The following is a 52690-nucleotide window of genomic DNA, read 5'->3' as shown; positions in this document are numbered from 1 at the left end:
TGATTCGATCTTCATGCTGGTGCGGTTCACCGGATTGGACATTGGGTCGCAGGTTGGCGCGATTCGGTTGTTCACCAATGAGTGCACGACTGATCCGAACAATCCGCCATGCGTGCTCAAGACGGTGCGCGGCAATGTGGTGCCTCCGCCCACCTGCACGATCATGCCGACCAGCTTGACGCTGACGCCGTTTGCCTCGTGCTTGCCGGCTCAGGAGACAGTGACAATCACGAATACGGGCGGGTTGCCACTGATCATCACACGAGCTGACATCACAGGCAGCCCGGACATCGTGCTGCTCAATCCGGCAACGAATGCGCCGGTGGTCTTCCCGGTGACGGTGCAGCCTGGTGAGAGCGTGCGGTTCCTGGTGCGGTGTTCGCCGATAGATGTAGGCACCAGCGTCACCACGATCCGGTTCATCAGCAACGATCCGAATGTGCAGGCGTGCCAGTTGCGTGTGACGTGTGTGGCGCTGCGCGGCCCGATCTGCGAAGTGGTGATGCCGGATACGGTCAATGGCGCGCCTGATGGCCGCACATTCGGTCGCGTGGCCATCGTCCCGATGACCGATCCACGATTTGGCATGAATGTGGGCGGCATTCAGTTCGGCGAGAAACGATTGCCAATCGAAGTGCGCAATATCGGTGATGCGCCGCTAGTGTTGACGCCGCCGCCGGGCGCGCCGTTCACGACGAATCCGTTTGTGACCAACACGAACTTCATCGTGGAAGGCTTCACGGTGGGACAGACGATTCCGCCGGGCGGCAAGGCCACTGGCACGGTGATCTTCCGGCCAACGCTGCGTCAGTTGCAGAAAGGCGCGATCCGATTCTTCACCAACACATGCCAAGGCCAGTGCGTGATTTCCGAAGTCAACGGCATCGGTATTGCCAATGCGTTGTGCGAAATCCCGACGTCGTTGAGCGTCGGCACGGCTCCTGTGGGCAGCTCGGTGACGGCGACCTTCCTGATGGTGAACCGGGGTGACCTGCCGCTGGTGATTTCTGATCCGTTGCAGATTGTCACAGATAACCCGCGATTTGCTGTGGTGACGCCGCTGCCGATCACGGTGCCGCCTGAGTTTGAAGGTGGCGCGGCTGGTGTGCCGATTCGGGTGCGGTTCACGCCGACGGCGCCCGGTCAGCAGATCGGACGTATTCAGTTCAACTTCAACGCGACGGTGATCGGGCCGGTGGCTCCATGTGTGCTGAATGTCTCCGGCAATGGCACGGCCGCTGGCAGCGGTCAGGGTTCGGGAAGTGGCAGTGTGATTCCGCCGGGTGATCGCCGGCCGTAACCGCTCTCCTATAGTCAAAAGTCAAAGTGATGTCCCCGCCGGTTGCAGTTGGCGGGGACATTGCATTATGATAGGGGCCAGCCCGGTGTAAAAGGTCGGTAGGCAGACCTAGAAATCAATCAGTAGGAGGTATTGTATGAGAAGGTTTCACATGATTAGCAATAAAACGACCTGGTTGATCGGACTCGTGGTTGGTATCGTGACTGTGAGTTCGACCCTGGGCTGGAGCTCGACGCAAGGCGATGGCCGGGTGATTGAGACCGTTGCCGGCGCTGGACTGGCTGGCTATAGCGGCGATGGTGGGTCGGCCGTCAACGCGCAGATTCGAGAGGCGACTGGCCTGGCCGTTGATGCTGACGGGAACGTTTACTTTGCTGATACCAATAACCATATCATTCGTCGAATTGACCGACGCGGCATCATCACGACAGTCGCTGGGACGCCAACGCAAAGTGGATTCGCGGGCGAAGGCGGTCCGGCAACGGCCGCCAAACTGGCCACTCCAACGGATGTGGCTGTCGCTCCTGATGGCAGTTTGTATATTGCCGATAATGGCAATCATGTTGTGCGTCGGATTGACCGAGCAACAGGGGTGATCAACACAGTTGCAGGAACGCCCAACGTCGCTAATTTCACTGGCGATGGTGGATTGGCAACAGCAGCGACGCTCCGCTCTCCGTCGTCAGTGGCTGTGGATAGATTAGGCAATCTCTACATCGCTGATTCGTTCAACTACCGGATTCGTCGAGTGGATGCCGTGACGCGAGTGATTACAACGATTGCCGGCAGTGGCGCGCGTTCGGTCAATACCAATGATACAGGTGATGGCGGCTCGGCGTTGTTAGCCAAATTTAGGGATGTGAAAGACATCGTGATCACTTCGGTCGGTGACATTCTTGTGGCTGATTTCAGCAATAATCGGGTACGACGCATCAGTCCCGACGGCATCATCACCACAATAGCTGGTAACGGTGTATTCAATGTGACTGGCCCTGAGCAATTAGGCGATGGTAGCGTGGCAACGGAGGCGGTGGTGCGGTGGCCGTCAGGCCTTACCTTGGATGGCCTGGGCAATTTGTACATCGCTGAGAATGGGAGTCATCGGATTCGCAGAGTCAATGCGGAGGGGCGAATTAGCACCGTCGCGGGGAGCGGCGACCCGCGTAGCCCCGGCTGTGCAGGCGATGGTGGTCCGGCGGCTGAGGCGCAGTTGAATGGACCAACCTCTGTGGTGACCGATGCAGCGGGCAATGTCTACCTGTCTGATTCGCGTTGCTTCCGCATTCGCGTGGTAAGAAATCAGTAATGCTGCCCCGACGGGGCAATATCGCCGGTGGTTTTCTCCAGGGAAAACACTCCAGAGCGGGGCCTGGCCATCATTAGAGCGATTTTCAGTTGCCTTTAGCTGGGGGCCCATATCTTGCGGGCTATACACGTTGGGCATGCGCTTCCAGTGCAGACTCATTCACAAGCCGCTCTAGAGTCTCACGGTTGGTGTGTGGCCGCCGTCAAAAACGGAGAGCTAAAAATTATGGGCGAGCGTGGCATCGGTTCCGCGCTCGCCCAGTTTTTGTTTCAGTGATTGCTGGTCTTCCTCCGTCAGGGCTGGATTGTCCCGACAGGCGTTCGCGTTTCGTTGCCTGCTTCATCAGGCACAGTGAAGAAGAATTGTAGTTTGTCATTTGGATTGAACGGACCGAGCAGCGCGGTGAACGTTCTCGTTGAAGCGAAGACAAGGCATTCCATCGTGAATGTATCAAACTCCTTGGGCGCCTTGAAGAAGTCCAGGAAATGTGATTCAAAGGGCCTCTCATTGACGCTAATGTGAACTTGAACCGCGTCAGCCAGGCCAGCCGTGCCATCCGATGCTACGACGCGAAACTCACGCATTTCCCCTTTGTTTTCTACTGTCGCTTCGAGTATTTGGGGCGGTGTGTAATCAACCAGATAACGAATGCTGACTTCTTGGACAACTTCACCAGTCTGGGCGTTGAGCAAGCGGGGTTGAATGATAGAAAGCCCTTCGGTCGCATTGGCTGGTTTGCGAATCGTGATTGTTCCCAGCAGTTTTTGCTGCGGATAGAGAGTGAACGTTGTACCCGGCTTAGGGTCCAGATCGAGAACTTCCCAGCCTGGCAGCGCTTGACTCATATCAACGGCTGTCGTCACGAGCATCGGTTCGGTCATCCCCTTTGTGAGCTCGTTGAACATCGGCCACGGCAGCGTCTCAATCAATGAGCCATCCGAATCGTCCGTTTTGCCCGTGCGTGGCGCAACGCCGGCAACCCTATCCTGACGCCAGATGTAGTCAACTAAGTAATGGTACTGCGTGGCCGGATCAATGTATTCAAAGTCGGTGTATTCATAAAACCTGCTCAGATCAAGATTGGGCGGTTTGCGAAACTGCCAACAGAGCGTCTTACACTCGCCGACAGCAAGCGTCAGCGATTGGCCTTCGAGTGGTTCAATCAGATCAACATAGGTCGGACTTTTCAGATAAGGTACGACCTGAACAGGTTCGATACTGGGCTTCAATCGCTTCAATTGCATGCAAAAACGAACCGTGTTTGTTGCCACGTCATACCGGAACCAACGGCATTGCTCAAAATAACCGAGCTTGGTGACTTCGACACGATCACACGCTTGAGCTGGGTGGGAAGTGGCGTGGACGGATAAGAGCAAGAAAAATCCTAAAAGTGAGGCAAAATAGAGTTGTGACCACGATTTCATTTATTGATCTCCTGTGAGGATGTGGCACAGGCGTTCCCACCTGTGATGACATAAGCAACTCCTTTTGAATTCCATGACCCCTGGCTAACTATACAAGGTTTGAGAGCTGTGACTCAAGCCCGTCAAAGAAGCAGGCGTCTGATGCCAATTGCCAAAGGAAAGACCATGTTCATGGAGCTAAAAAGCCGACGGGGCCTGAACTAACTGAGCAGCAATGTTGCGATCTTCACTCGGCATTTGGTATCAGCCGCCTGGGGTACGTTATCACAGCCCGCTTGCGTGGCTGAGAGGAAATTTACGTAACGCGAGTGAGTCAATTGTTTCATCGGCGCGACGTGTTGTTTCTCGTCGGCTGAAATGGGCGTTTCATGACCGAGCTTGTTGAGGGTTGGATACAGGCGAGTCGGGAGGCGGTCAGCGGCGCGTCGGTGATTTATCGGGCATTGGGTTCTGGCAAAAAAGTACTGAAAGCAAGATGCTTCGCTGGCCACGCGCGCCTTGCTTTGTGCGGGCATGGAGCGCAGTCTGGCGCGGCGATGGCCGTTGCCATGCGGTCTGTTGGCATGGTGGTACGCCGTTTGCAACGCCGTTTGCGGGAGGAATGATATTGAGAAGGTTAGCATCAGACAGTGAAAACTGACTGGTGAAGGAAGAGAGAAAGATGAGCGTGTTTGTGGATATATCAGTAGGGCCTCGAACCAAACGATGTGATCAATCGTCCTCAGGGACTCGGAATTTGAACACGACTTCGGAGGCCGCGCGTTGAGCGATGCGAGTGGTCTGCTTGTAAGTCGAATAATTTTGCCAGGAGGTTTAATGAACATGTTGTGTCACTCAATCAGCCTTGTGAGGAACAGTGCGCGTCGGCGTCATATTTGGATGCTCGCAGCGGTTGTGGTGCTACTGGCTTCCACCATTGTTCCAGTCAGTTTCACTCAATCAAGCCGAACGATTACCACAGTAGCGGGCACAGGCGTGTGTGGCTTTAGTGGCGATGGTGGGTCAGCCACCTTTGGTCAGTTGAACCGTCAAGCTGGCTTGTGCGCGGACTTGGCCGGCAATGTGTACATTGCAGACTTAGGCAATCACGTGGTGCGAAGGGTTTCCACCTTTGGCGTCATCACGACAGTGGCTGGCACTGGGGCGCCTGGGTTTAACGGTGATGGTAAAGTCGCCACCAATTCTCAGCTTGCTGCGCCGGCCGCCGTGGCAGTGGATGCCACTGGGCGCAATTTGTACGTTGTAGATAACGGGAATCACCGCATTCGTCGGGTTGACCTGTCCACCGGAACCATGACCACGTTTGCTGGGGGTGGCAATCCGGCCGACGGTCTGGGTGATGGAAAGCTGGCCACTGAGGCTAAGCTGATTTCGCCGTCGGCTATTGCGATTGATGCGTTAGGCAACGTATTCATCGCCGATTATGGCCACTTCCGTGTGCGCCGGGTAGACATCACGACCGGCACAATCACAACGGTGGCCGGCAGTGGCGCTCGCGGTTTTTGCGGCGATGGCGGGCCAGCCTTATCGGCTTGCTTCAAGGGCATCGTGGCGTTGGCCTTTGGTCCCGCGGGTGAGCTGTATATTGCGGATGCCGATGATCGGCGTGTGCGCAAGTTGAGCAATGGCGTGATCACGACGTTTGCCGGCAATGGCGCGTTCACACTGCCTACCCCTGGGCCGGCGATACAAAGCAGCATTAAGCGCCCGCAGGGTCTGGCCGTTGATGTGGATGGCAGCGTCTATATCACTGACAATGTGAATCATCAAGTGTACCGCGTCAGTCCGAGCGGCATACTCAGTATTGCTGTTGGGACAGGAACGCCTGGATATGCTGGTGATAGTGGCGCTGCCGAGTATGCCATGCTCAATGGTCCGAGTGGACTTGCCATGGATCGCTTCCGCAATTTGTATATCTCCGATACGCTCAACTGTCGCGTGCGTCGCGTTGGGCCGTAGTCCCGTGGTGGGTGATGGTACGCGGTCGCATACCTGGTGACGGGCTCATCTGCACAGCTCAGAGCCCGGCGCCCTTTTGGAGCAGTGTTCACATCGTGGCTCCTCGGAAGCAGAGAGCTTCTTGAGCTTCAACTCTCACCGTTGAGATTTGAAGGCGGGCAACTGGTGAACCAACTGCTTGCGTCTCCCTCTCATTATGACAAGCCCTGAAACTCTGTGATGTAGTTTCAGGGCTTGTGTCATTGTGGGCTGAAGCCGCGCCTTATGGCTAGCATCGTCCTGGGCACTGCTTAACATCCAAATGCGTTTGATGATATGATGAAGACGTGTGGATGCGGAGAGTGATTATGCAGAACCGATGGCGAATTTTGAGCAAGTGTGAACTGGTGGCTCTTGTTATGCTATTGTTGATCATGCCGGGCGTCGGCCTGGCAGGCCGTTTCGGCGCGTCGTCCAGCCGTGAGGAAAAGGGCCTGCAAGCGTTGCGGGCCGTCTTTAGCCGACAGGCTCAACCGCCGGAAGCGGAATTACAACGTATCGAATCGCAATTTCCTAAGACGCGGGCCGCCGCGTTGTCACGGCTGTGGCGTGGTTACACCAAGCACAACGCTGGCGATTACCTGGGCGCAGCCGATTTGTTGTCGGATACGTCAGCGCGTTCGGTAATTGAGCAAAAGACCAAGGTTGGCGACCATGCCTGGTGGGTGTTGGCCTCTTCGCTCAATCAGTTAGGTCGGGCTGACGAAGCCGAATCGGCCTATGCCCGTCTGATCGAGATGTATCCTGATTCGATTTTTCTTCGTGAAGCCAGCCTGGCTGCCGCTGCGTTGGCCAGCACGCGCAGCGATGTACCGAAAGCCATTTCCTATTTGCAGCGGTTGATTGAACGCAATGACGCCGGCGCGCTCTGGCAAGCTGCTCAGCTCTACAACCAGATGGGTGATACCAAACGTGCCCTCGGATTATGTCAGACGATTTATTTTGATCTGCCGCCAAGTCAGGAAGCGTTGGAAGCAGAGCAGCAGTTACAGGCTGCTGGCTTGCTGGTGAAGGGATCAACGGCGATTCCGTTTTCTCGTCTGCGATTGCGATTCCAGAATTTATATCAAGCAAAAGCCTATACTGATGCAGTCCAATTCTATGATCGTTTTTTAATGGGGCGTTCAGAGCTCGCCAAAGATGTGCCGCTGATCGTATCTATCGGTCGGGCGCTGTATGAATCGTCGTCGGCGCGGCGAGCCATCGAGCTGCTCAAGGGTGTGAAAGCCGACTCAGATGAGGTTCAGGCCGAAGCCCTGTACGCGCTGGCGGAAAGTTATCGCCGAAGCGGACTGACGGCAGCGTTCGTGGAAACGAGCCAGTCGTTAGTCAAGCAGTTTCCTCGCAGTCAGTGGGCAGCAGCAACGCTCCATTCACGAGCGAACCATCACTTGCGCGCGGGGAACGATGAGCTGGCAATACAAGCCTTCAAGGAGCTCATACGACTCCAGCCACAAAGTCCGTATGCTGCCGAAGCGACCTATCGTGTCGGGATGAAGGCGTATAGCGCCGGACGATTTGATGAAGCCTATAGCTATTTGCTTGAGCATGTGCAGCGACACGTGAACTCCGCATACTACGGTCCGACCATCTATTGGGCTGGACGCGCGGCTGAGCGTGGCGGCCATCCGGCGCGTGCGCTAGCCATCTTTGAGCGATTGCTGGATCGCTATCGCTACACATACTACGGTCAGATGGCAGAGAAGCGGTTGCAGCATCTGCGTGCGGTTCATCGGAATCTGAAGCCACCCAAACCGGACGATGACGCCACATTGGCCAACGCGCTGGCGCAGATCAAGCCGGCCCAGCCGCCGGCAGATGTGACCAATCAAGCTGCGCTCGTGCGCGTGGAGAAGGCGCGGGAGTTGCGGCTGGTGCGGTTGGATGAAGCAGCCGCCAAGGAATTGCAAGTCGCGTTGACGGCTGCGCCGCAGTCACCTTCAGTGAGTTTGGAACTGGCGCAGGTCTATCGTGATCAGGGGCAGTATCGCGCAGCCATCAACGTTTTGCAACAAGCCCATCCAGAGTACACGCTCTATCAAGGCGGTGAAGTCTCACGTGAGGTTGAAGAGTTACTCTTTCCATTGGCTTACTGGGAGACGATTCAACGCGAGAGTCGAACTGCTGCACTGGATGCCTATGTGGTTGCTGGCTTGATTCGGCAAGAATCATCGTTTGATCCCAATGCGCGGTCTTCGGCCAATGCGCTTGGACTGATGCAGATCATTCCGTCCACTGGTCAGTTGGTGGCCCGACGGCAGGGACTGCGGAAGATTGCGCCGTCGCAGTTGTTCGAGCCGGAGTTGAGTATCCGACTTGGCACAACCTACCTGGCTGATTTGCTTCGACAGTTTGGGCGTTTGGAGTATGCGGTGGCAGCGTACAACGGTGGGCCAGCGCGTGTAGCGCGTTGGCTGCGCGAGTCAGGACATCGGGAGATTGATGAATGGGTCGAGAGCATTCCCATCCGCGAAACGCGATTATATGTTCAGGCCGTGATTCGCAACGCTGCCCACTACCGGCGACTTTACGGTCAGCGATGAGCAGAGGGAATCTTCTACTGAAACCATGCGCGGTGATGTGGCTCACCGTGGGGCTTTCAGCAAGCCTTTCGCAAGAGCTGGCGCTCGCCGGCCAACCGGCGACCAAATCACGCGCGCGTCATGCCACAGCCCGGGTCGTCGTGGTGACACAAGAGCCTGGCGTTTCTGTCTACTTGAACGGAGCGTTTCGCGGCAAAACGAATGAGCGCGGTCAGCTCGTGATTCAGCAACTGCCGGCCGGACGCTATCAGTTACGCGCGCGCAAAGTTGATTTCAAAGATTATCGCTCGGAGTTTCGCGTGGCAGCCGGCCAAGTCGAACGGTTGGCACTGCGGTTGATTCCAACGCGCGACCCCGCCGAACAGGCTTATCAACGCGCTGAACAGTGGCGTGAAGAAAGACGGCACGCCGATGCTGTGACTGAATATCAGCGGGCATTGGAACTGCGCCCATCATTTCCGGCAGCTCGATTGGGATTGGCACGGTCACTGCTTGCGCTCAACCGCTACGAGGAGGCTCAACAACAGGCCGAGGCGGCAATTGCTGAACGTCGCCGCCAAGACCCCGAAGGCTACACCGTGCTAGCAAATATCTTGCGCGGAATGGGCCTGTATGAAGAAGCAGTGCAAAACTACCGGCGCGCGCTGCGGCTGGCGCGAAATTTTTCTCCTGAAGCGCATGCTGGCTTGGCCATGACACTGGAATTTATGGATGCTCCTGACGAAGCCATTCCCCACATGCAACAGGCCATTGCCCAGAATGGCGATGCAGAGCCAATCCTCTACAGCTTGTTAGGCACTACGTTGCTGAACGTAAACCGCAAGCAAGAAGCCCTGGTCGCGTTGGAGCGATTTCTCGCATTAGCGCCTGACAGCAACGAAGCGCCGGCGATTCAATCTCTGGTCGAGCAATTGCGCCAAGAGCTACGGCCATAACCCTGCATCCATTTTCCTTCGCACGCCATTTCTGATAAACTAACCGGCCACTACTGGGGAGGACGTATGAGCCAACCGGGGCCGAAAAAAATCACTTCCTATAAGGCGGATAGCTTCACCGAATCGGTCATCCGCGAGATGACCCGATTGGCGCAGCAATACGGAGCGATCAATCTGGCGCAAGGCTTTGCCGATTTTCCTTCACCCGATGTGATTAAGCAAGCGGCGATTGATGCCATCAATGCTGACATCAACCAGTATGCGATTACTTGGGGCGCCAAAGGATTTCGCGAGGCGCTGGCCGAGAAGACACGATGGTCGCTGGGACTCGACGTGGACCCAGAGACGGAAATCACGGTCACCTGCGGATCAACCGAAGCGATGATCGCTGCGTTAATGGCCATTATCAACCCCGGCGATGAGGTGATCATCTTTGAGCCGTTTTATGAGAATTATGGACCTGACGCGATCTTGTCGGGGGCCACGCCGCGGTTCGTGCCGCTTCATTGGCCGGATTGGCATTTTGATCCTGATGAGTTGAGCGCCGCGTTTAACGACAAAACGAAAGCGATTATCATCAACACACCCAACAATCCCACCGGCAAGGTCTTCACGCGTGAGGAACTGCAACTGATCGCTGATCTGTGCCTGCGGTGGAATGTCATCGCTGTGACCGATGAGATTTATGAGCACATTTTGTATGACGACGCTCGCCATGTAGCGATCGCCACGCTCGATGGCATGCGTGAGCGGACGATTACGATCAACGGAATGTCAAAAACCTATAGCGTGACCGGCTGGCGAGTTGGTTATGCAATTGCGCCGGCGGAGATCACCAGTGCGATTCGCAAGGTGCACGACTTTTTAACGGTGGGCGCGCCCGCTCCGTTGCAAGAAGCAGGTGCGACGGCGCTTCGATTGCCGCCGAGTTACTACCAGCAACTAGCCACCGAGTACGCTGAACGACGGTCCACGTTGCTGCCGGTGTTGGAGCAGCTTGGACTGAAGCCTTGCTGGCCACAAGGAGCTTATTACACGATCACTCAGATTGATGCGTTCGGCTTTACTGATGATGTTCAGTTCGCTCATTACCTTGTCAAAGAGATTGGCGTCGCGGTTGTGCCCGGCAGCAGTTTCTATCAAGACCCGCAACGTGGACGTCATCAGGTGCGCTTCTCTTTTTGCAAGAAGATCGAGACGCTTCAGGCAGCAGCGGAGCGGTTGCGCCGACTGGCCTGAGAATGCGCCGACACAGAATCTCTCGAGCGTTCGCGTGCATGCTGGGTAATAAGCGCCCCGTGTGCCCTCAGATTTGAAATCGGCGTTTGCTCAGAAGGATCATTCATGGGCCGGCGCGTGCCACGAAGAGTGCCGAGGAAATTGCTGATGTCGCGCAGCGCGCAGCGAACACCTATGACTTGGCGCGCTGCAGACGCGCTACGATTGGTTGATCTGCTATCCAGACGTTGCACGTCTGGCTACCTTCTGATTGCGCCTGCGGCGTAAGCTGAGGTCGGGCGTTTTCAGAGAAATCGCCCATGTACGATTGGACGCCACGAAGCATGAAAACCTGGGGGCGCCTGCTTCGAGCAGGCCTATTTTCACTGGGCGCAACCGGCAGGCAAGATGCCTGCGCTCACAGAAATGTTCACGGGAGGACAAGATGAGAGCACTGAAATTTGACGGAGCGCTTCGATATGTCAGTGACGCGCCGATGCCACGTCATGAGCAAGAGTCGTTGATCCGCGTTTTGCTCGCCGGCATTTGCAATACCGACATTGAGATCACCCGCGGCTATGCCAGTTTTCGCGGCATTCTCGGTCATGAGTTTGTTGGTGTGGTCGAAGCATCGCCGCAGGCCGAGTTGATCGGTCAACGGGTTGTTGGAGAAATCAATGTGGGCTGTGGCGAATGCGCCGGATGTGCGATCGGTGATGCGCGGCATTGCCCGCGGCGCACGGCGTTGGGGATTGTTGGGCGTGATGGAGCGATGGCCGAGTTTCTCTCGTTACCGGCAAGAAATTTGTTTGTTGTTCCTCCGTCGTTGCGGGATGAGGAGGCCGTCTTCACTGAGCCGTTGGCTGCCGCTGCTCACATTTTGGAGCAGACGCCGATCAATCCGGCGGATCGGGTCAGCGTTATTGGCGATGGTAAGCTCGGCCTCTTGGTGGCGCAGGTGATGCGCTCAACCGGATGCCAATTACTCTTGATCGGCAAGCATGCCAATAAACTGGCACTTGCTCAGCAGTGGGGGATAGAGACACTGCTGGCAACAGAGGCAGCCGACCTGGAAGCAGCCAGTCAGGATTGTGTCATCGAAGCGACCGGCTCAGCCGGCGGATTTGAGCTTGCCCTGCGGCTGGTGCGCCCACAGGGGTGCATCATCGTGAAGTCCACGTTCGCTGGCGGGCTTCATCTTGATATGTCGCGCCTGGTGGTGAACGAAGTGACACTCATAGGATCACGGTGCGGTCGGTTTCCTCGCGCGTTAGAACTGTTGGCCTCGCGTCAGGTGGATGTCACCAGCCTGATTTCAGAGATTGTTCCGCTTGAGCATGGGCTCCGCGCGTTTGAATTGGCTCAGGCGCCCGGAGTGCTCAAGGTGTTGTTACGACCGGTGGAGAGTTAAGACATGGTGATCGCGGGTTGATTCGCCTGAGGGACGCAAGGCTGAAGGTGTTGTTACGACCGATGGAAAGCTGAGACCTTGGGTGTTTCGGATTAGTCGGTTATAATCACAGGCGCATGATACAAACAGAATACGATGACGTGGAGAAGCGGAGCATGGAACCAGTTCCACAGACGGATCACTCCAGTGTACGTTTGACTCGGTCGCCGATGCGCCGGCAGGTGGTGTTGAGTTTACTGGTGGCAGTTGGCCTGCTGATAGGCATTGGCATTGGTATATTCATCTCTCGTGAAGCGTCGGCTCGACAGCAGCACCGGTTGCTTCAGGTGAATCGTTCATGGGAGCCGCCTTCGGTGGCCGTTTCGACGGCGCTGGCGCTCTCTGAAGCGTTTGCCGAAGTGGCGCGTCGGGTTGAACCGGCTGTTGTGCACATTGAAACGGTGGCGGAACCTACGAGCACGTCAGCGTTAGAGCCGTTTGATTGGTTTCATGGTCCACGTCGGCGTCAACGGGGTGAAGGTTCCGGCGTGTTGGTAGATGCGGATGGGTACATCCTCACCAACAAACACGTCATCGAAGATGCCGCTCGGATGCGCGTTCGGTTGGCCGATGGACGCACGTTTGTGCCTCAGATTATTGGCACAGACACCGAGACCGACCTCGCTGTGCTCAGGATCAAAGGTTCTGCGCCCTTTTCGGTTGCGCCGGTTGGCGATTCGGAAGCGTTGAAGGTGGGCGATTGGGTGCTGGCCATTGGCAGTCCGTTTGGATTGGAGCAATCGGTCACCGCCGGTATCATCAGCGCCAAAGACCGCGTCACCGCCGGGCCGCACGCCAATTTTCAACAATTTTTGCAGACGGACGCAGCTATCAATCCGGGCAATTCAGGCGGCCCGTTGGTCAACCTCAAAGGGGAAGTGATCGGCATCAATGCACAGATTTCTACCAGCACCGGTGTATCTAATGGGGTTGGATTTGCCATCCCTACGTCTATTGCGATACCTGTTTACAACCAACTGGTGGCGACAGGAAAAGTCGAGCGCGGCTGGTTGGGGATTGTGCTGGATGAGGTGAAGCCCGAAGCAGCCCGTGTCTATGGATTGGATCATCCGCACGGCGCGCTGGTTCACGATGTAGTCTCTAAAGATAGTCCCGCTGCTCAGGCCGGCATACAGAGCGCCGATATTATTGTCCAGTTCGATGGTCAATCCGTAAGAGATCAACGTCATTTGACTCGTATGGTAGCCTCGTCTCCGATTGGCCGCGTCGTGCCGGTAACCGTCATGCGGGATGGGCGTCGCCTGACATTGCAGGTGAAGATTGGCCCGCGTCAGAGCATCAGTCCTTCGAGCGCCTTGCCAACTTCGGCGCAGAAAGAGTCAACCCGAACCCGCCAGCGCGTTAAACTGGGAGCCAAGTTGCAAATGTTATCGGCGCAAACAGCCCGCTCGTTCAATCTGCCGATTACACAGGGCGTGGTCGTATCGGAGATTGAAGAAGGAAGTCTGGCCAGCGAGCTGGGCCTTCAGACTCATGATGTGATCCTGCGCGTGAATCGCCAGACGATTGGCAGCATTGAACAGTTGGAGGCAATCATCAGCCAGTTGCAATCCGGGGATGATCTGGTTGTTGAAGTCATCGGCCCGCGCCGGTTGTTAGACGGACCCGGGCGACATGTGTTAACAACTGTGGTTCCGTGAGTCATTCAGCAGCAGGGAGAGATTGGTCATGAAAAAACGACAACAGATAATCGGCGCCTGCTTAGTGGTGGTAGGAGTGGTAGCCGTTGATGTGCTGACGTCGGTTGGTGGCTGGCTCTCTTCGGTATCTGATCAGTCCAGCCCGCACGAAGTGTTTGCTCAACGGCGAGGGAACAAAAAGAGGCAGGCTGTGGCGCGTCGTGGTCGTTCTGGGAAGCGGCAGTCAGTTCGTCGTGGCCGCTCTCAGCGAAGCGTGACGGCGCAAAGTCGCCGTAGCCGTCGCTCCGCGGCAGTGAGCCGAAAGCGCATGAACCGGTATCAAGCGCGTCGCGGCCGTGTGCGGCGGAGTCTGGCTCGGTATCAACCACTTCGGCCTGGCTCGCAGATGCCTACTGATCGAGTCTTGGAGATACAGCGCGCATTGATCGAACGCGGATTTCTCGCGGAAGCGACCGGCGTCTACGACCAGGCGACCATTGAGGCCATGAAAGCTTTTCAGCAGGCGGAGAACCTGCCTGTGACGGGAAGGCCGACGGCTCACGTGTTGAGCCGATTGGGACTCTCGCCAAGGCCGGCTCATGAACCGCAGCCGCAACCACCGGCAGAAACGCCCGATGAACCACCGCCGGCAGAATTGCTCGATGAACCACCATCCGTAACATCCGGTTCAACGCAGAGACCACAGGAGTAACAGGTCGCCGAACAAGCAACGTGAAGGCACTCCCGGTGGGCTTCTCGTTGGCCATGGCGATGCCTCAACCAACAAGCTGTTGGACTGACCAGCCTGGTGCGGTGATGGCCTCACCAAGCAACAGGCCGTTGGGTTCACGCCCTGACGGCGTGATACTCCATGAAGTTGGTGCCAACGTGTTTGCCCGCACCGTGAGCAAATACGCACCGACTCTCAACGCCCCAAGATCATCCTCTGGAACGCATGTTGCCGACGCGCACCGCGCACGTGGTGGCTAAGCCTCTTTGGGTCGAAAGATGAGTAGATACACGGCCGCGCCCACAATTGGGAACGCTAAGATCATCACGATGAGAACAACACGCGTGCCAATGTCTTTGTATTTTGATATGACATCGGCAATCGCAATGATGTTGAGCGCCACAGCGACGAGTTTAATCAATGTCCACATTGTTCATTCCTCCAGCGCAGTGAGTTTTGAGCGCACCATTTGATTGACCATTTTGCCGTCCACCATTGCCGTCGCTAATTTTCCCATGACCGCCTTCATCACTTGCCCCATGTCTTTCAGCGAAGCAGCTCCCACCTCCCGAATCGTTTCATCCACGACGCGCTCCAGCTCAGCCTGGCTCAGCATGGGTGGCAAATAGTGTTCAATGATGCGAATCTCGGCTTGTTCATGTTCGGCCAAGTCACTACGTCCGGCTTGCTGGTATTGTTCAACAGAATCTTGCCGCTGCTTAATCAGTGTTTTCATCACCTGGATAACTTCGGCATCACTCAACTCGTGTTGCACATCAACCTGACGATTCTTCAGTGCCGTTTTGATCATTCGTAGAGTGTTGAGTCGGACTTCATCTTTGGCTTTCATCGCCTGGACGAGGTCCTGATCAATTTGCTGACGTAGGCTCATAAGTTTACTCCTTCTCTGAATCACGCTGCCTGATTATGGTAACCGACCATCGTGATTGTGACAATGCAAGCGGTGTTGCAGGGAGCGTAGCCGACCATCGTGATTGTGGCAATGCAAGTGGTGTGGTGTAGCTGAAGCGTTATGACGTTTCGCAAGCACAAGCCCACTCTCTATTGTCATACTTTCGGTCGCCGTCTCTGAAACGACGTGCGCATGAGTGCTGTGCTTGACTGATCTCACCAGCGTGGCTTAGACTTCCAGCTTAGTGAATACTGAGTTCGAGGGCGAGCCTTATGCCGGATGCGATCTTTCCCGAAGCGTTGACCTTTGACGATGTCTTGTTACTGCCGGCTAAAAGCGACGTATTACCGGCAGAGACCGAGGTGACTACATGGTTTAGTCGCCACGTTCGATTGAATGTGCCAATCTCCAGTGCGGCCATGGACACGGTGACGGAAGCTCATCTGGCCATTGCATTAGCTCAACAAGGTGGCATCGGCGTGATCCATCGGAACTTGTCCATTCAAGCCCAGCGCGATGAAGTGGACAAGGTCAAACGCTCCGAGAGCGGCATGATCGTTGATCCAGTGACGATGACGCCGGAGCGCCCCATTGCTGATGCGTTGGCCGTCATGGCGCGATACAAAATCTCCGGTGTGCCAATTGTTGACGAAGATGGCCGGTTGGTGGGCATCTTGACCAATCGCGATTTGCGGTTTGAAACGCGGATGGATTTGCGGATCGCCGATGTCATGACGCGAGAGAATCTGGTGACCGCGCCGGTAGGAACCACGTTGGAAGAGGCCAAAGCTATTTTACGGCGACATCGAATTGAAAAACTGCTGGTCGTTGACAATGAATATCGGCTCAAAGGGCTGATCACGGTGAAAGACATTCAGAAGGCGTTGGATTACCCACAGGCCGCCAAGGACCCATTGGGCCGTTTGCGCGTCGGCGCGGCCATTGGCGCGACAGGCGATTTCCTGGAGCGCGCCGAAGAACTGGTACGCGCGCAAGTGGACGTATTGGTCATTGACACGGCGCATGGTCACACGACGCGGGTTCTGGAGGCTGTCAGGCAGATCAAGAAACGATTTTCACAGGTAGACGTGGTGGCCGGTAATGTGGCTACCTACGAAGGGGCTCAGGAGCTGATCGAAGCTGGCGTGGATGGTGTCAAGGTTGGCATGGGGCCGGGCAGCGTCTGCACGACGCGCGTGATCTCCGGCGCGGGCGTTCCGCAGATTACGGCGATACTCGAATGCGCCCGCGCGACCCGGGCGGCAGGCGTTCCCTTGATCGCTGACGGTGGCATTAAGTTTTCCGGCGATATTACCAAAGCGTTGGCCGCCGGCGCTGATTGTGTCATGATCGGGTCACTGTTTGCCGGCACGGATGAAAGTCCGGGAGAGACGATCTTATATCAAGGTCGCACATTCAAAGCGTATCGCGGCATGGGTTCGCTCGGCGCGATGCAACAGGGCAGCCGTGACCGTTATGGTCAAGAGCGTGAAACGACCATTGGCAAACTTGTGCCTGAAGGCATTGAAGCTCGCGTGCCGTACAAGGGCACACTGGCCATGATGGTTCAACAACTGATCGGCGGCTTGCGTGCTGGCATGGGGTATTGCGGTTGTCGCAATATCGCCGAGCTACAGCAGAAAGCCAAGTTCATTCGCATTACTGAAGCCAGCTTGCGCGAAAGTCATGTGCATGACGTTATCATCACCAAAGAAGCCCCTAACTATCGGCTCGATTGAGGTGGATTCGTGAGCGGCACGGTTCGCTTCCATCGTGTGATTGGCGCGCTGCTGCTGATCGTTGCGTGCATATCGGTCAGCGTCGCGCAGCGTGTTTCCTCCAGTCCGCCCGCCGCCGATGAAAGTCCGACGCCCTCATTTGAGACACTGCGTCGCCAGGCCTTTGATGCGTTGTACAACCTTGATTATGAGACATCGGGCAAACTGTTTCAACAGATCACAGAGGTAGCGCCCGATCATCCGGCCGGCTATCTTTACATGGCGACGCAGGTCTGGATTACTCAATTGAATCGCACTCGGCGGTTGCAAACAGGCCTCTATTCCAGCGCGTCATTTTACAGCAAGACACCTGAACCGGTTGACCCACAGGTGGATCATCAATTTCGAGACTACATTCGCCAATCTATCGAGAAGGCCGAAGCGCGCTTGCAACAGAACGCGCGTGACGTAGAGGCTCGCTATTTTCTTGGCGCGGCCTATGGCGCGTTGGCCGGCTATGAGGCTTCAGTAGCCCGTCAATTTTTCAGTGCGTTGAAAAACGGCTCGCGCTCGGTAGAAGAACACCGAAAAGTGGTGCAGCAAGACCCGACATTTGCTGATGCCTATTTGACTATCGGTCTGTACGACTATATTGTCGGCAGTCTTCCTGTGTGGGCAAAGATTATGGCGGCGCTTGGCGGTATGCGAGGGAGCAAAGAGCGCGGCATCGAACACCTGCAGCGAGCAGCCACCCAGGGGCGATTCGTCAATGATGATGCGCGCGTGTTGCTGATCGCTATCTATGCTCGTGAGGGGCGCTCTCAACAGGCTCTGGAGCTGATTAACCAACTCGCCCGCCAGTACCCTCGCAATTACTACCTGCAAATGGAAGCAGCCATCATGCAGATTCGAATGGGCCGCAAGCAAGATGGCTTCAATGCTTTTGAAGCATTGCTGCAAAACAAGCAATTTGACGACGTCAAAGACTTACTCCACTTCCAGTACGCGCAGACGCTGGCTGCCAGCGGTTATCATGTCGCTGCGCTGCATCACTATCGCCGCGTGACATCCATGCCTCAAGCCAATCGGCAATTGGTTTCATTAGCTCATCTGCGAATCGGGCAGTTGCATGATCTGAAGGGTGAACGTGACGCGGCCATCGCCGCTTACAAAACGGTGCTCAGCCACGACAATGTGTTCGACTCGCATGAGCAAGCACAACGCTACATGCGCAAGCCATACGTCAGTGGCGGTGAGTGAATCAGGTGGCTGGCCATTGACGAGTTGGTCGGTTTATGAGCAGCGCATCTTGTGGCGACAAGCACCTGGTTCTGTGCGTGGACGGCGTTCCGTATGACGCCGTTGAACGACTACAGCGCCAAGGCGTGTTTCAACGATTTTATCCGGCCAGCCGTCTGGTCTCGCCATTCCCTTCGATGACCAACGTCGCGCTGAAGGAATTGTTCGACGCGGCTCCTCCAGCCGGCTATGAGGCGTTCTATTTTGACCGTCAGTTGAATCGTTTGTGCGGCGGCGCCAGCAATTATGTTGGCGACCGCGCCAGTAGTGTTCACGTCCGAACCTATCATCACTTTATTGATTACCAAGAGCCGGTTCATTACGAGTTCCTAGTGTATGTCCTGCCGCAAGAAATTTATCGCGCTGACGTGCAACGATTCCTCGACGCATTTGCGGCCAGCGACAAGCCCGTGTTTGTCGCTTACCTGAAGTCAACGGACGGGTTGATTCATCTGGGTGGTCAGGAAAAGCTGGATTGGGCGATGCGCTGGCTGGACGATCAATTGCTGGAGTTATCCGAGATGTATCATGGCGGGCTGCGCATGACGCTGTTTTCCGATCATGGCAATTACATGATGCGCGGTCGGCGCTTGTGGCTGAAAGACCATCTGCGGCACTGGCGCTATCAAGTCGGCTCGCGGTGGCGCTCGGAAACAAGTGTGGTGGTGCCTGAATTCGGGCTGGTGGGGTTTGCTTCGATTTATACACCGGCTGATCCTGCCGCGTTAGCCCGCGAGTTGGCCGAAGTGGAGGGTGTTGATTTTGCCATCCATCGCTGTGAAGATACGGTAGTCGTCAACAGTCGCACTGGTCAGGCTGTGATTGTTCATGATCGAACGAACGACCGATACCGTTATCAGGCAGACGATGCTGACCCGCTTGAGCTAGCAGCGGCGCTCCGCCAGTTGAAAGATCAAGGCCGGATTGACGCTGACGGCTTTGTTCAAGACCGCGACTGGTTTGAAGCGACCGTGGATCACCATTTTCCTGACATTGTGCGGCGCGCTTATCAGGCGATGTCTGAGCAAGTCGTCAATCGCGCTGATATTCTGCTGAGCTTGCAGGATGGCTTCTATGCAGGTCACGTCCTGTTTGATGGGATGGTGGAATTGGTCGCCACACATGGCAGCGCGCGGGCTACATCGTCAACCGGTTTTATGATGTCTACAGACCGACCGTTCCCGCCTCATCTGCGCGCTTCGGATGTGCCGGCCTTTCTGCCGATAGCTTCCCACCAGTGAGCGCTACAGGCAGATGTAATGGCTGCGTGAAAACGCACTTTCTCCTGCCGAACACGAAAATTTTCTCAGTTGCCAGTTGTTCAGTGCTGGTGTAGAATTCCGGCTCTTTCAATTACGACAGTCGTGAAAAAATCAATAACAGGGGTTGAAAGCAACGAGCATGAACTGAGTCAACGGGGGTCAAGCGGTTTCATTGTATGGTGGGTTCGTGTGTTGAGGAGTGTAGATGGCGCAAATCTTTCATCGCAGCACCAACGTTATTGCTAAGGTCAGTATTCTCGGCGCTGTGTTCATTATCGGTGGAGTCGGCTGGATCGCCTCGGCCATTAATCGCTCGTCGTATGTCACACAAGTGAATGTGGTCCGGGAACAGCCTGTGCCGTTTAGTCATCGGCATCACGTCGGTCAGCTCGGGATTGATTGCCGCTATTGTCACACATCAGTGGAGCAGAGCAGTTTCGCCGGTATTCCGCCGACGGAAACGTGCATGACCTGCCATTCGCAGATTCACGCCAACAGCCCGATGTTACAACCCGTGCGAGAGAGCTGGCGCACCGGCAAGCCGCTGCCGTGGGTTCGGGTTCATGATTTGCCGGAGTTTGTCTATTTCAACCATAGCATACATCTGAAAAAGGGCATTGGATGCGTGACCTGTCATGGCCAAGTAGAACAGATGGCGCTCATGTGGCAGGTGAACACACTGAACATGGAGTGGTGCTTGCAATGCCATCGCGAGCCGGAAAAATTTGTGCGCCCACGGGATCAGGTGTTCAATTCAACGTGGCAACCACCCAACGGCGATCAGTTGGCCATCGGCCAGAAGCTCGTCAAAGAATACAACATTCAGAAACTCACCGATTGTTCCGTGTGTCACCGATGAAGGAGACGAGACGCGAGGCGCTGTTATCGCAGGAGCGCCTACCCTCTGGCTTGTGTCACCGATGAAGGGAGCGAGGCGCGAGCAGCCAAAGACATCAAGGATCGTGAGATGAAACAGGAGAAGCAAAGCACGAGTGTGAGCACAGAGCGATCGGGGATTGTGCGTGACGATTTTCAATCCGCAATCCCTCATCTGGATTTGGCCTCGCTTCGTCAACGCTTGCAGAGCCAGCCGGGGCCAACCTTTTGGCGTAGCCTCGATGAATTGGCCGACACGGAGGAGTTTCGCCAATTCCTGCACAGTGAATTTCCGCGCGAGGCAACAGCCGTAGACCTGTCTGATCCTGTCAGCCGACGCCGTTTCCTCAAGCTGATGGGGGCGTCGTTGGCGCTGGCCAGCGCGAGCGCCTGCACACGACAGCCGACCGAACGCATTTTCCCGTATACGCGAATGCCGGAGGAGATCATTCCGGGCAAACCGCTCTACTATGCCACAGCGATCCTGCAAGGCGGCGTTGCCACAGGCGTGCTGGTCGAGAGCCACATGGGACGACCGACGAAAGTCGAAGGGAATCCCCAACATCCTGGTAGCCTGGGCGCAACCGATGCGTTCACCCAAGCGTCCGTGCTGATGCTTTATGATCCTGATCGCTCGGCGGTCGTCTCCAATGCAGGAAACATCAATTCATGGACGGAATTTGTCACCGCCATCAGCCAGGAACTCACCAAGCAAAACGACACGCGCGGGGCCGGCCTACGCATTTTGACGGAGACGATCACCTCGCCGACATTGGCTGATTTGCTGCAATCGTTATTGGTCAAGTATCCAGCGGCGCGATGGCATCAGTATGAGCCGGTCGGACGAGACAACATCAAAGAAGGCGCCAAGCTGGCATTTGGTCAGGTGGTCGAAACCATCTATCGGTTGGATCAGGCGCGAGTGATCGTCTCGCTGGATGCTGATTTTCTCTCGGACTGCCCCGGTTCTGTGCGGTATGCGCGCGATTTTGCTGAGGCACGGCGCGTGAGTGACCAGCGGCCATTCATGAATCGGTTGTATATGCTCGAAGCCTCGATTTCATTAGCCGGCGGGATGGCTGATCATCGGTTGCCAGTTTCGACCAGCCAGATCGAAGCGATAGCCCGTGCGCTCGCTGCCCGACTGGGCATCATCAGTGATGGAGCGCCCGAGTTGCCGATGCGCCACCAGCAATGGGTCAACGCGATGGCGCAAGACTTGACCGCTCACCGTGGCGCGAGCGTGGTGCTCGCCGGCGAGTCGCAGCCGCCGCTGGTGCATGCTCTGGCTCATGCGATGAACGACGTGCTCGGCAATGTCGGCAAGACAGTCGTTTATACCGATTCGATTGAAGCCAATCCGGTGAATCATCTGGAATCGCTGCGCGAGCTGGTGGCGGACATGGACGCCGGTCGTGTGCAGTTGTTGGTGATGCTTGGCGGCAATCCAGTGTTGACCGCGCCTGCTGATTTCCAATTCGGCGAGCGGTTGAAGAAAGTAGGATTTCGCGTTCATCTCGGTTATTACGACGATGAGACCTCCGAGCTATGTCATTGGCATGTGCCTCAAACACACGAGTTGGAATCATGGGGCGACGCGCGCGCTTACGACGGCACGGTGAGTTTGATTCAGCCATTGATTGCGCCGCTCTATCAAGGTCGGTCGCCGATTGAACTGGTGGCAGCATTATTAGGTCAATTCGACCCTTCGGGGTATGAGCTTGTCCGCGCGTATTGGCGGCGACAAAATCCGACAGCCGATTTCGAGCAGTGGTGGCAAACCGCGTTGCATGATGGCGTCGTGGCTGGAACGGCGCGGCCACCTAAGAACGTGACGCTCGATTTGAACAAAATTAAATCACAGCTTGGAAACTCACCTACGCCGCCGCTTCAGCCTGATGCGTCATCACTGGAAGTTGTGTTTCGTCCTGACCCAACGATTTGGGATGGCCGTTATGCCAACAATGCCTGGCTTCAGGAATTGCCCAAGCCGGCAACCAAGCTGACGTGGGATAACGCCGTGCTCGTCAGTCCGAACACGGCTGAGCGGTTGAGTCTCAACAGCGAAGATGTGGTCGAACTGCGCTTCAAAGATCGCTCCGTGCGCGGAGCGGTCTGGCTGACGCCGGGCCTGCCGGAGCGGTCAGTAACCGTGCATCTGGGTTATGGGCGTACACGCGCCGGGCGCGTCGGCACAGGGCTGGGCTTCAATGCGTATCAACTGCGTCGCTCCGATGCCTACTGGGCCGGCGACGGCTTGGAAGTGATCAAGCTGGAACAACGCTATCAGCTCGCCTCGACGCAACATCATCATAGTATGCAAGGCCGCCATCCGGTTCGCGTGGGCACATTGGAGCAGTACCGCAACAACCCTGACTTCGTGAAAGACATGGGCCATGAACCGCCGCGCGACCTGACGCTCTATCCTGAATATCAGTATGAAGGAAATGCCTGGGGCCTGGCCGTTGACTTGAATGTTTGTACAGGATGCAATGCCTGTGTGATTGCGTGCCAGTCGGAGAACAATATCGCGGTTGTCGGCAAAGAGCAGGTGGTCGTCGGCCGTGAGATGCACTGGATTCGCATTGACCGTTATTATGAAGGCGATTGGAGCGATCCGAAAATCTACAATCAACCGGTCATGTGCATGCAATGTGAGAACGCTCCGTGTGAAGTGGTTTGTCCGGTGCATGCGACCAATCACAGTCGCGAAGGATTGAATCAGATGGTCTACAATCGCTGCATCGGCACGCGCTACTGCGCTAATAACTGCCCGTACAAAGTGAGACGATTTAATTTCCTGCTGTACTCTGACTGGGAGACGCCGACGCTGAAGTTGCAGCGCAATCCTGATGTCACGGTGCGCAGTCGGGGCGTCATGGAGAAATGCACGTATTGCGTGCAACGGATTACCGCTGCCCGCATTGAGGCGAAAAAACAAGACCGCCCCATTCGCGACGGCGAGATCATGACGGCCTGCCAGCAGGTCTGCCCAACGCAGGCCATCGTGTTTGGCGACATCAATGATCCGGGCAGCCGCATCTCCAAGCAGCGCGCTCAGTCGCGGCATTATGGCCTGCTGGCCGAACTCAACACGCGACCACGCACCACCTATCTAGCTCGATTGCGGAATCCGAATCCGCAACTGGAGGCGAGTGAGTCTCAAGGATAACCAAGCGTATGTCTACAGAAACGAGCGAGCGATCCATTCATAGCATTCACCCCTCCGAAGCGGCGGCTATACGTTCTCGTCCATCCTCTATTCTCGGTGCCGGCCATACGTTTGGGTCAGTGACCGATAAGATCAGCGCCCTCGTCCTGACTCGGAAAACACCGCGCGCGTGGTATATCGGTTTCGCCCTTTCGTTCTTGTTGGTGATGGCGTTGTTGTACGCGCTGGGGACATTGTTCGCCATCGGGGTCGGCATTTGGGGCATCAACAATCCGGTGGGTTGGGGATTTGATATTATCAATTTCGTCTGGTGGATCGGCATCGGCCACGCCGGCACATTGATTTCAGCCATCTTGCTCCTGTTGCGTCAAGAGTGGCGCACCTCGATCAACCGATTCGCTGAAGCGATGACCTTGTTTGCTGTGGCGTGCGCCGGCATCTTTCCGCTGGTTCATACCGGGCGACCGTGGTTGGCCTATTGGTTATTCCCCTATCCCAATACAATGGGCATGTGGCCGCAACCGCGCAGTCCGCTGCTCTGGGACGTGTTCGCCGTGACAACCTATGCGACGGTCTCATTTCTATTCTGGTTCGTTGGCCTGATCCCAGACTTTGCCACAATGCGCGATCGCGCCAAGAGCCGATTCGTCAAGATTGTCTATGGTTTCTTTGCTATGGGTTGGCGCGGCTCAGCGCGACATTGGCATCGTTACCAGACAGCTTATCTGCTGCTGGCCGGATTGGCCACGCCGCTGGTGTTATCAGTGCATACCATCGTCAGTTTCGATTTCGCTGTTTCGCTGATTCCCGGTTGGCACGCGACGATCTTCCCGCCGTATTTCGTGGCTGGAGCGATCTACGCTGGGTTTGCTATGGTGCTGACGCTGGCCATTCCGCTGCGCATGGTCTACGGACTGGAAGATTTCATCACGATGCGCCACCTGCGCAACATGGGCAAGGTGATGCTGGCCACCGGTTTGATCGTCGCCTATGGCTACATGATGGAAACCTTCATGGCCTGGTATAGCGGGAATCAGTATGAACAGTACATGATTACGAATCGTTTGCGCGGGCCGTATGCAGCCATCTACTGGGCGCTGATGATCTGTAACGTTGTCGTGCCGCAATTGCTCTGGCTGCGTCGCTTTCGACATAGCGTGCTGGCCTTGTGGGTTATTGCAATGTTTGTCAACGTTGGCATGTGGTTAGAACGCTTCGTCATCATCGTCACCAGTTTGCATCGTGATTTTCTTCCATCATCGTGGGGCATGTATTACCCGACGCAATTTGACTGGATGACGTTTATCGGGACGATCGGATTGTTCCTGATGCTGATGTTCCTATTTGTTCGTTTGCTGCCGGTGATCTCGATCTTTGAAATGCGAGAGTTGGTTGAGAAAAAGGCCGGCGGGCATGGCTTGGAACCGAGCCCGGCTGTGGCAGACTGAGTTGGCTGAGGAGTTGTTCATGTCGTTCGGGATGAGACCCAGAAACGATGAAAACGGAGCACAGGCGGGAACGCCTGTGCCACATTCTCAAGGGAATCGCCCTATGCTATGGCACGCCACGAAGAATGAAAACGGGGGCACGGGCGGGTACGCCTGCGTCACATGTTCAGGGCGATTCCAAGATTGGCGCAATGCCAATGGTGAATGAGCAATGAGCAAGAACGCTCCAATCTATGGCCTCATGGCCGAGTTTGAGGCGCCCGACCATCTGTTGGCAGCGGCGCGCCGCGCTTATCAAGAAGGCTACCGGCGGATGGACGCCTACTCGCCGTTTCCCGTTGAAGGGCTGGCCGAAGCAATTGGGTTTCATAAGAACAGGTTGCCGCTGATCGTTCTGATTGGCGGGTTGCTCGGCTGCATCGGCGGTTATTCGCTCTTTTACTTCACCGAGGTGATTGATTACCCGCTCAACGTTGGAGGACGACCACATCACAGTTGGCCGGCATTCATTCCGATCGCATTTGAGACGACTATTTTGTTAGCGGCATTCGCGGCGGTCCTTGGCATGTTGGCTTTGAATGGACTGCCGCAACCGTATCATCCGGTGTTCAATGTGCCGGAGTTTACGCGAGCCAGCCGTGATCGTTTCTTTTTGTGCATTGAATCGCGTGATCCGAAATTCGATCTAGAGGCGACCAGGAAGTTCCTGCAGAGCCTTGGCGCTGGGAGGGTCTCTGAAGTTGAAATCTGAATTGGTCTTCATTGGTTGCATCATCCTTCTCTGCTTTGTGGTGTCGGCGTGTCGTCAGGACATGCACGATCAGCCCAAATATAAACCGCTCGCCGGTAGCACGTTCTTCGAGGATGGGCGCTCGGCTCGTCCCCTGGTTGAAGGGACGGTGGCGCGTGGTCATTTGAAAACGGACGAGCTTCTGTATACCGGCAAGATCAGCGGTCAGTTCGTTGATCAATTTCCTATGCCGGTTAACCGGGCTTTGCTGGAGCGTGGGCGCGAGCGATACACGATTTATTGCTCGGTCTGTCACGGTCAGGATGGCGAAGGCCGAGGCATGATTGTTCAACGCGGCTTCAAGCAGCCGCCATCGCTTCACGAAGAGCGATTACGTCGGCAGCCGGCAGGCTATTTCTTCGGTGTGATAACGAACGGCATTGGGGCGATGTATTCATACGCCTCGCGCATCACGCCGGAAGATCGGTGGGCGATTGCCGCATACATTCGCGCCTTGCAATTGAGTCAGCATGCCACACTGAATGACGTGCCGCCCGATCAACGGCAACGGTTGGAGGCGACAAAATGAGAGAGGTCGAAGCACTCAAGCCAACGTTCGAGCGTGTGCAACGGCAGGCGCTCATCGTGGGAGGTGTGGCGCTCGCGCTCAGCGTCATAGGACTTTTCTTCGATACGCCGCAGTTCTTTCGCTCGTATCTGGTCGCCTATCTGTACTGGATCAGCCTGCCGCTGGGGAGCTTCGCCCTGTTGATGTTGCATCACCTGGTGGGCGGCGGCTGGGGATTCGCGATTCGACGGATGATGGAAGCAGCGACGCGGACGTTTTTGCCGATGGCGTTGTTGTTTTTGCCGATCGTATTGGGCCTTGCTCATCTGTATGAATGGACGCATGCGGATGTAGTGGCCAAAGACGAAGTCCTACGCCATAAGAGCAGCTATTTGAACGTGCCGTTCTTTCTGGCGCGCGCGGCCATCTACTTCATCGTGTGGATCGGGTGGTCCTATCTGCTCAATAAATGGTCATTCGAGCAGGATCGAACGCATGATCCGTCGTTAACTCGCCGCATTCAGGATATGAGCGGACCGGGCTTGTTGCTGTTTGGCGCCACGGTCACCTTTGCCTCGGTGGATTGGGTGATGTCATTGGAACCGCACTGGTATTCGACAATCTACGGCATCATCTTTATGATCGGCCAGGGACTGACAACGCTTGCTTTCATGATTCTGCTGTTGTCACGCCTGTGGCGTCGTCCGCCGCTGGTTGGCGTCGTTGAGGTTCAGCAGTTCCATGACCTGGGCAATTTGCTGTTGACGTTTGTTATGTTGTGGGCGTACGTGGCGTTTTCCCAATTCCTGATTATCTGGTCGGCGAATCTACCTGAAGAAATACCCTGGTACTTGCGACGGACGCAGGGCGGCTGGAAAGCCGTCGCAGGGGCATTGATCCTCTTCCATTTTGTTGTGCCATTCTTCCTCTTGTTGTTGCGGGTGACCAAGCGCGTTGCGCCGCGGATTGCGCTATTGTCGCTGGCCATGTTGTTCATGCGATGGGTTGATCTGTTCTGGATGGTGACGCCCGCGTTCTCTCATGGCGAGGCAGTCGGCCTCCATGTGCACTGGCTTGATGTGACGACGTTCGTTGGCCTCGGCGGATTATGGCTCGGTTTATTCTTCTGGCAACTGAAGGAGAGGCCGTTGCTGCCGCTGTATGATCCGCGGCTGGAAGAATCGTTGCACGGCGCAAAGGTGTTGCATCATGGATAAGAATCTGCATTCGAGTGAGCAGAATGGTCATGCCCATGAGACGACTGATGTGCAGATACGTCCATTGGTCATCTTTGGTATCGGCCTGGCCGTTCTCACTGTGATTGCGTTGTTGGCGATGTGGTTGACATTTGACCGTCTTCAGGCACGCGAAGCAAGCAAAGCCCTACCACCTTCGCCGCTTGCTGGTGAGCGGCCGCCGACGCCGGAGCCTCGTTTGCAAGTGACGCCGGAGGCCGACCTTGAGCGATGGCTCGCCGCTGAACGCGAAAAGCTCAATTCCTATGGCTGGGTCAATCGAGAGGCCGGCATCGTGCGCATCCCAATTGATCGAGCCATCGAGTTGATCGCCGAACGCGGATTGCCGACACGAGCAGAGAGCCATCAGGCAGCAGAAAATCAAGTGCAACAAGCGCAAGGCACGCCCCCAGCGCAGGCGCCGAGCCGCTCAGCAACACGCTAGATTTTGAGGGAAGTTCTATGAGACTGCACACCGGAACAGGGGCAGCAACAACCAAGAGCTGGCGGAGATACGTCGGTTCTGCTGTGCTGTCAGCCATCGGCGTCATGTACATTGCCTGTGGTTTGTTACCATTGACAGCGCAGGCGCAGGAATTGAACGCTGGGATGCAGCCGGCGGAGCTGCGCGACGTCGGCATTGATCAACGATTGAATGAACAGATTCCGCTTGATCTGACATTCCGTGATGAAACCGGCAAGAGTGTTCAACTGCGCCAATACTTCAATGACAAGCCGGTCGTGCTCATCTTGGCGTATTACGAATGCCCGATGCTCTGCACGATGGTGCTCAACGGCGCGCTGCGAGCCTTCCGAGCATTGTCATTTGACGTAGGCGATGAGTTTCAGGTCATCACCGTGAGCTTTGATCCAAGAGAAACGCCGGAGCTGGCTGCGAAGAAGAAAAAGAGCTATATGGAAGCATACGAACGAGCAGGGGCAGCAGATGGATGGCATTTCCTCACAGGCGATGAACCGGCCATCAAAGCGCTGACGCAGGCTGTAGGATTTCGCTACAAATACGACCCTGAGACCGAGCAGTTTGCGCACGCCAGCGGGATTATGATCCTGACACCGCAAGGTCGGCTGTCACGCTATTTTTACGGGATAGATTATGGACCGAGAGATGTGCGTCTGGGCTTGGTGGAAGCCTCTGAAGGCAAGATCGGTTCGCCTGTTGACGCCGTGCTGCTGTATTGCTTCCACTATGACCCGAAGACTGGCAAATATGGAGCCGTCATTATGAATATCGTGCGCGTGGCCGGGGTGAGCACACTGGTCATTCTCGGCACGTTTATGATCGTGATGTTCCGTCGGGAGCGGCGGATGAAGGTTCGTTAATCAACAGAAACCTGATGTGCGGGAAACCGAATGTGGGGGAAATCCGAAATCCGAATATCGAAATCCGAAACAATCTCAAAATCCGAAATCCAAATGTTCCAAACGTGACGGAACGACGGCTTTCGGCTTTCGGATTTGGTCATTGGAACATGTTTCGGCTTTCGGATTTGATCATTGGAATTTGTTTCGGATTTCCGATTTGGGATTTAGATTGTTATGTGGGAAGAGTTTCCATTGATACCTCCGCAGGCGTCCACGTTCGCTGAGCGCGTGGACATGCTCTACTATTTCATTACGGGCGTCAGCATTTTCTTTGGCGCGCTGATATTCCTTCTGGTGATCTTCTTTGCCATCAAGTACCGTCGTCGTTCGGAAACGGAGGTGCCCAAGCCGGTGCATGGATCGCTGGCGTTGGAGTTGACGTGGTCAATCATCCCGTTTTGCCTGGCGATGACGATGTTTGGGTGGGGCGCTTCGATTTACTTCGATATGTATCATCGCGTGCCGGAGAACGCGTTGGAAATCTCCGTGATTGGCAAACAGTGGATGTGGCATTTCCAGCATCCCACCGGTCAGCGCGAAATCAACACATTACATATTCCAACGGGGCGACCCGTCCGGCTGACGATGGCGACTGAAGACGTGATTCATAGTTTGTACATACCGGCCTTTCGCGTCAAAAAAGATGTGGTGCCGGGACGCTATACGACGCTTTGGTTTGAAGCCACGCAGCCGGGCACCTACCATCTGTTCTGCGCCGAGTATTGCGGAACGAAGCATTCGCAGATGGGCGGTTCGGTCATTGCGATGGAGCCGGCGCACTATCAACAGTGGTTGGCCAGCGTTGGCGCTCAAGCCGAGGCCGCGCCGACCGATCAGATAGCTGCCGCTTCGCCTGTTGAAGCGGGACAGAAGCTGTTCCGGCAACTGAATTGTCATACTTGTCACATGGCCGGTCCGCTTGGAATGGGACCAAGCCTGATCGGCATCTTCGGCCAGCGTGTCACGCTGGAGACCGGCGAAACAGTGAGGGTAGATGAGGCCTACATCCGGGAGTCCATTCTCGCGCCGAGGGCGAAGATCGTATTGGGCTACAAGCCGGCCATGCCGACTTTTCAAGGACAGGTTACCGAACAGCAGATCATGCAGCTTATCGCCTACATCAAGTCATTAAAATAAGGAGTTCTTCATGGAGACGAACGTTGTTGGTGTTGATCAATCATCAAGTGGAGAGCCATCTGCTCCGCCGCGCGTGCATTACTTGAATGCCGCCTACGGAATCGGCTCATGGTTATTGACCAAGGATCATAAGCGCATCGCTCTGTTATATCTGCTTTCCGTCACCTTTTTCTTCTTCATTGGCGGATTCTTTGCCGTCTTGATTCGCTTGGAGCTCATCACGCCGCCTGGTGATCTGATGCAGTCGGAGACATACAACAAGATGTTCACCATGCACGGGGTGTTGATGATCTTCTTTTTCCTCATCCCGGCGATCCCGGCGGTGCTTGGCAATTTCCTTGTGCCGATGATGATCGGGGCGCGCGACCTGGCCTTTCCCCGCATCAACCTGCTGAGTTGGTACATCTACTCCATCGGCGGGCTGTTGGGCATGGGCGCTGTGATCTTCGGCGGCGTGGATACAGGGTGGACGTTCTATACGCCCTACAGCAGCACCTACTCGAATAGCAACGTCATTCTGGCGGCGCTCGGCGCGTTTGTCGCTGGCTTCTCGTCAATCCTCACGGGGTTGAATTTCATCGTCACCATTCACAAGATGCGCGCGCCGGGGCTGACCTGGTCACGTCTGCCGCTGTTTATCTGGGCACATTACGCCACCAGCATCATCCAGATTTTGGGAACGCCGGTGGTAGCGATTGCGATTGTGCTGGTCGCGCTCGAACGCTTGTTCCACATTGGCATTTTCGATCCGAAACTGGGCGGCGATCCGTTGTTGTTTCAACATCTGTTCTGGTTCTATTCGCATCCGGCTGTCTATATCATGATCTTGCCGGCGATGGGTGTGATCAACGAATTGATCACCTGCTTCTCGCGCAAGCGCATCTTCGGGTATCACTTCATTGCCGGCTCCAGCATTGCCATTGCCGTGCTGGGCTTTCTTGTGTGGGGACACCACATGTTCACCTCCGGCCAATCCATCTATGGCGGCTTCGTGTTTTCGGTGCTCAGCATGCTGGTGGCCATTCCATCGGCCATCAAGGTGTTCAATTGGACGGCGACGTTCTACAAAGGCTCCATTTCCTATCAAGCCCCCATGTTGTATGCATTTGGCTTCATCGGGTTATTCACTATTGGGGGACTCACCGGCCTGTTTCTGGCCACGACAGCCATTGACGTGCATCTGCATGATACCTACTTCGTCGTTGCGCATTTCCACTACATCATGGTTGGCGGCACGATCATGGGGTACTTGGGTGGGCTGCATTACTGGTGGCCGAAGATGACGGGCAAAATCTATCCCGAAGGCTGGGCCCGATTTGCTGCTCTGGTGATCTTCGTCGGCTTCAATCTGACGTTTTTGCCGCAGTTCATTCTAGGTTATCTGGGCATGCCGCGCCGGTATCATTACTACCCTGAAGAGTTCCAAGTGCTGAATGTGATGTCCTCGGCGGGAGCTTCGATTCTGGGCGTCGGCTATTTAATTCCGATGGTCTATTTCGTCTGGTCGCTCCGATACGGCAAGGCGTCGGCGCAAAACCCCTGGGGCGCGCATGGTCTGGAGTGGGAAACGTCATCGCCGCCGCCGACTGAAAATTTTGAGAAACAGCCGATCGTGACACACGAACCATACGATTACACGCCAAAGCCTGAGGAGGTGGCCGTTGTCTAACGAACACGCTTCTGCCCTTGCCCATCAGTTTGATGACCTTGACCAGCAATTTGAAGCATCCACGCTGGGGATGTGGGTCTTTCTGGTTCAAGAGATTCTGTTTTTTGGTGGGCTGTTCCTGGCCTACTCGATCTATCGTCTGCAATATCCGCAAGCCTTCGAGGCAGCCAGCCGCCTGCTCGATTATAAACTTGGCGCGCTGAACACGGCTGTGCTGATTTGTAGCAGCCTCACGATGGCGTTGGCCGTTCGCAGCGCCCAGCTCGGTCAACGCCGCGCCTTGGTCAACTATTTGTTGATGACCATAGCGCTGGGCGCCGTGTTTCTTGGCGTCAAAGTGGTCGAGTATGGAGATAAGTTCGAACACCATCTCGTGCCGGGACCACACTTCGCGCTGTCAGCGCATGAGCCGCACTTGATCGGCATCAATCCGCAACATGTACAGCTCTTTTTCTCGCTCTATTTCGCGATGACCGGCATGCACGCCTTGCACATGGTGGTTGGCATCGGCATTCTCGCCGTGCTCGTCGTCATGGCGTGGCGTGGCCGATTCTCTGAGGAGTATTACACGCCGGTGGACATCGTCGGTCTCTACTGGCACTTCGTTGATATTGTCTGGATTTTCCTGTTTCCGCTCCTGTATCTGATCAGTCGTCACTGAGGTTGCGCTATGGCCAAACACGTTGTCTCGCAACGAATTTATCTGCTCATTTTCGTGACTCTGTTGCTACTGACGTTGGTCACCGTTGATGTGGCCTTTTACAATTTTGGCCTGCTCAATATCTACATTGCGCTGACCATTGCCATCATCAAAGCGACGCTCGTCGTTCTTTACTTCATGCACCTGCGATATAGTGAACATCTCAACATGGTATTCGTCGGAGCAGGGCTCTTCTGGCTCATCATTATGATCGCCTTAACAGCGAGCGATGTCTTGACGCGCGACTGGGAACCCAACCCACAGGGCTGGGCGTCGCTGATTTTGCTGCTACGGTAGATGAAGCAGCTCACGGTTGATTGACCAAGGAGAAGCGATCATGAAGATTCGAGGCGCCGGCGGAACTAGTGGCGGCATCGGGCAGTTCCTTCTCGGCGTGCTGATGGCTGGCGCCGGGCTCTACATGTTCATGAGCCGTGTGTCGGTAATGTCGAGTTTTCGGACTTTGTTCGGTGTGGGGCACTTCGGTTTGATCTTAATACCGCTGGGCATCGGTGTGGCCTTCTTGTTCTTCAACGGACGATCCATCATTGGCTGGCTATTGACGATTGGATGCCTCGGCGCTGTGTTGCTGAATGTCATCAGCAACCTGCGATTCTTCTTCATGCCGACAAACTTGTTCGTGACGATTGCCATGATCAGCCTGATCTTCATCGGCTTCGGTATGATCCTACGCAGCCTGCGCGATTATGGACCTGCGGCAGAACCAAAACCCTATGCGGTGTTGAGTGATCCTGGCGTCGAGCTGCCGGGCCAGAGTGCAATCACGTCTGACGAATCTGAGACGCGTTCCTAGAGCAATTTTCAATTGCCTTTAGCCTGGTGGCTGCACACCTTGCCGGTTCATATCCTCGGGTTGTGAACAGGATCAGAGCCGAGGCAAGAGCGGAGCAATGAGGCCTTGAATCTCATTGAGCACGGCTTGAAGGTCAGGTGGAGAAGCAGCCACCACTGTGTATTCATGTCCGTCATGTTTATGATGGGGAAAGGTGGAGAGCGCAGGAAAATGAGGTGCATTATCGTAGCGGAAGATGAGCGTGCCATCGGCACCCTGATAGTGGTAGGCATACATATAACGCTCAACGCCATGTTGGACATTGGCAAACTCGCGCAGATGCAGGACGGTGCTGTCGAAGAAGTAGATGGCTCCTCGGATGAAGCCAAGGTAGGTGCTGCGTTTGTCGTATGTCAGATGCGAGGAGTGCACAACCGGCGCGTGGGCAATGAGGGCCTCGATCTCGTGAAAGTAGTCTTCAATGATCAATCGAGATGGACTCCTTGAAGGGCTTGTCGGTGAGCTTGGAGCAGGCGATGCGTTTGAATTTCACCGGCCCATTCGACGAAGTCGAGGCTTTCGGGCAGATGGCCGGCATTCCAGCGTTGCTCGAATTCTTCGGAGGTCATCTGGTATTGCTCTTCAAACAGGCGGAGACGTTCGGAGGTTCGTTGCAAGCCGAGCTCCAACATGCGCAGCTCAGTTCGAATGGCCGATTCGATCAACGGTTTGATCTCGGTCTGGCTATCGGTGGTGATGACGACTTGTTGGCTCACGGGTTAGTTCCTCACTGCGATGTGACAAACATCAGAATAGCACGGCCTTTTGGAGGTCAGCAAGGCAGGAGGCTGTATGAACAGCTAACTGGTGAACCACCGATGGGACCGATTTTCACCAGAGAGATCGGTGCGAGGCGTGCAAAGCTCAAGGTGAGTCTGAAGAACACATCGGCGGGGATTGGCTGGAAGGAAGGTGGTGGCTGGTTGCAGGACCACGCGCCTGCGCGAATCGGAACTAATTCCTATATGTGACCGGAACGCGTTCGCTTGCGATATGGATTGTTTTTAGTAAACTTATCCCCTGAATGTGGAAAACCCTAGTCGAGCTTGACGGAACAAAAGGAGGCTTATTATGCGAAGCTTGATAGTAGCAGTTCTGGTTTGTATCACTTTTTTATACAGCCCACGCACGCAGTGAGTGTGACTATAGAAGCTGTGAGGGCTCCATAGAGACTAGCTGGTGTGTGCTCAGTACTTGCACTGGCGACAGACTTGATTCAACCTGCCGGAATGGTTTTGGTTGGTGCTATGACGGACGGATGATGTTTATAGCAAAGTGTTGTTCTGAGTATTGGGGCACCTGCCCAGGCTGTAGGTCTTGAGAATACCAAGATCGTCACCTGAGAGATCATGGAGGTGATTATGGAAAAAATTCGATCCAAGAAAAAATTGATTTTGACAGTCATTGTGTTCACCGGCCTTGTCGGTGGCGCAGTTGCCGCGGCTCTCCGCGTTAAATCCCAGGAGACTCTACCAGTCCATAAACGACGCGACGTTACCTTCACCCTTGCCATGAGCTACAAAATTACAAGCGACCGAGAAAACCGGCAGTGGGAAGCTTATCGAAGAGAAATCTCAATTAAGAAGTCAGGCGATTACGTTGAGCGTTGTACATGGGCTGATGGCAAAGTCGAGTACATGTATACTGAAAATGGCCGGATGATCAAGGCTCGGATGGATAACGATGAACCGGCGACCTCCAGGCCGTTCAAAGTGATGGACTACTCTCTAGATGAGAACTACCTGGCCCGTCAGCCAGAGCTCCGAAAAGAGAATCCTGTGGTCTATGTGAACGGAATAAAGACGTACGTTCTGACTTATTCACACGGTAACAGTTACTCCGAAGTTTACATTGCCCCAGAGATTGGACAGCCTATAAAGACATACCGCCGGGAGCAATCCGCGATGGGTACCCTGGAGTCTATCCAGGAGCCTGTCCAGATACAATTCGACACACTGGATGATTCGCTCTGGAAATCTATCTCGCGAAATAAACCGGTCGTGCCTGTATACGCGCCTGATACGTCACACGGCCAAGGTGTTCAATAGTGTCTTCAACTGGTGGAATAAATAACCAAGAGCGAGCCGTGGAGGGATTTGTTGTGGATCATACTGTCGCAGGGGATACCGGTTCGCGGGTCGCTCTACAGGGAAGATTCGTTTGTGAAGACCAGTTAGCGAAGCTGAGTAGCTACAGTGAACGAGAACTCCGACGTGTTGCCGTTTTTATCTATCGCCGTCGCTACGATGCGGTCACCGTGCTTGATGACAACTGGAGAGAGGAGCGAAATCGTCTTGGTGAAACTGCCCATGCGATCGCTGGCCGTGTAGATGTCTGATCCCAGATACGTATGACCTTGGCCGGTTGCGTCAGCTCTGAAAAATTCCAGTTTGAGCGGATAGGCGGAATTATGAAGCGCCGATGTGACTGAATAGCTCACGTTGATGATTCGGTCTTGCATCGTCGCCTGATTCAGGCTTGGCCAGTTCTGCAATTGGTTGGCTCCTTCATCGCTATCTTCATTGCCTGATGTATCATCGTTCGGCGTCGGGCCGCCCGGAGCCAGATTGATCCCCATTGCAGCGTTGTTGAAGATCGAATTCGCTGTGATCAAGTTGCTCGTGCCCGATTGCACGTAGACGCCGTCACCTTGATTGAAGGCAATGATGTTATTCGGACCGATGACGTTGCGATTGGCAGATTCAGCGATGAACACACCCGTCGCATTGCCGATTGGATTCGTGCCGGTCGGGTCCGAGCCGATCCAATTGCCTTGCACGCGATTAGCAGTCGCGGTGCTACCATACAACAAAATGCCAAACAGGCGATTGCCTGAAAGGACATTCTCCACAACCTTATTGTTGGCTGCGCCGTTGATGAATACGCCATGATAGGCGTTGCCGAGAGCGGCGCTACCGGTCGCGTTGGTGCCGATGTAATTGCCCTGGACAACTGTCTCGGTCGCATTGCCCGTGATAAACACGCCACGCGATTGATTGCCTGAAATGACGTTACGAGCTGCGCTCCCAACGCCGCCGATCAGATTACCGGGCGCATCCTGGATAACAATGCCATCTTGGAAATTTCCTATAGCAGCCGTGCCGGTCGCATTCGTGCCGATGAGATTGCCTTGGACGTGATTGCCAGTAGCGCCGCTGCCGACGATGCGCACGCCTTCTCCATTGCCGGCGATCAGGTTGCCCGCTCCGACCGCGTCCCCGCCGATCACGTTGCCCGGAGCGTTATTAACGAAAATGCCAATGCCATTGGAAAGAGCAACGTTGCCGGCAGCGTCCGTGCCGATATAGTTGCCTTGAATGCGATTGCTGGTAGCGTTACTGTTGAGCAGCAAGATGCCGTATGCGGTGTTCCCTGAAATGACGTTTCGCATGCCTGCCGCCGGGCCGCCAATAAGATTGCCTGCAACACTGTTGATCATAACGCCGGCGCCGGAATTGCCGAGCACTTTGCTTCCGGTTGCATTGGTGCCGATGTAATTGCCTTGAACGACACTGCCAGTCGCCGTCGCCCCCGTGATACGGATGCCGTCCCAGTTGCCGGAAATCAGGTTGCGCGCGAGCGAGGTGGCCCCACCAACGGTCGTGTTGGGTGCGCCATTGATATGGACACCATGAAAGGCATTGGGAATCACCGCCGTGCCGGTCGCGTTCGTGCCAATGTGATTGCCGCGAACGATATTGCCGACGGCCGCGCCGGTGGCGATTTCAATGCCATCCGAACCGTTGCCTGCAATCACATTCCGGGCAGCAGCAATGGTTCCACCGATGATGTTGCCGGCTGTGTTGACCCAAATACCGTCGAATGTATTGCCCGACGGGAGAGTGCCGGTCGCATCCGTGCCGATGAAATTTCCTTCGATGATATTACCGCCGCCGTTTTCGATCCTGATGCCATTTTTGTCGAACCGATGAATGACAAGGCCGCGAACGACGGTCTGGCCTGACGCAATTGTTAAGCCGTCAACCGCAATGCCGGCTCGAGCTCCATTCAACTCGACAAGACCACCGGGCTGGGTCGTTCCATCAAGCGTCACGGGATTGGTAATGGCGGGTAGCGCGCGGGTCGGCCTGATGACAGGAATGCCATTTCCTGGGATGTTGAAACTGATCATGTCGGCCTGCGCCGTCGCGTTAGCCTGCTCAATCGCGGCGCGCAATGTGCACTGACCTGAACCATCATTGCAAACGCCATCGGCAAGGTTGTGATCGCCAGAATCGCCTGTTGAGTTGACCACAAAAACCGAGGCCGGCGCCGATAGCATCAGCAGCGGAGCAGGTTGATCTTGGCAGAGCAGAACAAAATCGCTGATCGCATCCGCGTTCAGTCGCATTGGCAGAGCGGCGATAATATCCCGACCGCCTGTTTCAGCCGATGCGTTCAATCCGTCATCTGCTGTTGGCCGTTGACGATGTGTTGGTTCCCCCGATGGGGCCAGCGACATCGGTTTACTTAACCACGCTTGAGCACGTGGGTCGAAAACCAACGTCACCGGCCCCTCTCCTACGATCCCCACCACGATACCTGCATTGGCTGGATGGTTGCTCGATGCTGTTGTTTCCGCTTTGCTCAATGCGCTGATAGGGCCCCCCACCTGAATAGAGTGCGCGTTGGCAAACCCTGCGTGGCCGTCACCTGCATAGAATTCAATTGCGTCGTTGCCCGCCGTGGCCATTATGAGGTCAGCATGCCCATCGGCATTGAAATCTCCGGCTATTAACATCTGCGGCGCTGCCGGCAACTGAATCAGGAGTGGCTCCGGTAAAAACGGCAGCGGAGCGATGTTCGAGGAGTTGTTCATGTCGCCTGTAGCGACGCTCAGAAACGCTGAGAATGGATCGCCGGCAGGACGGCTGTGGCGCGCTCTCGGCGGAGGATCGAAGATCGAGTGATCGGTTGATTCCCCCTTTTCCTTTCTCCTGTTTCCTGTTTCCTGGTGCGTCTTCGGCCACAGAGCCGCCACGTTGCCACGATGCAACGTGAGCAACCCGCCATCGCGACAGGCATAGCCGACGGCCAGGTCATCCATGCCGTCTTCATCAAAATCAGCCGATGCCAGGCTCAATGGCCGAGCCAGATACGATTGCAGCGTTTCGTTCAGTCGGTTGAGATTACTCTGGTCGGATAGGAGGGGATACGTGTTCCAAAGAGAATGTTCAATGTCTGCTGCCAAGGCCGCTGCCTCACCCGGCACCTGAAATTTCAAATCAACGCCCTCGCCCAGATAAAGAGTGTGCAGCAGCACACTCAATCCCACAACTGACGCGAGGGAAACGATGCAAGACCGCTTCACCTCTCTCCTCCGTACCTAAAAAAGCCCTCTTGGCTCCGATCAATTTTATTCTCTCTTCGGTGTGATCAGAGCCTATCTTAAAGGAGGCCCCATTATATCACGGAACACTTTCAAAGGCTTCAAAAATCTTCATGGAGCCTCCAGCTACCTCCTCCAGGAAGTGCTATTATGCCTCAAGCGATTCGAGAGAGAAATTCGTAAGATTACAGGGAAGCGACGAGAAATCTACCTATGACATTTCACAAAATCGCTCATGTGGCTGATGATTTCGCGCCAACAGCGCATGGGGCCAGTCGTAGCCGCAGACAGTATCTCCGTCCACAGCCCGTGCGGCGATGATTGCATACCAACAGCGCATGGAAGGCGGCCAGGCAGGCCTGATGATGTTGCGCCCGCACTTGGCATGTCCCGTGATTTTGAGTACAGTAGCGCATCCATGAAGAAAATCAAACTTGTTAAACGATCTATCCAGCGCGATCCGACGCTGCGTGTGACGCTGCTGCCCAAGGATACTAACGCTGCCGGGACGATCTTCGGCGGCGTTATCCTCAGCTTGATTGACTTGGCTGGCGGCATTGAGGCTCGAAAACATGCGAATAAGCGACTGGTGACGGTCGTGATGAAAGAGGTTCATTTCAAGCGACCTGTCTATGTCGGCGATATTGTCAGCTTGTACACGAAGACATTGAGAATTGGTACAACGTCGGTCACCGTCAAGGTCGAGGTTGAGGTTCAACGTGGCGCCAATCCATCTCAGCATGAATTGGTGACCGTGGCTGAGGCTGTATATGTTGCGGTAGATGAAACGTGGAAGCCGATTCCGGTGAGGGAATGAAACAAGAAATATGATCAATGGTGAACCAATGTGGTCGGCTATCGGCCTGGGTCATATTGGCGAAAGTTCTTCGATGGTGTGGCTTGGCGTCATAACCAATAAAGGCGGCCTGAGCTCTCACCATCAAATGCATGAAATTCATCGAACCAGATGAGTTGTTCTACGTAAAGCATGCCTATGTCAACGTGAGCCGTATCGGCTCTGTCAATTGGAGGAGAGAGAAACTATGAAACCAAACATCGGATTGAATAATAAAAATCGAGATGCTGTTGTCGAAATTTTGAATCGGTTACTCGCCGACGAGTACGTTCTTTACACCAAGACGAGAAATTATCATTGGAACGTCGTCGGACCGCAGTTTAACGATCTGCATAAATTCTTTGAGGCGCAATATGACGAGCTCAACGAGATTGTTGATGAGGTGGCCGAGCGCGCGCGTTCGCTTGGCGGACCGTCGCTGGGCACATTGAAGGAATTCTTACAGCACACGCGGCTCAAGGAGCATCCTGGCGAGTATCCCAACGCGCAAAAAATGTTACAAAACTTACTGGCCGATCATGAGGCCGTGATTCGCTACCTGCGAGAAGACCTCGTGACCGTGGGCGAGAAGTATGGTGACGCCGGCACGAACGATTTCTTGACCGGCTTGATGGAACAGCACGAGAAGATGGCGTGGATGCTGCGCGCGTTTTTGGAGTAGGGTTATTGCGCTGATGCCGGCATAGCTTTCGATAGTGTTGGCTCGTGAGGACGGGCTCTGGTTGTGCCAGAGTCCTCAGTTAGGGGTAGTGTGCACTCGGTGAGCTGGTCAGCCGGTGGCGTTGGCTCGTGCGCTGAACGATTCGGATAGATCAGTCAAGCGCGACATAGCGGATCACGAACAGACTGGCGAACAGGTAAATGAGCCAGTGTACCTCTCGAGCGCGGCCTGTGATGAGTTTGAGCAGGGCATAGGTGATGAATCCAAAGGCAATGCCTTCCGTGATGCTCACAGTCAGAGGCATGATGATGAGCGTCAGGAAGGCAGGAATCGCTTCGGTCATATCATCCCAAGCAATCCGACGCACGCTGTGCATCATCATCGTGCCGACCAGGATCAGTGAAGGCGCGATCACCGGATAGAGCGTTTGATCGGCGGCCACTTGATACCCACCGCCGATCATTTTGACAACCGGATAGAAGAACAATGAGAGCAAAAACAGCGCCGCGGTGATGATGTTTGCTAATCCTGTGCGGCCTCCGGCGGCAACGCCCGTCGCGCTTTCGATGTAGGCAGTGACGGTTGATGTGCCCAGTCCCGCTCCGATGACCGTGCCGACCGCATCGGCCAGCAGCGCCTGCCGCGCGCGCGGCAGCGTCCCGTTTTTCATCAGGCCAGCTTGTTGCGCCACGCCGACCAGCGTGCCGACAGAGTCAAATAGCGCGAGAAAGAAAAACACGAAGATCACTTCGATCATCTCCGGTTTCAAGGCGCCGAGAATATCGAGCTTCAACAACGTCGGCGCTAACGAAGGCGGCGGGCTGACTAAGCCGTGATAGCGAATAACGCCGAAGAATAATCCTACGGCGGCTGTGATCAACATCGCCCATAAGCCCGCGCCACGCATCTTTAAGGAGAAAAGAATAGCCATCAGCGCCAATCCAAACAGGGACAACAGCACGGGCGGCGACTTCAGGTTTCCCAGCGTGACAAGCGTGCCCGACGCGGCGATAATCACGCCAGCCCATTGCAATCCGACCATCGCGATGAGCAAGCCGATGCCGACGGCGATGGCGTGTTGTAACGATTCGGGAATGGCCGTGATCAAGCGTTCACGCAATCCAACGCCTGCGGTCAGGATAAAAATAATCCCGGCAATAGCCACCCCTCCCAAAGCGACCGACCACGGTATCTTCATCCCGATGACGACCGAGAACGCGAAAAAGAAGTTGTGACCCATTGCCGGAGCCACAGCAATCGGATAATTGGCCAGCAGAGCCATCAACAGTGTAGCCAGCGCGCTCGACACGCATGTGGCGACCATCACGGCGCCCAAGTCCATCCCGCAAGCGCTCAACACGGCCGGTTGAACGAAGATGATGTAAGCCATCGTCAGAAACGTTGTGATGCCGGCTAGTACCTCCGTCTTGATTGTTGTGCCATGATCTGTGAGATGAAACCACTGATCCCATAGCTTTGCTACTTGATGATTTTCGCCCATTAGGTTGCGCTCCGGTATGGTCTCTTCGTCCGAATTTTTGCGAAGTATATCGGTCAGGCAAAGCCAAAAGCAATGAGAGAGGCTGCTTGTCACCCCGGACCCTTCGGGCTACAATCGCGTGCCGATGCCAAGCAAGCCTGAAGTGACTGCGCTGAGCAAGAAATTCCGTCACCTGTGGCAGCGGCTCGCGGTGGCCGTTTGGGCCAGAAGGCTATGGCCGTTCGGCATCGCGATTGTTTTTGTCGTTGTGCCCGCTTCGCCTGATCTTGCTGCGCCGCGCGATGAGGGTCTGTTCCGTCCTGAACAGATCAGCGTTCCATTTGATAAAGAGCACGCGTTACGATGCCTCGTTCGGATTCGAGCAAGGACGTATTTTGTCATCACCGTTTACAACACCGCGCAAGATGTCGCCGCTGCTCGGCTGAGCGCTCAGAAGGTCTACTTGGCTGAGCCAGGCATCACGCTCTGGCCCATCGCGCTCGATCGTACTTTTCTTGACCGACTACAGGCGGATGTCGGACTCCGATTGCTGCCGGCCTATTACGAAATTGCTCGCGCATTTGAGAATGTGACGAAATTTCCCAGTCAACGCATCGTTCCGTTAGAAGGGGCAGCATCCGGCTTTTTTATTTCGCCGGATGGGCACTTCCTCACAAGTTACCACGTCATGCGTGAAGAGATTGAGGCCGCAGGTCAAAGAGAAGGCGGAGCACAGCCGTTGGCGTGTCGTTATACATCCTTTGAGATTCCCGTCGTCGAAAACGGACGGATCGTAGGGTACCGGCCGTTAGAGAACGTGCAGCTTGTGCGGCACACATTGGCTGAGGAGTTGAAATCCGGGCTGGATGCCGTCCTGTTGAAAGCAGACATCCAAAGCCCCGCCTATTTTGATATTGATCTAAACGGCGTTCTGCCCGATATGCCGGTCTGGACACTCGGATTCCCTATTCGCACGCGGCGCGACCCACAACGCCTGCGTGTCATGAATTACGCCGATGCTGACGGTAGCGTGCGAATCGCGTATGGAAGAATTCAGCAACTCATCGGTGAGGTCAACTTCAGTTCCAATGTTGACGGTTTCAGTGGCAGTAGCGGCGGGCCGACGTTGAATCAGCATGGGCGCGTCGTTGGCCTCGTTCGCGGCGTTTATCCTGAGCGTGAGGAGAGCCGGCGCGGCGTTGTTTTTATGGGCGGACAATTGCATGTAGACATTCGAGCCGTCGTCAAGCGGCTCAGGCTAGACCAGATGCCCCAATAATGTGGTTGCAACGTGATCTGGAAAGGGAATCGCCCATGTGCAAACGCACGCCACGAAGCAAGAAAATGGAGCACAGGCGGGAACGCCTGTGCCACATTCTTCAGAGGAGGGCATGGTGAAGAAAAAAGTGTTGGTGATCGGGCTGGATTGCGCAGCCCCGCAGCTTGTCTTTGATCAATGGAACGAGGATTTGCCCAATCTGCGGCGATTGATGGCAGCGGGCGTGTATGGCGAACTGGAAAGCACCATTCCACCGATCACCTGCCCGGCCTGGATGTCTATGATGACGAGTAAGGATCCGGGGCAACTCGGCGTTTATGGATTCAGAAATCGCAAAGATTATTCCTATCACAGCTATCAGCTCACTACATCCCATTCATTCGCTGAGCCGGCTGTGTGGGACATTTTGTCGCAGCAGGGCCGGCGCGTGATCCTGCTGAGCGTGCCGCCCAGCTTCCCGCCCAAGCCGATCAACGGCGATCTGGTGACGTGCTTCATGACGCCCGGCGATCATCTTTCCTACACGCATCCGCCATCGCTCAAACGAGAAGTGGAACAGCTTGTCGGGCGGTATCAATTCGATGTGGACAATTTCCGCTCTGAGGATAAGCAGGCCATTCTCACGCAGCTTTACCAGATGGCTGAGAAGCGATTCACACTGCTTCGCCACCTCATGCGAACGCGTGACTGGGATTTCGCTATGATGGTCGAAATCGGAGTAGACCGGCTCCATCACGGATTCTGGAAATACTTCGATCCAACCCATCGCAAGTACCAGCCAGGATCGCCACTAGAAGGCGTCGGCAAGGATTACTATATCTACCTCGACCAACAGATTGGTGAGACACTGTCGTTGATTGATGAGCAAACAACCGTGTTCATTGTTTCCGATCACGGAGCGAAGAAGTTGGACGGCGCCATCTGTATCAATCAGTGGTTGATCGGTGAGGGTTATTTGAAGTTGAAGAAAAATCCTACGGGCGTGATGCCGCTGGAGAAGGCGGACGTGGATTGGGAGCATACGCTGGCTTGGGGAGAAGGCGGTTATCACGCCAATATCTATCTCAATGTGAGAGGCCGCGAGCCGCACGGCGTCGTTGAGCCAAATGCCTATGAGCAAGTCAGAGATGAGCTGACGCGGCGACTCCAGGCACTAACCGATGAACAAGGTCGTCGCATTGGGGCGCGAGTCTTCAAGCCGCAAGAGATTTATCAACAGTGCCGCGGTATCGCTCCAGATTTGATCGTCTATCTCGGTGACTTGCTCTGGCGCTCGGTTGGCAGCGTCGGGCATCCTTCTATCTGGATTCTTGACGACAGTGCCGGCCCCGATGATGCCAATCACGCGCAGCATGGCATCTTCATTATGAGTCCATGTTCACCGCCAGTCGGTCGTCGGCTCGATGGTCTGCACCTGATGGATTGCGCACCAACGATTCTGCATCAGCTTGGTGTGCCCGTGCCATCAGATATGCGAGGGCGAATCATCGGAGGATAGTGAGTGGAGGATTGACGAGCGAGAATCGAGGATGCAGAGGCAGCACTTCTCTATGCCGTCGCTCGTGGCAACAGATGGAGGATGGAGGCTCGAGGACGATGAATTGCGTCACCGATCACGGACCGCGGATCACGGACCCCGGACCCCAAACCACGACTCACGAGCCCCGGATCACGAATCACGGATCACAAATCACGGACCACGATCGCTGATGGAAGATAAAAAGGTACAATCACAATCTCGCTTCTCGCATCTCGCTCCTCAAGCTTCAAAGCTGTTAGTCATCGGATTGGATGGCGCGACGTTTGATCTGATGCATTCCTGGGTGCAAGCCGGTGCATTGCCGACGTTCCGTTCACTGATGGAATCGGGAGCCTCCGGCATCCTGATGAGCACGATTCCACCATTGACGCCGCCGGCCTGGATTTCATCGGTGACCGGCGTCAATCCGGGCAAGCATGGCGTCTTCGATTTCATCACAGACAAGCAGGGCTACCATCCCCGTCCGGTACGATCGAGCGATTGGCGTGTCGAGCCGATTTGGTTGCGGTTGGGGCGCGAAGGATTTCGCGTCGGTGTCTTCAACTTTCCTGCTGCCTATCCACCGTTTGAGCTCAATGGTTTTATGGTGTCCGGGCTGCTCACGCCGACCAATGCGACTGACTATGCGCAGCCGGCGGCTCTCGTCGGACAAATCAAGCGCGCGGTCGTTGATGAAAACAATCTCGCGTATGGGAATTATCGGGCTTTTCTTAAAGATTTGCGGCGTGTCACTGAGATGCAAACGGCGGCAGCGCAGTCTCTGGCTGAGCAATTCAATGTCGAGTTTTTGCAAGTCATTTACGACGGCGTTGACCGACTACAGCACTATTTCTGGAGCTCTCTCAATGAAGCCGTCACAGAGTCGGAGACGATATTGCGCCATTATCAATCTCTGGATCATGCTGTCGCCACGCTTCTGTCAAGCTTTGCGCCGCCTCGCTACGTGGTGATTTATTCCGATCACGGATTCGGGCCATTGCATCGGCGTATTCATGTGGAAAACATCCTGGCTGATCTTGGACTGCTCAAGTGGCGAGATGCTGCTGCTCCGGCGCTGCCTTGGTGGCGGAAGGCTTTCACCAAACAGCGGGCTGAATCGTTAGCTTACAAATTCGGATTTGGTTCTCTGCTCAAACGATGGCTCCCGCCATCCTGGAAAGATGCTTTGCCCCAGGAGCCGATTCAACCGTATCGCTACGTTGATTGGTCTGGGACAAAAGCCTATTTTGCTTCTATGCCGGCGCAATCCATTCGGATCAACCGGAGGGGCCGCGAGCCTGAGGGCATCGTTCAATCAGGGGAGTATGAATCTGTTCGCCAACGAGTCATCGAGGGATTGATGAGGCTCACTGATCCACTCACGGCGCAACCGGTGATTGATCGCGTGTATCGTCGTGAAGAAATTTATCACGGCCCATGCGTTGACCAGGCTGACGACCTGATTGTGTGTGCGCGACCTGGATACTACCTGGTTGGCGAGCGCGGCGGTCAGAGCATATCCGAGCCTGATAGGAATCAGCCTGGTTGGTCGGGCACGCACCGCGCTGAAGGCATCTTGATGTTGAACGGACCTGGCATTCGAGCAGGAGCTCAGTTGGAGCCATCGCGCATTGAAGACATCGCGCCGACGCTGTTGTATCTGATGGGCGTGGCTGTGCCCGATTACATGGATGGTCGCGTCCTGACCGGCGCTTTCGAGCCTGATCATGTGCAGGCGCAACCCGTCGTTGTTCAACCTGAGCCGCTTCCTTCCATGTCCAGCTCCGCTGAACAAAGCAAACGGGATGATGCTCAGATGATGAATCGGCTCAAAGACCTCGGATACCTCGAATGAATGAGTCGTCACGCCAACTGGCAAGTTCCCACAAGGTCGGCCTCGTTGCCACACGCGCTTGGTCAGACCCAACGGGCATTGGTGAGTATACCCGCAATTTGTATCGTGCGCTGCAACGGCGCGTGCAGGAGCTCTGGTTGATCCACGGAGAGATGCCAGCGGACTTTCTGCCTGGCGACCGAACGAGGGCAATTGCCGCGCCGGCGCGTGATCCATATCGCCGATGGTTTGCTCCACGCGCCCTCAGGGTACGCGGATTTTCGTTACTCCATTTCATGACGGAATCGGAGTTGTTCTACGCAGGACTGAAGCGAACCCGGTTGGTCGTCACAATTCACGGTTGCGCTGCAACGCGATTACCGCCGCACTTGCATCAGCAATTACCACGTCGCGCGCTGATCAAATATCGTTACCTGCTGCGTCGCGTGGCAGCCATCATCACCGTGTCGGAAGCCTCGCGGCAAGACATTCTCGAAACGTTTCGCGTGCCGCCGGAGCGGGTCACGGTGATTTACAACGGCATTGCAGACGCATTTCACCGATACGCATTGATGCAGCAGCCGATCATCCGGCCTGTCGGCGAGCGACCCTTCATTCTGGCTGTTGGCGCGACGATTCCAAAGAAGAATATCGTCGGCATTCTGCAAGCGTTGGCCATCTTGAAAGCGAACGGTTTGCCGCACCGATTGATTCACGTTGGGCCGCGCGATTGGGGCTATGATGCGATTGTGCGTCAGATCATCTCGCTCGGTCTGCAGCATGATGTGGAATTCAAAGGGCGTGTCTCAACGGATGAATTGATCCGGTACTATGCACAGGCAGACGTGTTTGTGTTTCCCTCGTTTCACGAAGGCTTCGGTATGCCGATCCTTGAAGCGATGGCCTGTGGATGTCCGGTCGTCACCTCGAACCGTTACGCTATGCCTGAAGTGGCCGGCGATGCAGCCTTGTTGGTGGACCCAGATGATAGCGCGCAAATCGCTGACGCGATTGAACGATTGCTGAGCGATGAACCGTTGCGCCGGTCGTTTGTTGAGAGAGGCCGCCGCCGCGCTCAGTTGTTCTCCTGGGAGAGGGCCAGCGAGCAAGTTGTTGCCGTCTATCAACGTATCTTGTGCTAAAATCTTAGCCGCTGGTGAAAGCGTCAGAATGAATAAGGAGGTTGATCGGGTGTCGAACACATATCGGTTGGGGGTTATCGGGTGTGGTCATTGGGGGCCGAATCATATTCGTAATTTCTCGCTGTTGCCCGACGCGCAGGTCGTGGCCGTAGCAGACATCAGCCAGGAGCGACTAGCCGCCGTTCAGCGGCAATATCCTTTCCTCACGGTGTATGAGGACTATCATGAACTGCTGGCGCGCGATGACATCCATGCTGTTGTCGTCTCCACGCCGACACGGACACATTATCGCATCACCAAGGATGCGTTGTTGGCAGGTCGTCACGTTCTCTGCGAAAAGCCACTTTCCTGTCGCAGCCAGGAAGGTCGCGAGTTGATTCGTCTTGCTGATGAGAAGCGGTTGTTGCTCATGGTTGGCCATGTTTTTCTCTTCAACAACGGCATCCTCAAGCTGAAGCAGTTGCTCAGCAGCGGCGAGGTCGGTCGGCTCTATTACGTGACAGCCAAACGGACGAACCTGGGACCGATTCGACAGGATGTCAACTCGGTCTATGATCTGGCCTCGCATGATATTTCGATCCTCAATTTTTTGCTCGACGCGATGCCCATACGTGTGTCGGCGCTTGGGCAGGCGTTTCTTCAGAACGGTATTGAGGATGTCGCATTCATCTCAATGCAATATCCTAACGACATCATCGCCAACATTCATGTAAGCTGGTTGGACCCGAAAAAGGTTCGGGAGATCACGATTGTTGGCGATAAGAAGATGGTGACGTGGGATGATCTGTCGCTGAGTGGTCCTGTGCGCATCTATGACAATCAGATCGTCAGTCATCCCTACTATCATGATTTTGGCGAATTCCAATTGCTCACACGGGAAGGGAACGTGACCATTCCTCACGTTCACATGGAAGAGCCATTGAAAGTGCAGTCGCAGTATTTTCTTTCCTGCCTCCGAACGGGTCGCGTGGAGGTTGGCACAGCGGAGCACAGTGTTGATGTTGTGCGGGTGATCGAAGCGATTGTAGAGTCGTTAGCCGCGCATGGTCGGGCTGTTGACATCGCGCCATCTCATGCTGCGTGCGCGCCGTAAGCTGCGTATGCGGATGAGAACCTCAGTCGGGGCGTTGCCGCTTGAGATGGATGAGATTTGCCGGGCGGTAGAACGGGTTTGCGCGCACGTGATTGAATTGCGGGAAAAGAACGGTGGGATCATCCACGCCTCGGCTGTGCCTGGGTGGTGAAGTGGTTATAAGCACACGGACACAGGGTTGTGCTTCACGGCTTCCAAATGGCAAGGCGGAGAAGTGGGTGACTGGGAGGCAAATGTTTGGCAATAAGTTCAAAGTCGCTTTGATTTCGTGTAGCGACACCGTGCCCGTGCGCGATGGCCGTTGTAGCAATGAATAAATCGCGCCAGTGCTTGTTGCGTTCACTTTGAGAAAGTCGGGGGTAAATATAAGCAGTTATCTGGGCAGCGGTTTGATCCCAAGGCAAGACAGTACAGGAGTTGATGAGTTGGATCGTCTTATCGCGGTCCTGTTCTATACGTTGGTCGAGCTTTCCAGATTTGAACGCCTTGTTCTCGAATCCATAGAGCGCCTCGAAAACGGTCATGGAGGTTAGCGCCGGAGGTTTTTTCAATCTCGATATATAATCATCAATCGCTCGTTGGACGTATGGCTTCTGAAATCTCCAGTCGTTCAAGATGTCGTTATCGAGAACAAGCGAAGTGTCGGGGAGTACCGGGCCGATTGCCATCAGTCGTTATTCTCCGTCCAGGTCGCTCATCGAGAATGCTTCTTCACCTAGTTCCGGCCTGGCTGTCAGGGCGGCTTTCTCTTCTTCCGTCAGATCAGCCAAGGTTGCCGCTGCAAGAGCGTGATAGCGTTCGGCTAGCCGCGCGTCGAGCTGCGGTTCGAGGTCAATCAGCGCCTGAATCTTTGAATCCCACGGTGCCTCGGGCAAACGTGGCGCTTCAGGTAGTTTAACTCTAGCCTGACCGCTTAGGGAGCGAACCACAACCTTAACGAGATGACCATCATTTTGTGCTAACTCACGCCGCACTTCATCAATGTGCTCGATGATCATATCATCAATCTCTACCGTTTCGTTGCCAAGTGTAATTGAGTGGCCAAGTAAAGTTGTTGTGCTCGGCGCCGGGCCAATCTGTTGGCTGGTCGGCTGGTCGTCTGAGGGGAGTTGATCAAGCCTCTGTTGACTTGCCGGGACGTCAACCGTTATTGCATTAACTGGCCACACAAACGAGCGATCAGTGATGGCGTGGTAAAGATAGGCGATTGTTTCAGTCTCCTCTGCCGAGAAACTTGGTGGTAGCACGAACTCTACTCCTGTCGCCTGCTCGATCACCATGAGCCGATAAGCCACCTGCCGACGTTGCAGCAAATGACTGATTTCTCGAAGGGGGAGATCAAATTTCAGCTTTTGCTCAAATTGGACATCAGGGATTTGTAAATGAACCTCCTGCGCAAGAGCCAACATGGGAATGAGTGTTGAGGCAACGAACTCGGCTCGCGCGCTCTGCTTTGTTAATTCCACATTCAGGGACACCCGTTCTAGTCGAAACTTAGCCCTAGCTTCGATCAGTCCGCCGGTCAAGATCAGGGTGGCAATGACGTTGGCATCAACAGCGGCTTGAAGGGCTACTTTGCCTGACTCGATTTCTGATGTGATAGATGTGAGGGGAATGGAGAGAGAAAAGTCGAAATCGGGAATGATGATTCGCAAAGAAACTTCTTCAGTAGGCTGAGATAGCGGAAAAGGTATCTCAGCCCTGACTGGAACTGAATAATAATCTCTGACGATAACGGCACTCATACGCTGCGGCCAATTGGCCCTCTTATCCGTTCATAGCTTTTCAGCTTCTCTCCTCCTAGGTAACTCCTATTTGGCCCGACATAGGCACTGGTAATAATTCCAAGTGACACAGAGTAAGTCTACTGTGTTGCTGGGCTATGGCACAATAGCATTGTGTTGGAAACGCGGGGCTTCAAATCTGTTGCGTAAGACTGCTCTGCCCAAGCTTTCGCTGTGGCGGCTGTCCTTGTCGAGTAAGAGCAGGATTTGCACCACCTGATTGGCCAGTTCAGAGACAATCTCATGAAGCGCAGAAGCCTATCCTTGCCCATGTCTACGGCGGCGGGGTTTGTAATCTCAATCCGAACGATGTAAAAGCGATTCCCGTGTTGGATCTGGACAAGCTATCCCCACACGACCTGCATCAACTTGTTGAGGCGTACAACCAGTTCCTTGCATGTCATGGCCAGGATCAAACCATACTTGATCGCGTGATCTTCGATCTGCTTAGCTTGGACTCAGAAATGCGAGATCACTGCTACACGGCTCTTGACGAATTGCAGCAACTTTCCCTGGCATTCAAGACATCTCCTGCGGAGGAACTATCACTCGGGTGAAGCTAGAGGCTGAGAAGACACTTGAGCAGATATGCGAGTTGCTCAGACCAATTGACCTAAGAAGGGCCACGTTTCACGAGAGGATATAGAAGGGTGGACATGAACTTACCGAGCGGCCATCCCCACAGTCTTCACTCCACAATTGCTATAAGCATCAGGTGTGATGGATGCGTCGCCCACCGGTGCTTGGCCGCCGGCCTGCTGAAACAGCTTCTGACCAATTGCTAATTTCCGCTGATAACTTTCTGTAGAGTGTGACTGAGCTCCTGTACGTTGTAGGGCTTGGCAACGCACCCAGAAAATCCATACTCCGTGAAGTTGCTCATGACAGGATCATTCGAGTATCCGCTGGAGACAATGGCTTTGACGCTGGGGTCTATTTCACGCAATCGTTTAATCGCTTCTTTTCCGCCCATGCCGCCGGGGATAGTCAGGTCCATAATAACTGCCTGAAATGGACGATTCTCAGCCATCGCTTGCTGATAGGCCGTGATCGCCTCTTCGCCATCTTGGGCGAACGCAGCTTCGTAGCCCAACCGTCGGAGAATGTGGCCGGTGACATCGCGAATGATTTGCTCATCGTCCATGACCAAAATACGTCCACTCCCCTGCGCCTGTGTCGGCGCCACCGAGGGCGGCTTGGCCGATGTTACGGATTTAGTCGTGGCCGGCAGATAAACAGTGAACGTTGAACCGACACCCACCTCAGACTCGACACCGATAAACCCGTCATGCTTCTTGACAATTGAATAGGCGGCAGCCAGCCCAAGGCCGCTGCCCTTTTTCTTGGTGGTGAAGTACGGGTCGAAAATCTTAGTGATATTTTCTGGTGGAATACCGACTCCGTGATCTTTGACGACGACTTTGACATAACGACCACCAGGCAGTGGCAACGTAGTATTGGGCTCCAGATGGACATTCTCGGCGCTCACCGTGATTGTTCCGCCATCTGGCATAGCCTGCATGGCATTGATGATCAGGTTTTGAATGACCTGACTGATTTGTCCTTCATCGGCTTCCACGTGCCAGAGTGAATCAGCGATGACAAACTGACAGCGCACATTTGAGCCACGCAGCGCAAATTCAGCCGTGTCTTTGATCAGGCCAACCATCGAAGTCGTTTTCTTGATCGGCGCTCCACCTTTGGAGAAGGTGAGCAACTGATGCGTCAGGTTCTTCGATTGCAAACAAGCGCGTTCAGCAGCAGTTAAACGGTCCACCAATTTCTCGTCTCCTTCGGCCTCAATTTTGGCCAGAGAAATGTTGCCCATGATCGCCATGAGTAGATTGTTAAAGTCATGAGCAATGCCGCCGGCCAACAGTCCAATTGATTCGAGCTTCTGAGCCTTGAGCCGCTCGTATTCCATCTGTTGTTTTTCAGTGATGTCGCGGAAGACCAAGACCGTGCCAACAATTTTGCCATCTCGCTCGACAATCGGATTGCTTTCGTAGGTGATGATGTAGCGTGTTTGATCCCTGGCCACCATGGTGATCGGCTCTGTTTGTGTCACTCGGGTTCCCGTTTGTAACACCTGGGTGGCTGGATTGCCGTACAATTCGTGGGTCTTCTCATCGAGAAGGCGCAAGATGGCGCTCAAGGGCTGTCCTACAGCTTCTTGCTGAGTCCAGCCGGTCAACATCTCCGCCAC

General features: G+C 55.0%; 43 protein-coding genes (1 of these 43 running past the window's edge). 33 read left to right on the top strand and 10 right to left on the bottom strand.

Annotation, left to right across the window (positions count from 1 at the left end; all coding sequences use genetic code 11):
• A partial coding sequence (locus tag NZ823_04965; GenBank protein MCS6804481.1) for a choice-of-anchor D domain-containing protein occupies positions 1-1300 on the top strand: 1300 nt, incomplete at its 5' end.
• 136 nt (positions 1301-1436) lie between these two features.
• Positions 1437-2606, top strand: coding sequence for a hypothetical protein (locus NZ823_04960; GenBank protein MCS6804480.1), 1170 nt, complete (start codon positions 1437-1439; stop codon positions 2604-2606).
• 293 nt (positions 2607-2899) lie between these two features.
• Here the strand turns inward: NZ823_04960 and NZ823_04955 are convergent, their stop codons facing one another.
• Positions 2900-4030 (bottom strand): hypothetical protein, encoded by a 1131-nt coding sequence (locus NZ823_04955; GenBank protein ID MCS6804479.1) that lies wholly within the window; start codon positions 4028-4030, stop codon positions 2900-2902.
• Positions 4031-4846: 816 nt separating this feature from the next.
• Between NZ823_04955 and NZ823_04950 the strand changes: the two genes are divergently transcribed.
• From NZ823_04950 to NZ823_04920, 7 genes are all read left to right on the top strand, one after another.
• Entirely contained in the window at positions 4847-5989 is a 1143-nt protein-coding gene (locus NZ823_04950) for a hypothetical protein (protein MCS6804478.1), read from the top strand.
• A gap of 347 nt (positions 5990-6336) precedes the next feature.
• Positions 6337-8571, top strand: coding sequence for a transglycosylase SLT domain-containing protein (locus NZ823_04945; protein ID MCS6804477.1), 2235 nt, complete (start codon positions 6337-6339; stop codon positions 8569-8571).
• A 47-nt stretch (positions 8572-8618) separates the two neighbouring features.
• Complete coding sequence (locus NZ823_04940; protein ID MCS6804476.1) at positions 8619-9506, top strand: tetratricopeptide repeat protein; 888 nt, start codon at positions 8619-8621, stop codon at positions 9504-9506.
• 66 nt (positions 9507-9572) lie between these two features.
• Positions 9573-10745 carry an aminotransferase class I/II-fold pyridoxal phosphate-dependent enzyme gene (locus tag NZ823_04935; GenBank protein MCS6804475.1) on the top strand — a complete coding sequence of 391 codons (1173 nt, stop codon included), beginning with the start codon at positions 9573-9575 and terminating at the stop codon, positions 10743-10745.
• A gap of 424 nt (positions 10746-11169) precedes the next feature.
• Positions 11170-12135: an alcohol dehydrogenase catalytic domain-containing protein gene (locus NZ823_04930; GenBank protein MCS6804474.1), complete on the top strand. Its 966-nt coding sequence runs from the start codon at positions 11170-11172 to the stop codon at positions 12133-12135.
• 155 nt (positions 12136-12290) lie between these two features.
• Positions 12291-13835 (top strand): Do family serine endopeptidase, encoded by a 1545-nt coding sequence (locus NZ823_04925; protein ID MCS6804473.1) that lies wholly within the window; start codon positions 12291-12293, stop codon positions 13833-13835.
• A 28-nt stretch (positions 13836-13863) separates the two neighbouring features.
• Positions 13864-14526: a peptidoglycan-binding protein gene (locus NZ823_04920; protein ID MCS6804472.1), complete on the top strand. Its 663-nt coding sequence runs from the start codon at positions 13864-13866 to the stop codon at positions 14524-14526.
• Between the two features lie 274 nt (positions 14527-14800).
• Here NZ823_04920 and NZ823_04915 read toward each other — a convergent pair whose 3' ends face one another.
• Both NZ823_04915 and NZ823_04910 read right to left on the bottom strand, forming a co-directional pair.
• The gene (locus tag NZ823_04915; protein ID MCS6804471.1) at positions 14801-14974 is read right to left on the bottom strand and encodes a PLDc N-terminal domain-containing protein; all 174 of its coding nucleotides are present in this window, start codon (positions 14972-14974) and stop codon (positions 14801-14803) included.
• Between the two features lie 3 nt (positions 14975-14977).
• Positions 14978-15436 (bottom strand): GatB/YqeY domain-containing protein, encoded by a 459-nt coding sequence (locus NZ823_04910; GenBank protein ID MCS6804470.1) that lies wholly within the window; start codon positions 15434-15436, stop codon positions 14978-14980.
• Between the two features lie 293 nt (positions 15437-15729).
• On the opposite strand from NZ823_04910, the gene guaB reads away from it, so the two are divergent.
• From guaB to NZ823_04830, 16 genes are all read left to right on the top strand, one after another.
• Positions 15730-17196, top strand: coding sequence for an IMP dehydrogenase (gene guaB / locus NZ823_04905; protein MCS6804469.1), 1467 nt, complete (start codon positions 15730-15732; stop codon positions 17194-17196).
• A 9-nt stretch (positions 17197-17205) separates the two neighbouring features.
• Positions 17206-18435, top strand: coding sequence for a hypothetical protein (locus tag NZ823_04900; protein MCS6804468.1), 1230 nt, complete (start codon positions 17206-17208; stop codon positions 18433-18435).
• A gap of 35 nt (positions 18436-18470) precedes the next feature.
• Positions 18471-19715 (top strand): hypothetical protein, encoded by a 1245-nt coding sequence (locus NZ823_04895; GenBank protein MCS6804467.1) that lies wholly within the window; start codon positions 18471-18473, stop codon positions 19713-19715.
• A gap of 226 nt (positions 19716-19941) precedes the next feature.
• Complete coding sequence (locus tag NZ823_04890; protein MCS6804466.1) at positions 19942-20595, top strand: cytochrome c family protein; 654 nt, start codon at positions 19942-19944, stop codon at positions 20593-20595.
• A 108-nt stretch (positions 20596-20703) separates the two neighbouring features.
• Positions 20704-23784, top strand: coding sequence for a TAT-variant-translocated molybdopterin oxidoreductase (locus NZ823_04885; protein MCS6804465.1), 3081 nt, complete (start codon positions 20704-20706; stop codon positions 23782-23784).
• A gap of 8 nt (positions 23785-23792) precedes the next feature.
• Positions 23793-25232 (top strand): polysulfide reductase NrfD, encoded by a 1440-nt coding sequence (nrfD, locus tag NZ823_04880; protein ID MCS6804464.1) that lies wholly within the window; start codon positions 23793-23795, stop codon positions 25230-25232.
• Between the two features lie 211 nt (positions 25233-25443).
• On the top strand, positions 25444-25983 hold the full coding sequence (locus NZ823_04875; protein ID MCS6804463.1) for a DUF3341 domain-containing protein: 540 nt from the start codon (positions 25444-25446) through the stop codon (positions 25981-25983).
• Positions 25973-26551, top strand: a complete 579-nt coding sequence (locus NZ823_04870) for a cytochrome c (protein MCS6804462.1) — start codon at positions 25973-25975, stop codon at positions 26549-26551. The genes NZ823_04875 and NZ823_04870 overlap by 11 nt, the downstream gene beginning before the upstream one ends.
• Positions 26548-27747, top strand: a complete 1200-nt coding sequence (locus tag NZ823_04865) for a hypothetical protein (protein MCS6804461.1) — start codon at positions 26548-26550, stop codon at positions 27745-27747. Before NZ823_04870 ends, NZ823_04865 begins: the two co-directional genes overlap by 4 nt.
• A complete protein-coding gene (locus tag NZ823_04860) occupies positions 27740-28210 on the top strand; it encodes a hypothetical protein (GenBank protein MCS6804460.1) in 471 nt (156 codons plus the stop codon). The genes NZ823_04865 and NZ823_04860 overlap by 8 nt, the downstream gene beginning before the upstream one ends.
• Before the next feature lie 17 nt (positions 28211-28227).
• Positions 28228-29106, top strand: coding sequence for an SCO family protein (locus NZ823_04855; protein MCS6804459.1), 879 nt, complete (start codon positions 28228-28230; stop codon positions 29104-29106).
• A 216-nt stretch (positions 29107-29322) separates the two neighbouring features.
• Positions 29323-30285: a cytochrome c oxidase subunit II gene (coxB, locus tag NZ823_04850; GenBank protein ID MCS6804458.1), complete on the top strand. Its 963-nt coding sequence runs from the start codon at positions 29323-29325 to the stop codon at positions 30283-30285.
• A gap of 10 nt (positions 30286-30295) precedes the next feature.
• Positions 30296-31954: a cytochrome c oxidase subunit I gene (gene ctaD, locus NZ823_04845; protein ID MCS6804457.1), complete on the top strand. Its 1659-nt coding sequence runs from the start codon at positions 30296-30298 to the stop codon at positions 31952-31954.
• Positions 31947-32615: a cytochrome c oxidase subunit 3 family protein gene (locus tag NZ823_04840; GenBank protein MCS6804456.1), complete on the top strand. Its 669-nt coding sequence runs from the start codon at positions 31947-31949 to the stop codon at positions 32613-32615. Before ctaD ends, NZ823_04840 begins: the two co-directional genes overlap by 8 nt.
• Before the next feature lie 9 nt (positions 32616-32624).
• Entirely contained in the window at positions 32625-32951 is a 327-nt protein-coding gene (locus tag NZ823_04835) for a cytochrome C oxidase subunit IV family protein (protein ID MCS6804455.1), read from the top strand.
• Positions 32952-32991: 40 nt separating this feature from the next.
• Complete coding sequence (locus tag NZ823_04830) at positions 32992-33468, top strand: hypothetical protein (GenBank protein ID MCS6804454.1); 477 nt, start codon at positions 32992-32994, stop codon at positions 33466-33468.
• Positions 33469-33540: 72 nt separating this feature from the next.
• Here the strand turns inward: NZ823_04830 and NZ823_04825 are convergent, their stop codons facing one another.
• Both NZ823_04825 and NZ823_04820 read right to left on the bottom strand, forming a co-directional pair.
• Positions 33541-33936 carry a DUF6516 family protein gene (locus NZ823_04825; protein MCS6804453.1) on the bottom strand — a complete coding sequence of 132 codons (396 nt, stop codon included), beginning with the start codon at positions 33934-33936 and terminating at the stop codon, positions 33541-33543.
• Positions 33933-34223 (bottom strand): hypothetical protein, encoded by a 291-nt coding sequence (locus NZ823_04820; protein ID MCS6804452.1) that lies wholly within the window; start codon positions 34221-34223, stop codon positions 33933-33935. The genes NZ823_04825 and NZ823_04820 overlap by 4 nt, the downstream gene beginning before the upstream one ends.
• Before the next feature lie 645 nt (positions 34224-34868).
• On the opposite strand from NZ823_04820, the gene NZ823_04815 reads away from it, so the two are divergent.
• On the top strand, positions 34869-35555 hold the full coding sequence (locus tag NZ823_04815) for a hypothetical protein (GenBank protein ID MCS6804451.1): 687 nt from the start codon (positions 34869-34871) through the stop codon (positions 35553-35555).
• 125 nt (positions 35556-35680) lie between these two features.
• Here the strand turns inward: NZ823_04815 and NZ823_04810 are convergent, their stop codons facing one another.
• Positions 35681-38818 (bottom strand): right-handed parallel beta-helix repeat-containing protein, encoded by a 3138-nt coding sequence (locus NZ823_04810; GenBank protein MCS6804450.1) that lies wholly within the window; start codon positions 38816-38818, stop codon positions 35681-35683.
• 436 nt (positions 38819-39254) lie between these two features.
• Between NZ823_04810 and NZ823_04805 the strand changes: the two genes are divergently transcribed.
• Both NZ823_04805 and NZ823_04800 read left to right on the top strand, forming a co-directional pair.
• On the top strand, positions 39255-39653 hold the full coding sequence (locus NZ823_04805; GenBank protein ID MCS6804449.1) for an acyl-CoA thioesterase: 399 nt from the start codon (positions 39255-39257) through the stop codon (positions 39651-39653).
• 226 nt (positions 39654-39879) lie between these two features.
• Positions 39880-40353 (top strand): DNA starvation/stationary phase protection protein, encoded by a 474-nt coding sequence (locus NZ823_04800; protein ID MCS6804448.1) that lies wholly within the window; start codon positions 39880-39882, stop codon positions 40351-40353.
• 151 nt (positions 40354-40504) lie between these two features.
• Here NZ823_04800 and NZ823_04795 read toward each other — a convergent pair whose 3' ends face one another.
• The gene (locus NZ823_04795) at positions 40505-41854 is read right to left on the bottom strand and encodes an NCS2 family permease (protein ID MCS6804447.1); all 1350 of its coding nucleotides are present in this window, start codon (positions 41852-41854) and stop codon (positions 40505-40507) included.
• A 124-nt stretch (positions 41855-41978) separates the two neighbouring features.
• Between NZ823_04795 and NZ823_04790 the strand changes: the two genes are divergently transcribed.
• From NZ823_04790 to NZ823_04770, 5 genes are all read left to right on the top strand, one after another.
• Complete coding sequence (locus NZ823_04790) at positions 41979-43112, top strand: serine protease (protein ID MCS6804446.1); 1134 nt, start codon at positions 41979-41981, stop codon at positions 43110-43112.
• A 112-nt stretch (positions 43113-43224) separates the two neighbouring features.
• The gene (locus tag NZ823_04785; protein ID MCS6804445.1) at positions 43225-44610 is read left to right on the top strand and encodes an alkaline phosphatase family protein; all 1386 of its coding nucleotides are present in this window, start codon (positions 43225-43227) and stop codon (positions 44608-44610) included.
• A gap of 211 nt (positions 44611-44821) precedes the next feature.
• A complete protein-coding gene (locus NZ823_04780; GenBank protein MCS6804444.1) occupies positions 44822-46486 on the top strand; it encodes an alkaline phosphatase family protein in 1665 nt (554 codons plus the stop codon).
• Positions 46483-47607 (top strand): glycosyltransferase family 4 protein, encoded by a 1125-nt coding sequence (locus NZ823_04775; protein MCS6804443.1) that lies wholly within the window; start codon positions 46483-46485, stop codon positions 47605-47607. Before NZ823_04780 ends, NZ823_04775 begins: the two co-directional genes overlap by 4 nt.
• Positions 47608-47656: 49 nt before the next feature.
• Positions 47657-48700, top strand: coding sequence for a Gfo/Idh/MocA family oxidoreductase (locus NZ823_04770; GenBank protein MCS6804442.1), 1044 nt, complete (start codon positions 47657-47659; stop codon positions 48698-48700).
• A 185-nt stretch (positions 48701-48885) separates the two neighbouring features.
• Here NZ823_04770 and NZ823_04765 read toward each other — a convergent pair whose 3' ends face one another.
• The 3 genes from NZ823_04765 to NZ823_04755 form a co-directional block, all read right to left on the bottom strand.
• Positions 48886-49368 carry a type II toxin-antitoxin system VapC family toxin gene (locus NZ823_04765; protein MCS6804441.1) on the bottom strand — a complete coding sequence of 161 codons (483 nt, stop codon included), beginning with the start codon at positions 49366-49368 and terminating at the stop codon, positions 48886-48888.
• A gap of 6 nt (positions 49369-49374) precedes the next feature.
• Positions 49375-50445: a hypothetical protein gene (locus tag NZ823_04760; GenBank protein MCS6804440.1), complete on the bottom strand. Its 1071-nt coding sequence runs from the start codon at positions 50443-50445 to the stop codon at positions 49375-49377.
• An 820-nt stretch (positions 50446-51265) separates the two neighbouring features.
• On the bottom strand, positions 51266-52690 hold the 3' portion of the coding sequence (locus tag NZ823_04755) for a GAF domain-containing protein (protein MCS6804439.1). 1281 nt of this gene lie beyond the right edge of the window; the window shows 1425 of its 2706 coding nt (coding positions 1282-2706); its start codon lies beyond the right edge, outside the window — the gene reads right to left on this strand; it ends in the stop codon at positions 51266-51268.

The sequence above is a fragment of the Blastocatellia bacterium genome (genome assembly GCA_025054955.1).
In the GTDB taxonomy this organism is placed as follows: Bacteria; Acidobacteriota; Blastocatellia; order HR10; family J050; genus JANWZE01.
This window is presented reverse-complemented; position numbering and strand designations above follow the sequence as displayed.

Excerpts from the sequence above, each read along its gene's own strand:
- NZ823_04960 (MCS6804480.1), top strand. The coding sequence starts at position 1,437 with ATGAGAAGGTTTCACATGATTAGCAATAAAACGACCTGGTTGATCGGA.
- NZ823_04955 (MCS6804479.1), bottom strand. The coding sequence starts at position 4,030 with ATGAAATCGTGGTCACAACTCTATTTTGCCTCACTTTTAGGATTTTTC.
- NZ823_04950 (MCS6804478.1), top strand. The coding sequence starts at position 4,847 with ATGAACATGTTGTGTCACTCAATCAGCCTTGTGAGGAACAGTGCGCGT.
- NZ823_04945 (MCS6804477.1), top strand. The coding sequence starts at position 6,337 with ATGCAGAACCGATGGCGAATTTTGAGCAAGTGTGAACTGGTGGCTCTT.
- NZ823_04935 (MCS6804475.1), top strand. The coding sequence starts at position 9,573 with ATGAGCCAACCGGGGCCGAAAAAAATCACTTCCTATAAGGCGGATAGC.
- NZ823_04930 (MCS6804474.1), top strand. The coding sequence starts at position 11,170 with ATGAGAGCACTGAAATTTGACGGAGCGCTTCGATATGTCAGTGACGCG.
- NZ823_04925 (MCS6804473.1), top strand. The coding sequence starts at position 12,291 with ATGGAACCAGTTCCACAGACGGATCACTCCAGTGTACGTTTGACTCGG.
- NZ823_04920 (MCS6804472.1), top strand. The coding sequence starts at position 13,864 with ATGAAAAAACGACAACAGATAATCGGCGCCTGCTTAGTGGTGGTAGGA.
- NZ823_04915 (MCS6804471.1), bottom strand. The coding sequence starts at position 14,974 with ATGTGGACATTGATTAAACTCGTCGCTGTGGCGCTCAACATCATTGCG.
- NZ823_04910 (MCS6804470.1), bottom strand. The coding sequence starts at position 15,436 with ATGAGCCTACGTCAGCAAATTGATCAGGACCTCGTCCAGGCGATGAAA.
- guaB (MCS6804469.1), top strand. The coding sequence starts at position 15,730 with ATGCCGGATGCGATCTTTCCCGAAGCGTTGACCTTTGACGATGTCTTG.
- NZ823_04895 (MCS6804467.1), top strand. The coding sequence starts at position 18,471 with ATGAGCAGCGCATCTTGTGGCGACAAGCACCTGGTTCTGTGCGTGGAC.
- NZ823_04890 (MCS6804466.1), top strand. The coding sequence starts at position 19,942 with ATGGCGCAAATCTTTCATCGCAGCACCAACGTTATTGCTAAGGTCAGT.
- NZ823_04885 (MCS6804465.1), top strand. The coding sequence starts at position 20,704 with ATGAAACAGGAGAAGCAAAGCACGAGTGTGAGCACAGAGCGATCGGGG.
- nrfD (MCS6804464.1), top strand. The coding sequence starts at position 23,793 with ATGTCTACAGAAACGAGCGAGCGATCCATTCATAGCATTCACCCCTCC.
- NZ823_04875 (MCS6804463.1), top strand. The coding sequence starts at position 25,444 with ATGAGCAAGAACGCTCCAATCTATGGCCTCATGGCCGAGTTTGAGGCG.
- NZ823_04865 (MCS6804461.1), top strand. The coding sequence starts at position 26,548 with ATGAGAGAGGTCGAAGCACTCAAGCCAACGTTCGAGCGTGTGCAACGG.
- NZ823_04860 (MCS6804460.1), top strand. The coding sequence starts at position 27,740 with ATGGATAAGAATCTGCATTCGAGTGAGCAGAATGGTCATGCCCATGAG.
- NZ823_04855 (MCS6804459.1), top strand. The coding sequence starts at position 28,228 with ATGAGACTGCACACCGGAACAGGGGCAGCAACAACCAAGAGCTGGCGG.
- coxB (MCS6804458.1), top strand. The coding sequence starts at position 29,323 with ATGTGGGAAGAGTTTCCATTGATACCTCCGCAGGCGTCCACGTTCGCT.
- ctaD (MCS6804457.1), top strand. The coding sequence starts at position 30,296 with ATGGAGACGAACGTTGTTGGTGTTGATCAATCATCAAGTGGAGAGCCA.
- NZ823_04835 (MCS6804455.1), top strand. The coding sequence starts at position 32,625 with ATGGCCAAACACGTTGTCTCGCAACGAATTTATCTGCTCATTTTCGTG.
- NZ823_04830 (MCS6804454.1), top strand. The coding sequence starts at position 32,992 with ATGAAGATTCGAGGCGCCGGCGGAACTAGTGGCGGCATCGGGCAGTTC.
- NZ823_04815 (MCS6804451.1), top strand. The coding sequence starts at position 34,869 with ATGGAAAAAATTCGATCCAAGAAAAAATTGATTTTGACAGTCATTGTG.
- NZ823_04805 (MCS6804449.1), top strand. The coding sequence starts at position 39,255 with ATGAAGAAAATCAAACTTGTTAAACGATCTATCCAGCGCGATCCGACG.
- NZ823_04800 (MCS6804448.1), top strand. The coding sequence starts at position 39,880 with ATGAAACCAAACATCGGATTGAATAATAAAAATCGAGATGCTGTTGTC.
- NZ823_04795 (MCS6804447.1), bottom strand. The coding sequence starts at position 41,854 with ATGGGCGAAAATCATCAAGTAGCAAAGCTATGGGATCAGTGGTTTCAT.
- NZ823_04790 (MCS6804446.1), top strand. The coding sequence starts at position 41,979 with ATGCCAAGCAAGCCTGAAGTGACTGCGCTGAGCAAGAAATTCCGTCAC.
- NZ823_04785 (MCS6804445.1), top strand. The coding sequence starts at position 43,225 with ATGGTGAAGAAAAAAGTGTTGGTGATCGGGCTGGATTGCGCAGCCCCG.
- NZ823_04780 (MCS6804444.1), top strand. The coding sequence starts at position 44,822 with ATGGAAGATAAAAAGGTACAATCACAATCTCGCTTCTCGCATCTCGCT.
- NZ823_04775 (MCS6804443.1), top strand. The coding sequence starts at position 46,483 with ATGAATGAGTCGTCACGCCAACTGGCAAGTTCCCACAAGGTCGGCCTC.
- NZ823_04765 (MCS6804441.1), bottom strand. The coding sequence starts at position 49,368 with ATGGCAATCGGCCCGGTACTCCCCGACACTTCGCTTGTTCTCGATAAC.
- NZ823_04760 (MCS6804440.1), bottom strand. The coding sequence starts at position 50,445 with ATGAGTGCCGTTATCGTCAGAGATTATTATTCAGTTCCAGTCAGGGCT.